At 59.9% G+C, this 57392-nt stretch carries 52 protein-coding genes (2 of these 52 running past the window's edge); 23 read left to right on the forward strand and 29 right to left on the reverse strand.

Annotation, left to right across the window (positions count from 1 at the left end; genetic code table 11):
* The 4 genes from HDE75_RS15280 to HDE75_RS15295 form a co-directional block, all read left to right on the forward strand.
* On the forward strand, positions 1-513 hold the 3' portion of the coding sequence (locus HDE75_RS15280) for an ABC transporter ATP-binding protein (RefSeq protein ID WP_183676879.1). 279 nt of this gene lie to the left of the window's left edge; only the last 513 of its 792 coding nucleotides appear in the window; its start codon lies beyond the left edge, outside the window; it ends in the stop codon at positions 511-513.
* A gap of 74 nt (positions 514-587) precedes the next feature.
* Positions 588-2450 (forward strand): sensor histidine kinase, encoded by a 1863-nt coding sequence (locus HDE75_RS15285; RefSeq protein WP_183676878.1) that lies wholly within the window; start codon positions 588-590, stop codon positions 2448-2450.
* Between the two features lie 42 nt (positions 2451-2492).
* Positions 2493-3839 (forward strand): sigma-54-dependent transcriptional regulator, encoded by a 1347-nt coding sequence (locus HDE75_RS15290; protein ID WP_183676877.1) that lies wholly within the window; start codon positions 2493-2495, stop codon positions 3837-3839.
* 100 nt (positions 3840-3939) lie between these two features.
* Positions 3940-4269 carry a hypothetical protein gene (locus HDE75_RS15295; RefSeq protein ID WP_183676876.1) on the forward strand — a complete coding sequence of 110 codons (330 nt, stop codon included), beginning with the start codon at positions 3940-3942 and terminating at the stop codon, positions 4267-4269.
* Between the two features lie 121 nt (positions 4270-4390).
* On the opposite strand, the gene pbpC is transcribed toward HDE75_RS15295, so the two are convergent.
* Together pbpC and HDE75_RS15305 are read right to left on the reverse strand one after the other, a co-directional pair.
* A complete protein-coding gene (gene pbpC, locus HDE75_RS15300; protein ID WP_183677983.1) occupies positions 4391-6478 on the reverse strand; it encodes a penicillin-binding protein 1C in 2088 nt (695 codons plus the stop codon).
* A 17-nt stretch (positions 6479-6495) separates the two neighbouring features.
* Positions 6496-12225 carry an alpha-2-macroglobulin family protein gene (locus HDE75_RS15305; protein WP_311735119.1) on the reverse strand — a complete coding sequence of 1910 codons (5730 nt, stop codon included), beginning with the start codon at positions 12223-12225 and terminating at the stop codon, positions 6496-6498.
* A gap of 484 nt (positions 12226-12709) precedes the next feature.
* Between HDE75_RS15305 and HDE75_RS15310 the strand changes: the two genes are divergently transcribed.
* Both HDE75_RS15310 and HDE75_RS15315 read left to right on the forward strand, forming a co-directional pair.
* The gene (locus HDE75_RS15310) at positions 12710-13738 is read left to right on the forward strand and encodes an OmpA family protein (protein WP_183676875.1); all 1029 of its coding nucleotides are present in this window, start codon (positions 12710-12712) and stop codon (positions 13736-13738) included.
* Positions 13739-13807: 69 nt separating this feature from the next.
* A complete protein-coding gene (locus tag HDE75_RS15315) occupies positions 13808-14755 on the forward strand; it encodes a YihY/virulence factor BrkB family protein (protein WP_183676874.1) in 948 nt (315 codons plus the stop codon).
* Positions 14756-14843: 88 nt separating this feature from the next.
* On the opposite strand, the gene HDE75_RS15320 is transcribed toward HDE75_RS15315, so the two are convergent.
* The 3 genes from HDE75_RS15320 to HDE75_RS15330 form a co-directional block, all read right to left on the reverse strand.
* Positions 14844-16034: an AI-2E family transporter gene (locus HDE75_RS15320; protein WP_183676873.1), complete on the reverse strand. Its 1191-nt coding sequence runs from the start codon at positions 16032-16034 to the stop codon at positions 14844-14846.
* A gap of 90 nt (positions 16035-16124) precedes the next feature.
* Positions 16125-16436 carry a BON domain-containing protein gene (locus HDE75_RS15325; protein ID WP_183676872.1) on the reverse strand — a complete coding sequence of 104 codons (312 nt, stop codon included), beginning with the start codon at positions 16434-16436 and terminating at the stop codon, positions 16125-16127.
* A 121-nt stretch (positions 16437-16557) separates the two neighbouring features.
* Positions 16558-17115 (reverse strand): hypothetical protein, encoded by a 558-nt coding sequence (locus HDE75_RS15330; RefSeq protein ID WP_183676871.1) that lies wholly within the window; start codon positions 17113-17115, stop codon positions 16558-16560.
* A 284-nt stretch (positions 17116-17399) separates the two neighbouring features.
* On the opposite strand from HDE75_RS15330, the gene HDE75_RS15335 reads away from it, so the two are divergent.
* Together HDE75_RS15335 and HDE75_RS15340 are read left to right on the forward strand one after the other, a co-directional pair.
* The gene (locus HDE75_RS15335) at positions 17400-17837 is read left to right on the forward strand and encodes an outer membrane lipoprotein (protein WP_183676870.1); all 438 of its coding nucleotides are present in this window, start codon (positions 17400-17402) and stop codon (positions 17835-17837) included.
* A 41-nt stretch (positions 17838-17878) separates the two neighbouring features.
* Positions 17879-18031, forward strand: coding sequence for a DUF3309 family protein (locus HDE75_RS15340; protein WP_152244651.1), 153 nt, complete (start codon positions 17879-17881; stop codon positions 18029-18031).
* 42 nt (positions 18032-18073) lie between these two features.
* Here the strand turns inward: HDE75_RS15340 and HDE75_RS15345 are convergent, their stop codons facing one another.
* From HDE75_RS15345 to HDE75_RS15375, 7 genes are all read right to left on the reverse strand, one after another.
* Entirely contained in the window at positions 18074-19234 is a 1161-nt protein-coding gene (locus HDE75_RS15345) for a patatin-like phospholipase family protein (RefSeq protein WP_183676869.1), read from the reverse strand.
* A gap of 129 nt (positions 19235-19363) precedes the next feature.
* Positions 19364-19705 (reverse strand): hypothetical protein, encoded by a 342-nt coding sequence (locus HDE75_RS15350; RefSeq protein ID WP_183676868.1) that lies wholly within the window; start codon positions 19703-19705, stop codon positions 19364-19366.
* A 69-nt stretch (positions 19706-19774) separates the two neighbouring features.
* The gene (locus HDE75_RS15355; RefSeq protein ID WP_183676867.1) at positions 19775-20161 is read right to left on the reverse strand and encodes a phage holin family protein; all 387 of its coding nucleotides are present in this window, start codon (positions 20159-20161) and stop codon (positions 19775-19777) included.
* A 17-nt stretch (positions 20162-20178) separates the two neighbouring features.
* Positions 20179-20481, reverse strand: coding sequence for an ElaB/YgaM/YqjD family protein (locus HDE75_RS15360; protein ID WP_183676866.1), 303 nt, complete (start codon positions 20479-20481; stop codon positions 20179-20181).
* A gap of 88 nt (positions 20482-20569) precedes the next feature.
* Positions 20570-21106 carry a ferritin-like domain-containing protein gene (locus HDE75_RS15365; RefSeq protein WP_183676865.1) on the reverse strand — a complete coding sequence of 179 codons (537 nt, stop codon included), beginning with the start codon at positions 21104-21106 and terminating at the stop codon, positions 20570-20572.
* 116 nt (positions 21107-21222) lie between these two features.
* A complete protein-coding gene (locus tag HDE75_RS15370; protein ID WP_183676864.1) occupies positions 21223-22101 on the reverse strand; it encodes an OmpA family protein in 879 nt (292 codons plus the stop codon).
* A 17-nt stretch (positions 22102-22118) separates the two neighbouring features.
* Entirely contained in the window at positions 22119-22457 is a 339-nt protein-coding gene (locus HDE75_RS15375; protein WP_409254918.1) for a DUF4398 domain-containing protein, read from the reverse strand.
* Between the two features lie 338 nt (positions 22458-22795).
* Here HDE75_RS15375 and HDE75_RS15380 point away from each other — a divergent pair, with 338 nt between their 5' ends.
* Together HDE75_RS15380 and HDE75_RS15385 are read left to right on the forward strand one after the other, a co-directional pair.
* Positions 22796-24835: an AsmA family protein gene (locus HDE75_RS15380; RefSeq protein WP_183676862.1), complete on the forward strand. Its 2040-nt coding sequence runs from the start codon at positions 22796-22798 to the stop codon at positions 24833-24835.
* A gap of 194 nt (positions 24836-25029) precedes the next feature.
* Entirely contained in the window at positions 25030-25248 is a 219-nt protein-coding gene (locus HDE75_RS15385; protein ID WP_152244667.1) for a glycine zipper 2TM domain-containing protein, read from the forward strand.
* A 77-nt stretch (positions 25249-25325) separates the two neighbouring features.
* On the opposite strand, the gene HDE75_RS15390 is transcribed toward HDE75_RS15385, so the two are convergent.
* Positions 25326-26069, reverse strand: coding sequence for a Crp/Fnr family transcriptional regulator (locus HDE75_RS15390; protein WP_260174158.1), 744 nt, complete (start codon positions 26067-26069; stop codon positions 25326-25328).
* A 202-nt stretch (positions 26070-26271) separates the two neighbouring features.
* Between HDE75_RS15390 and HDE75_RS15395 the strand changes: the two genes are divergently transcribed.
* The 4 genes from HDE75_RS15395 (at position 26272) to HDE75_RS15410 (ending at position 28353) form a co-directional block, all read left to right on the forward strand.
* On the forward strand, positions 26272-26916 hold the full coding sequence (locus HDE75_RS15395; RefSeq protein ID WP_183676860.1) for an outer membrane lipoprotein: 645 nt from the start codon (positions 26272-26274) through the stop codon (positions 26914-26916).
* Between the two features lie 113 nt (positions 26917-27029).
* Positions 27030-27335: a hypothetical protein gene (locus tag HDE75_RS15400; RefSeq protein WP_183676859.1), complete on the forward strand. Its 306-nt coding sequence runs from the start codon at positions 27030-27032 to the stop codon at positions 27333-27335.
* Between the two features lie 25 nt (positions 27336-27360).
* Positions 27361-27507 (forward strand): lmo0937 family membrane protein, encoded by a 147-nt coding sequence (locus HDE75_RS15405; protein WP_183676858.1) that lies wholly within the window; start codon positions 27361-27363, stop codon positions 27505-27507.
* Between the two features lie 207 nt (positions 27508-27714).
* Entirely contained in the window at positions 27715-28353 is a 639-nt protein-coding gene (locus tag HDE75_RS15410; RefSeq protein ID WP_465052550.1) for a YiaD family glycine zipper/OmpA-like lipoprotein, read from the forward strand.
* A gap of 72 nt (positions 28354-28425) precedes the next feature.
* Here HDE75_RS15410 and HDE75_RS15415 read toward each other — a convergent pair whose 3' ends face one another.
* Entirely contained in the window at positions 28426-31272 is a 2847-nt protein-coding gene (locus HDE75_RS15415) for a M16 family metallopeptidase (RefSeq protein WP_183676856.1), read from the reverse strand.
* A gap of 217 nt (positions 31273-31489) precedes the next feature.
* On the opposite strand from HDE75_RS15415, the gene HDE75_RS15420 reads away from it, so the two are divergent.
* The 3 genes from HDE75_RS15420 to HDE75_RS15430 all read left to right on the forward strand — a co-directional run bounded on the left by HDE75_RS15420 (position 31490) and on the right by HDE75_RS15430 (position 34074).
* Complete coding sequence (locus HDE75_RS15420; protein ID WP_183676855.1) at positions 31490-31801, forward strand: hypothetical protein; 312 nt, start codon at positions 31490-31492, stop codon at positions 31799-31801.
* Between the two features lie 95 nt (positions 31802-31896).
* Complete coding sequence (locus HDE75_RS15425; RefSeq protein WP_183676854.1) at positions 31897-33444, forward strand: TerC family protein; 1548 nt, start codon at positions 31897-31899, stop codon at positions 33442-33444.
* A gap of 81 nt (positions 33445-33525) precedes the next feature.
* Positions 33526-34074 carry a DUF3617 domain-containing protein gene (locus HDE75_RS15430; protein ID WP_183676853.1) on the forward strand — a complete coding sequence of 183 codons (549 nt, stop codon included), beginning with the start codon at positions 33526-33528 and terminating at the stop codon, positions 34072-34074.
* Positions 34075-34201: 127 nt separating this feature from the next.
* On the opposite strand, the gene HDE75_RS15435 is transcribed toward HDE75_RS15430, so the two are convergent.
* On the reverse strand, positions 34202-35290 hold the full coding sequence (locus tag HDE75_RS15435; RefSeq protein ID WP_183676852.1) for a porin: 1089 nt from the start codon (positions 35288-35290) through the stop codon (positions 34202-34204).
* Between the two features lie 324 nt (positions 35291-35614).
* On the opposite strand from HDE75_RS15435, the gene HDE75_RS15440 reads away from it, so the two are divergent.
* Both HDE75_RS15440 and cls read left to right on the forward strand, forming a co-directional pair.
* Entirely contained in the window at positions 35615-37723 is a 2109-nt protein-coding gene (locus HDE75_RS15440) for a site-specific recombinase (protein ID WP_183676851.1), read from the forward strand.
* A complete protein-coding gene (gene cls / locus HDE75_RS15445; protein WP_183676850.1) occupies positions 37720-39111 on the forward strand; it encodes a cardiolipin synthase in 1392 nt (463 codons plus the stop codon). The genes HDE75_RS15440 and cls overlap by 4 nt, the downstream gene beginning before the upstream one ends.
* A gap of 14 nt (positions 39112-39125) precedes the next feature.
* On the opposite strand, the gene HDE75_RS15450 is transcribed toward cls, so the two are convergent.
* From HDE75_RS15450 to HDE75_RS15485, 8 genes are all read right to left on the reverse strand, one after another.
* Entirely contained in the window at positions 39126-41261 is a 2136-nt protein-coding gene (locus HDE75_RS15450) for a peptidase domain-containing ABC transporter (protein WP_183676849.1), read from the reverse strand.
* Positions 41262-41300: 39 nt separating this feature from the next.
* On the reverse strand, positions 41301-42608 hold the full coding sequence (locus HDE75_RS15455) for an HlyD family secretion protein (RefSeq protein ID WP_183676848.1): 1308 nt from the start codon (positions 42606-42608) through the stop codon (positions 41301-41303).
* Between the two features lie 201 nt (positions 42609-42809).
* On the reverse strand, positions 42810-43157 hold the full coding sequence (locus HDE75_RS15460; RefSeq protein ID WP_183753016.1) for a hypothetical protein: 348 nt from the start codon (positions 43155-43157) through the stop codon (positions 42810-42812).
* A 69-nt stretch (positions 43158-43226) separates the two neighbouring features.
* A complete protein-coding gene (locus tag HDE75_RS15465; RefSeq protein ID WP_183676847.1) occupies positions 43227-43367 on the reverse strand; it encodes a class IIb bacteriocin, lactobin A/cerein 7B family in 141 nt (46 codons plus the stop codon).
* Between the two features lie 63 nt (positions 43368-43430).
* Positions 43431-43583 (reverse strand): hypothetical protein, encoded by a 153-nt coding sequence (locus HDE75_RS15470; RefSeq protein WP_183676846.1) that lies wholly within the window; start codon positions 43581-43583, stop codon positions 43431-43433.
* 533 nt (positions 43584-44116) lie between these two features.
* Positions 44117-44935: a metallophosphoesterase family protein gene (locus tag HDE75_RS15475; protein ID WP_183676845.1), complete on the reverse strand. Its 819-nt coding sequence runs from the start codon at positions 44933-44935 to the stop codon at positions 44117-44119.
* Position 44936: 1 nt separating this feature from the next.
* Positions 44937-45857 (reverse strand): diacylglycerol/lipid kinase family protein, encoded by a 921-nt coding sequence (locus HDE75_RS15480; protein WP_409254919.1) that lies wholly within the window; start codon positions 45855-45857, stop codon positions 44937-44939.
* 8 nt (positions 45858-45865) lie between these two features.
* A complete protein-coding gene (locus HDE75_RS15485) occupies positions 45866-46606 on the reverse strand; it encodes a phosphatase PAP2 family protein (RefSeq protein WP_260174093.1) in 741 nt (246 codons plus the stop codon).
* 170 nt (positions 46607-46776) lie between these two features.
* Between HDE75_RS15485 and HDE75_RS15490 the strand changes: the two genes are divergently transcribed.
* The gene (locus tag HDE75_RS15490) at positions 46777-47001 is read left to right on the forward strand and encodes a hypothetical protein (protein ID WP_183676844.1); all 225 of its coding nucleotides are present in this window, start codon (positions 46777-46779) and stop codon (positions 46999-47001) included.
* A gap of 93 nt (positions 47002-47094) precedes the next feature.
* On the opposite strand, the gene HDE75_RS15495 is transcribed toward HDE75_RS15490, so the two are convergent.
* The 4 genes from HDE75_RS15495 to HDE75_RS15510 form a co-directional block, all read right to left on the reverse strand.
* Entirely contained in the window at positions 47095-48213 is a 1119-nt protein-coding gene (locus tag HDE75_RS15495; RefSeq protein ID WP_183676843.1) for an AI-2E family transporter, read from the reverse strand.
* Between the two features lie 100 nt (positions 48214-48313).
* Positions 48314-49504 (reverse strand): DUF1501 domain-containing protein, encoded by a 1191-nt coding sequence (locus HDE75_RS15500; protein ID WP_183676842.1) that lies wholly within the window; start codon positions 49502-49504, stop codon positions 48314-48316.
* Positions 49505-49518: 14 nt separating this feature from the next.
* Positions 49519-51060, reverse strand: coding sequence for a DUF1800 domain-containing protein (locus HDE75_RS15505; protein ID WP_183676841.1), 1542 nt, complete (start codon positions 51058-51060; stop codon positions 49519-49521).
* A 110-nt stretch (positions 51061-51170) separates the two neighbouring features.
* A complete protein-coding gene (locus tag HDE75_RS15510; protein ID WP_183676840.1) occupies positions 51171-52085 on the reverse strand; it encodes a LysR family transcriptional regulator in 915 nt (304 codons plus the stop codon).
* Positions 52086-52190: 105 nt separating this feature from the next.
* Between HDE75_RS15510 and HDE75_RS15515 the strand changes: the two genes are divergently transcribed.
* Positions 52191-53204 carry a zinc-binding alcohol dehydrogenase family protein gene (locus HDE75_RS15515; RefSeq protein ID WP_183676839.1) on the forward strand — a complete coding sequence of 338 codons (1014 nt, stop codon included), beginning with the start codon at positions 52191-52193 and terminating at the stop codon, positions 53202-53204.
* Between the two features lie 17 nt (positions 53205-53221).
* On the opposite strand, the gene HDE75_RS15520 is transcribed toward HDE75_RS15515, so the two are convergent.
* Together HDE75_RS15520 and HDE75_RS15525 are read right to left on the reverse strand one after the other, a co-directional pair.
* Positions 53222-54484 carry a glycerate kinase type-2 family protein gene (locus tag HDE75_RS15520; protein WP_221291865.1) on the reverse strand — a complete coding sequence of 421 codons (1263 nt, stop codon included), beginning with the start codon at positions 54482-54484 and terminating at the stop codon, positions 53222-53224.
* Positions 54485-54503: 19 nt separating this feature from the next.
* Positions 54504-55820 carry an MFS transporter gene (locus HDE75_RS15525; protein WP_183676837.1) on the reverse strand — a complete coding sequence of 439 codons (1317 nt, stop codon included), beginning with the start codon at positions 55818-55820 and terminating at the stop codon, positions 54504-54506.
* Between the two features lie 144 nt (positions 55821-55964).
* Between HDE75_RS15525 and HDE75_RS15530 the strand changes: the two genes are divergently transcribed.
* Positions 55965-57122 (forward strand): sugar diacid recognition domain-containing protein, encoded by a 1158-nt coding sequence (locus HDE75_RS15530; protein WP_183676836.1) that lies wholly within the window; start codon positions 55965-55967, stop codon positions 57120-57122.
* A 43-nt stretch (positions 57123-57165) separates the two neighbouring features.
* Positions 57166-57392, forward strand: the 5' portion of a protein-coding gene (locus tag HDE75_RS15535; RefSeq protein WP_183676835.1) for a YnfA family protein. The gene runs 127 nt beyond the window's last position; the window shows 227 of its 354 coding nt (coding positions 1-227); the start codon lies at positions 57166-57168; the stop codon falls past the right edge of the window.

Here is a 57392-nt window from a genome sequence, read left to right on the forward strand (position 1 = left end):
GAGCGCAATATCGCCTTCGGCCTGGAAATCGCCGGCAAGTCCGCCGCCGACATCAAGGAGCGGGTCGACATGCTGCTCAATATGCTGGGCCTGACGGAATTCCGCGCGCGCTATCCGAAAGACTTGTCTGGCGGCATGCGCCAGCGCGTGGCGATTGCCCGCGTGCTGGCCCTCGATTCGCCCATCATGCTGATGGATGAACCATTCGGCGCACTCGACGCCCTGACCCGGCGCAACCTGCAAGACGAGTTGCTGAAGATCTGGAAAGTCTTCGGCACCACCATCGTGTTCGTCACCCATTCGATCGAGGAATCGATCTACCTGGCCGACCGCACCATCGTCATGACCTACCGCCCCGGCACCATCAAGCGCGACGTGGCGATCGACCTGCCCCGCCCGCGCGACCCGAGCGACCCCGAGTTCAACCGCCTCAAGCGCATGCTGGGGGAAATGGTGATGGAGGAGCAGCAGCGCCACCATAATGCGGAAACCATGGCCAGTACAGCTGATTAAGTACTGGGGTCAGACCCGGCGGGTCTGACCCCAAATTGCTGCCCGTGCACATATAAACAAACCAACGGAACCCCATGGCACTAGCCAAATGGCCACTGAGACAGGTGCTCGGCCCCTTGCTGGCCATCGGCGCGCTGCTCGCGCTGACCTGGGGCACGCACGCCTGGGTCAGGCAGGGCCAGCTCGATGAATTGCACCGCACGCTCGATTCGCGCGCGGAACTGTATGCGGCGTCGATAGGCGGTGCGCTCAATAAATATGAATTCCTGCCGCTGGCGGTAGCCCAGAGTGATGCCGTGGCGCGGCTGCTGGAAAAACCGGATGCAAGGCAAGTCGAGCAGATCAATGCCTACCTGGTCGACATGAACCGCCGCGCGGGCGCGTTTGCCGTGTATGTGCTCGATGTCAACGGCACTACTGTGGCGTCGAGCAACTGGCAAGACAGCAGCTCGTATGTCGGCGTCAACTACGGCTTCCGGCCCTATTTCAAGAATGCGATTGCAGGCGGCATCGGCCGTTTCTATGGCATCGGCGCGTCGACCTTTGAAGCGGGCTACTTTATTTCTCAGCCCGTGCTGCGCAACGGCCGCATCATCGGCATCGTCTCGGCCAAGGTCAACCTGGACTGGATAGAACAGTCGTGGCGCGGGCCGGGCACAGGCGAACAGATCTGGGTCAAGGATGCGAATGGCGTGATCATCCTGGCCAGCACGCCCGCCTTCAAGTTCAAGACCCTGGCGCCCCTGTCGCCGGCGGCCAAGAAAGATATCAGCGAACAACGCCAATTCTTGCAGGAAAACCTGCCCATCTTGCCGCACAAGGTGCGGCGCCAGTTCGCCGATGGCGCCAGCGTGCTGACGCTGGAACGCCCGCAGGCGGACGATGCCTCCACCTTGTCGGGCAGCGCAGATTACCTCGCAGTCAACCGCGCGCTGGGCCCGCTGCGCTGGCAAATCACCGTGCTGGCCGAACTCGGGCAAGTGGAAGAAGCGGCCCGCAATGCGGCCATCGCGGCAGCCCTCGGTTGGGCCCTGGCCTTGCTGGCGCTGATGTATGCGCGCCAGCGCCGGCGCCGCATCGCCGAACGCCTGAACGCCCAGCAAACCCTGGCGCATGCTTATGAACAGCTGGAAATCAAGGTAGAACAGCGCACCGCTGACCTGGTGCATGCGAATGGCCGCCTGCAAGCCGAGGTGGCCGAGCGCGAACGGGCCGAGCAGACCTTGCGCTACGCACAGGCGGAACTGGTGCAAAGCGGCAAGCTGGCCGCCATCGGCCAGATGGCGGCCGGCGTCACGCATGAGCTGAACCAGCCGCTGGCCGCCCTGCAAACTTTTTCCGACAATACCAAGGTCTTGCTGGCGCGGGGCCGCATAGCCGATGCGCTCGATAACCTGTCGACCATTTCCGACTTGGTCAAGCGCCTCGGTTATGTGACCTCACAACTAAAAGGCTTTGCGCGGCGCAGCGACGATGCGCGCAAACCCGTCAATGTGCGCCAGGCGTTTGCGCAAACCATGTTGCAGATCCGCACGCGCCATGGCTCGCAGCGGCTGCTGCTGCATGAAAACTGGCCGCAGGACGACATCATCGTGCTGTGCAATGCCATCGGCCTGGAACAGGTATTTACCAATCTGATCACCAACGCCATGGACGCCGTGCCGCCAGAGCAGGACGTCCATGTGTGGCTCAGCGTGCGGCGCGAAGGCCCGCTGGCCATCATCCTCGTCACCGACAACGGCCCCGGCATTCCCGTGACCTCGATCGACCGCATTTTCGATCCCTTCTACACGACCAAGGAAGAAGGACTGGGGCTGGGCCTGTCGATCAGCGCCGGCATCGTGCGCGCGGCGGGCGGCACCTTGACGGCCCGCAACCGCTCTCTCACCGAAGGGGGCGGCGCACAGTTTACAATCGCACTGAGCACTGAGCACTGAGCACTGAAGTGTGAAAAAATAAATAAAGAGAGACAGGGTCACATGCACGAACACAATTTCGCAGGCTTGCAGGTATTGCTGGTCGAAGACGACGCCGTCGTGCGCAAGGGCGCAAAACAGTCGCTGGAACTGGCCGGCCTGCAAGTGACGGCCTGCGCTACGGCCGAGGAAGCGCTACCTTATCTGGTGCCGGAATTTGCCGGCATCTTGCTGAGCGACATCAAACTACCCGGCATGGATGGCTTGCAACTGCTGGACCTGGCCGTGGCGCAAGACGCCAGCCTGCCCGTGATCCTGGTGACGGGCCATGGCGATGTATCGATGGCGGTGGGCGCCATGCGCCGCGGCGCCTACGATTTCATTGAAAAACCGTTTTCGGCCGACCTGCTGGTGGAAGTATGCCGGCGCGCGCTCGACAAGCGCCACCTGGTGCTGGAAAACATGAATCTGCGGCGCCAGCTGGAACAGCGGGCCGGCATCGAAGCGCGCATCGTGGGGCGCAGCGCAGCCATGGCCAAGGTACGCCAGCTGGTGCTGAACCTGGCGCCGAAATCGGCCGACATCATCATCCTCGGTGAAACGGGCACGGGCAAGGAATTGATCGCCCGCTGCCTGCACGATTTCAGCGAGCGGCGCGACCACCCATTCGTGGCGATCAATTGCGGCGCCCTGCCCGAATCGATGTTTGAATCGGAACTGTTCGGCCATGAAGAAGGCGCGTTTACCGGCGCGCAGCGCCAGCGCATCGGCAAGATCGAATATGCGAATGGCGGCACCCTGTTCCTGGACGAAATCGAAAGCATGCCGCTGGCCTTGCAAGTGAAACTGCTGCGCGTATTGCAGGAGCGCAAGGTGGAGCGGCTGGGATCAAATAAACTGATCTCCGTCAATTTCCGCGTGATCGCCGCCGCCAAGGAAGATTTGAATCTGCTGGCCGAACAGGGCAAGTTCCGCGCCGACCTGTATTACCGTTTGAACGTGGCCAGCCTGACCCTGCCCGCCCTGCGCAACCGGCGCGAAGACATCCCGCTGCTGTTCGAATTTTTCGTTCTGCAGGCGGCAGTGCGCTATGGCCAGCCGGCAACACTGGTCAGCAGCGAGTTGCTGGCGTCCCTGATGGCCCAGCGCTGGGCCGGCAATGTGCGCGAGCTGCACAATGTGGCCGACCGCTTCGTGCTGGGCCTGCTCGACGACAGCCTGAGCCCGGCCGGTGTGCGCGAAGCATCGCTGGCCGAACAGGTGGACGCCTTTGAAATTTCCATCATCGAAGAAGCCTTGCGCCGCCACAACGGCAACGTGATCGAGGCAGCTGCCGCGCTGAATATCCCGAAGAAAACCCTGTACGACAAGCTCAAGCGCTTCGATATTTCGACCGAGCAATTTCGTTAATCTGGGGAATTTTTCTCACAAGCGGACGAGGCAAGCTCCTACTTGGGCGGATGAAATGGCATGTGAAAATGCAATCTCGACCACTCACAGGACAAGCATCATGAAAACTCCCGCCCTCTTGCTGGCCGCCACCCTGATGACCGTGGGCGGCGCCTGGGTACAAGCCCAGTCCACCAGCAACGTCAACCAGACCGGCAATCACACGAATAACCCAAACGACCCAGGTCAGAAATCGGACCAGTCCGACAAGCTCGATAACAAGGGCCAACCCATCCACGACGGCAAACCGGCCAAGCAGCGTACCGACAAGCGCAGCAAGCATAACAAGCCAGCGCCACCACCAGTCAACGGCCGCGCCAGCACGCCGCCTGACCGCCCTGCTGCGCCCAGCATTCCGGTAGCACCGGTGCCGCCTGTGCCAACACAGTAATGCGTTAGTACGGCGAGTTGCCTTTCAGCATCTTTGCCCTACAATCGCTGGCATCTGGCGTTGCGAAGGAAGCCAAGCCTTCGCTTGAACGCAAGTGGTGGCACTGATCACTCGGCACTGGTCACTTCAGCTGCGCCAGAGCATTGCCGCGCACCTGGAAACCCGCTTGCGCCAGCGTCTTGCCTTCGCCATCAACCAGCGTAAGTACATGCTTGCCTGGCGCAGGGCGCCAGCTGACGCTGTCATCGGCTGGCCCTAAATCCACGCCATCGAGTACCCAGCGCAAGCCCTGGCTACCCTGGGCCTGGAAAAAAACGCGCTGCAAGCCTGGCGGAATATCGGGGTCGATGGCCAGGATGCTGTCGTCGGCCGGATACACGATGGCCGGGGCGCGGTGCGCGTCGCCCACCACGGCAAAGACAGCGCTTTCGGTGCCGGCGATGAACCATTCGCGGCGCGGCGCTTCCAAGGCGGGCTGGTAAGTCACCATCTGCTGCATCACGCCTTTGGGCGGCGGCGGTGCATGGCTGGCGACATGCTTGTGCAGGTAATCCATCACGTCGCGCCACACGGGCGCGGCGCCCGTCACGCCCGACACGTCCCACATGGGCTGGCCGTCGAAGTTGCCGACCCAGACACCTACCGTGTAGCGCTGTGAGTAGCCCACGCACCAGTTGTCGCGCATATCCTTGCTGGTGCCCGTCTTGACGGCGCTCCAGAAATTCGTGCCCAGCTCATTGCGCAGGCCGAAGGTCACGCTGCGCGCAGCGCGGTCGGCCAGGATATCGCTGACGATAAAGGCGGCGCCCGCATCCATCACGCGGCGCATGCCACCACCACCGCCCTGCCCCGGCTGCAGGCTGGCGGCACTGAATTGTCCGCCATTGGCCAGCACGCGGTAGGCATTGGCCAGTTCCAGCAAGCTGACTTCCGACGCGCCCAGCGCCAATGAAGGACCATAGTATTCGGCCGGTTCCGTCAGGCTGGACAAGCCCACGTCTTTCAGGCGGTTGTAAAAACTGTCCTGCCCTGTCAGCAGCACCGTGCGCACGGCGGGGATATTGAGCGAACTGGCCAGGCTGGTGCGGGCGCTGACATAACCCTTGAAATTGCGGTCGTAGTTTTGCGGCGCATACACGCCGGAACCAGTGGCGATATCGAGCGGCGTGTCGTCCATGATGGACGCCGCCGTCATCAAGCGGCGCTCGATGGCCAGTTCGTATAAAAACGGTTTCAGGGTGGAGCCAGCCTGGCGCAGCGCCGTCACGCCATCGACTTCCTTGCCGCCCGCATTGCCGACATAGGCGAGGATTTCGCCGCTGCGGTTGTCCAGCACGACAATGGCGCCATCGTTGACATTGCGTTCGCGCAGGGACGCCAGTTGCTGGCGCAGATTGGCTTGCGCATAGCGCTGCAAGGGGCCATCGAGCGTGCTGCGCACGGCCAGGCCAGGCTGCTTGAGCAATTGCCGCGCCACTTGCGGCGCGGGCGCCAGGTCGACGTAAAAGGCATTGCGCTGCAATGCCGTCAACACGCGCTGGCCAATCAGCTGGCAACTGCTGTCCATGCGGCTCTCTTTCGCCAGCGCGCAGGCGCGCCGTGTAACGGCTGCCGGCGCTGCATTCGGCGCGCGCACCAGGCTGGCCAGGATGATGCTGTCAGTCTGGTTCAAGCCCGAGGGCGCCTTGCCAAACAAGCCGTAGGATGCGGCGGCCACGCCCTGCAACTCGCCGCGGAACGAGACCAGGTTCAGGTAGGCCTCGAAAATCTGCGCCTTGCTCCAGGTTTGTTCAATCGCCTGCGCAGCGCGTATCTGGTCCCATTTCTGGCGCAGGCTGCGCCCGCCCGCCTGCGCCTTTAAATCCGCATCGAGCTGGCCAGCCAGTTGCATGGTGATGGTCGAGGCGCCACGCGGCTTTGCCGCAAACAGATTATCCCAGGCGGCCGTGGCCAGCGCAGAGATATCCACGCCGCCATGGCGCATGAAACGCTGGTCTTCCGCCAGCAGCACGGCTTGCTGCAAGGCCGGTGAAATATCGGCCAGCGCCACCCACGGCAGTCGGCGCGCCTGCATGTCTACCCGCAGCGATTGCAGCGGCTGGCCATCGCGGTCCAGCAGCTGCGCTTCCGAACTGCGGTAGGCCGCTTGCACCTGGCCCGGCGTCAGGGTCACTTGCGCCAGGGCCGCACCGGACAAGCTGCAGACCATGATGAAAATCAAAGACTTCACTGCCCCACCTTCACGTTGGCGTTCGGCGCCGCGCCAAACAGTTCGGGAGAATACATGGCTTCCACCCGGCTGGCCGGCAATTGGAAGTCGCCCGCATTATTCAGGCGCACCGTGTATTCCACGCTCCACGCGCCCTTCGGCACGAAGGCATAGTAGGCGCGGAAGGCGTCGACGGCGCGCTCTTCGAACGTGGGCCAGACCCAGCCCGTGGATTTTTCACCGCTTGTGGACAGCTGCGAATCGCGGCCCAGGCCATTGCCCAGCACCGTGGCGCTGGCGGGGATCGGATCGTCGACCACCACCCAGCTCATATCCGTTTGCGCCGTCAAATCCAGGCGCACGCGGTAGACATCGCCGCGCGACCATACCCCCGCCGTTTTCTGTTCCACCGGCGTGATGGTTTTTTTCAGGGTATAGCCGCTGGAAACGGGAGAAGTAAGCGGTATCGCCGCCAGACTTTGCACCGTGGCCCAAGGCTTGCCCGTGCCAGCGTGCGCGAGGCTCAAGGTATCGCTTCCTTTTGGCCAGGCCTGCAGCACCGGGCCGGCCTTGGTGGCATCTTTCCAGGCCAGCGTCTGCGTATCGCTACCCAGCCTGACCGTGCTGCTGCCCGTCACTGGCGTCGCTTCAAATTTGGCCGAAAATTTGGCCATGGCCAAGGTGCCCCAGGCATTGGCGACAGTGGTATCCCAGCGTCCCTGCTTCTGGCGGCCCATGGCGCCACGCGCCAGGCGGCCGATATCATCTTTCCACGCGGGGTTGTCCAGCACGGCCAGCAGCAAGCGGTTGGCGTTGACGTCGCCCGAGACCATCAGCCACCACCAGTTATCCTTGCGCTCGGTAGAAAAGCCCATCGTCGTGCCCTGGAAGTTCAGGCGCGCGCGCAGGATCTGCTGCGCTTCGGCCAGCTGCGCATCGCGGCGTGCCAGCTTGGGCGTGCGCTGCAACAGCAAGCTCCAGTCGATCAGGGCGGACGTGGGCCACAGGTTGGGATTGATGCTGATCGACTCCAACGCATCGGGTGGCACCTTGTTCGAGCGCGACAAGGCTTCCAGCGCGGCCAGCTTGCGCACGGCCAGGTCAGTCGTGTCCAGTGCGGAGTGGCGCACGATGCGGCCCTGCACGAAGGCCGTCAAGCCTTCTTCCATGCGGTTTTTCGTTTGCTCGGGGATGGCGTAACCTGCTTCAGCGGTGGCCGACAGCACGTAGGCCGTCAGAGTATCGCTGCCCTGCTCCATCATCGGGAAGTATTTCAGCAAACCGTCGCCATCGAGATAGGCGGGCAAGCTGGCCGCCAGCTTGTTCCAGGCGGCTGTATCGCGCAAGGCGATCGCTTTCGATGTATTTTGCTCGAAGCAGGTGTAAGGATAGGCCGCCATGTATTCTCGCACGCCGGGCAGCTCGCCACCCAGGCTGGTCGCAAAGCTGGTCTGGATGCCGCCCCGGCCGGGAAGCGCGCCGGCCGGCATCTGCACCGGCATATTCCGCGCCTGGTCCAGCTGCAGCAAGGTCGCCTGATAGGTGCGCAGCGGCGTGGCCTGGCCTACCTTTTGCGTGATCTTCAGCTTGTCCGTGTTCGCTCCGGCCTTGGCGCTGATCTCCCACACGATGCTGGCTGCCCCCATCGGCACCTGGTAATTCCAGCCGATCTCGCGCGCTTCGCCTGCGGCCAGGGTCACACTCTGGCGTGGCAAGGCTTTGCTGGCCGCGCTGGCGTTCAACTCTACGTTCAGCGACGCATTCGAGGTATTACGCACCGTAAAACCGGCGCGCAACTGGTCACCCTCACGCACCAGTTGCGGCAAGCCGGATAGCAAGATCAAGTCTTGCGACGTGCGGATATCGGTGCTGCCAGTGCCAAACAGCTGCTGGCCGGCGCTGGCGACGGCCACGATGCGAAAACCCGTCAACGAGTCGTTGAGCGGCACTTGTACGGTCGCTTCGCCCTTGGCGTCGAGCTTGACAGTCGCCTTCCAGAACAGCAGGGTGTCAAACAGTTCGCGGCTGGCGCCCTTGCCGCCGCCACCGCCGGCCGGGAAGGCCTTGCGGCCGAAATGGCGCTTGCCGATCACCTGCATTTGCGCGGTCGAGGTTTCCACCTGCAGGCTGCGCTGCGCCATCATGGTGTCGAGCAGCTTCCAGCTGTCGTTGGGCATCAGTTCCAGCAAACCCGTATCGACGGCAGCCAGTGCTACTTCGGCGCCGGCCGGTAAAACCTGGCCGTCAGCGCGGCGCACGCGCACCGATACTTCGGCTTTTTCGCGCGTGCGATACACCTCCTTGTCAGACACCACCATCACCTTCAATTCATGCGCCTGCCAACCCACGTTCAAGGGGGCGATGCCCATCTTGTAGGCAGGTTTGCCCAGGTCGACCAGGGCAGTCGGCTGCACGCCATCGACCCGCCCCCGCACCACGAACACGGACACATACACATTTGGCGCATAGTTGGCTTTCACGGGAATATTCACCACCGGTTCGCGCCCCGTCAACGGCCGCACATAGGTGTCGAGTATGCCTTCGCGCTCCACCGTGATCAAAGCCGTGCCTTCACGGAAAGGCATGCGCACTTGCAGGCTGGCCTGCTCGCCCGGTTCATAGCGCTTTTTCTCGGGCAGCAGATCGATGCGGTCGCTATCGCTGGCGTTGAACCACCAGTCGCCGCTACCGGCCACCCAGGTTTCGCGGTTGGCCACCGCCGCCCTGCCCTGGCCATCTTCAGTGCGCGCGCGCAAGATCAGATTACCGCTGGCGGGCGCCTTCACGTCGCAGATCAACAAGCCCTTGTTATCGGTCTTGCCGGTGCAAGCCTGGCCCAGCTTGACGATTTCACTCTCGTTTTCATAGGCATAAAAGCCGCCGATCAAGCGCCGGCGGTGCGAATAGCTATTGCGCTGGAAGAAATCGACGGCGACTGCCGCATTGGCCACGGGTTTCCCCTCGGTGGACAGCACCGCCACCGTGAATTTGAATTGGTCGCGGCTCAAGGCCCAGGCGTCGGGCTTGATACCGATCACATAGCTCGATGGCCACAGCGGCACGCGGGTGGCGACCGACGCCGTCTCGCCATTCGCATCCTGGAAAGCCATTTCCGCCACCAGGTCGCGCGGCGCCGATGATTGCGGCAACTGATCGATCACAAAACGCGCGCCACCCGCCTTGTCCAGGTTCAGGTTTTGCGTGCGCGCCGCAGCCGACCCCACAGCCGCGCTGCCTTCGTCTTGCCAGGCATTCTCATCATCGTCATAACCGGCGCCCTGCTTGACCAGGCCTTCTTTCACATCGCCATTGCTGAAGCTGAAATCGGCATAATCGGCAAAAGAGACGCTCTTGTCTTGCAAGACCGTGCGCAGCTTGACGGGCGCATTGGTGGCCGCGCCGCCCGCCAGGTAGTTGATCTGTGCATCGAGCGCCACTTGCGACACTTGTACGGCAGGCGTTTTCGGCCCCTGCAGCACGGCTTTCATGGTCGGCACGCGGAACGCTTCCACGCGGAAGCTGCCCGATGGTTTGCCAGCCATGCTGACTTCATATTCGCCCTGCTTGGCGTCGGCCGGTATGGTCCATTCGTTTTCCGCCGTGCCGCTGGCCGACCAGCGCAGCGGCAGCTGGTAAGTCTGTTCGCTGCCCTGGTGCGTGATGACGACCGCTGTAGCGCTGCCAGGGCCGTTATTCTTGTCGACCAGGGACAGGCCCTGGTCCGTGTGGCGGCGGATGAAATGCTTCATGTGCACGGTTTCACCGGCGCGCAGCAAGCTGCGGTCGAACACCGTGGCCAGCAAGGTATTGTCGGCGCGCGTGTCATCGGTAGGTAAATTAAACCGCCACGATTCAATGCCGCCCACCCAGTCCGACATGGTAAACGTCATGTCGCCGCCGCTGCGCGCACTAATAAAATAACTGCCATTGTTCTTGCACGAAGAACGGGCCAGTTCGCCGTCGATACGGGCCACGCCATCGGCGTCCGTCAAACCTTGCCACAGCTGCTTGCCACTGCAATCGCGCACCGCCACCTGCGCCTTGGCCACGGGCGCGCCCTTGTCCAGCGAAGTGACCCACACCAGCGACGATTGCGCGCCATGCTTGAAGTGGGCCGCCAGGTTGGTCACCAGCGCAGCCGTGTGGATATAGGCGGTAGCGGGTTTGCCCAGCAAGGTCTTGCCCAGGATGGGACTAGCCAGTTCCACCACATAAAAGCCCGGTTTGACGAGCGGAATGCCGATCACCTCGAAGGTCTTCTTGCCATCGGGACGCGGCAGCTTGAAGGCGCGCGTGCCGGCCGCACCGTTCAAGACAGATTTGCTCATATTGCCCGCATATTGCTCGCCCGGCTGCCAGTTTTCATTTTCACCGCCGCCACCCGACAAGCGCCGCATCCAGTCGATGACGAATTTGTCGTCATTGTCGGGCAGACGCAAGGTCGCGCCCGATGCTGCTTCCTTGCCCGTCAAGACAGGCTCGATATTGCGCACGGTGACCGGCAGCAAGCCATCGCCTTTGGCTTCCAGGATGCCGAATGGCGCGGGGAATTTCAGCAGCGGCGGCTGTTCGCCCGTGCGCACCGTCATGGGAAAGCGCGCGCGGTTCAGCAAGCTGCGGCCCGCATCGTCCGTCAATTTATTCGGCAAACTCAGCACGAAGCTGGCCTGTTCAGGGAATGGGCCTTTGAAAGTGGCGTCGGTCAGGAATTCCGCCTTTTCTTCTTCATTGGCTATCGACGGCACATACGTCTTGCCGCCGCCTTTCAGGGTGATGGTTCGCACCAGCGAGGCTTTCACGGGCGCGGAAAACTGTACGCGCATGGGCAGGAAGGGAATGCACTGATCCTTGGGATTGCTGCGCTCGCAGCTGAACCTGGCGGTGAAATCAGGCCGCGTCTTGTAATGCAAGCTTTGCGCCTTGTCCGTGCTGATCGGATCAGCCCCGGCGGTGGCGATACCCGCGCCCCACACCAGCGTCACCTTGACGTTGGCGGGAAAGCTGCGCTTGCATTGCAACACGGTGACGGGCAGCGGCGGCGCGCCCTTGACGAACATGGGCAACCCCGCCTTCCACACCACGCCGCGCGACTTGAAATACACGTTCAGGTAGCGGTCGACGAAGTTCTTGCGCAAGGCCAGAATTTGTTCGAGCTGCTTGCCCTGCAACAGGCGCACGCCGATCTTTTCATTGATGCCCTCGGCGCTGCAATACGCGTTTGCCGTGATGCTGGCCTCGCTGGCCACGGCGTCCAGGCCCAGCACGAATATCTGGTTTTCATCGATATACGGCTGGCCATCGTAGGGCGTGGCCTCGACGATGGCTGGCCCGCCTGTATCAAAGCGGTAGCTGGAATCGCCCGTCAAGGCCTGGCCCGCCAAGTCTTTCACGTCCGCTCTCAAGGTAAATGTACACGCCACGCCAGCCGGCAGGTCGCGCTCGAAATCGTAGCTCCAGTTGCGTTCATCAGCCCAGCGCCCCTTGCCTGCCACCACAGTGGACTGGGCCACACCGCAATCGACGGTAAATGGGTCGGCCAAAGCCATGTCGCCAAACGGCACCATCGGTGTGCCGAATTGCGCCCGCACCTGGCGCACGGCCTTGACCGTGCCAGTCGGTGAAAACACCGCCACGCCGCTGTTCGCCCAAGCCGGCAAAGCCGCGCCCAGCGGCAGCATCAACAGCGCCGGCAAACCCAAACGGACAACCGTGGAGAAAATAGCCTTGCGGAAAATAACCTTGGGCACGGAGTAACTCCTGAATAAAAAGGCGCTGCAGCGCCAGATGGGGGTAAAACGGAATGTTTGCTCTAACGAACGCGGCAGGAATACAACACCGATGTAATATCGGTTTTAATACTCAACAATATTGATAATATACAGGGACAAGTTAAAAAAAGTTGTACGCCAGAACATTAACAAGCAGCTGGAGTTTCTTCTTTTGCTGCTACCGCCAGTGTATAAAAATCTGTTTCTCCGAAATCAGTTGTTTTTGTCGTCAAACTGCAACATCATTGATATACAACAATGCTTTGTGCGCTAACGCACCGACCGGTCGAACTGGGATCCGTATTCTCCAGTCCAACAGCAGTGCAAATGTCGCGTGAACCGCACCTGTCCACACCTGTCATTAAGCCGCAATGATTATTATTGATATTTAATTATTATTAATGTTTGGCAGTCTGTGTTTGTAGGCAGTAGAGAAAATCTCTTTCAACGTTGGGAGTTACTTGTGAATAATCTAAAAAAAATCGCCGTTGCCGCCGCAGTCTTGTGCTCCGCTATCGGCGCACAGGCCCAGGAAATCAACCCATCCTGGTATATTCAACCTAGCATCAACGCACTCAAACCCGATTCTGATTTTTCTACCGATAAAACCGGCTATGGCGCCGGTCTGCGCTTTGGTAAGCCAGTATCGCCGGAATGGGATATTCAATTCGGCACCACGTACGCCCGCTCGAAAGGGGACAATGGCACACGCTACCAGCAAAATACGCTGGGTGTAGACGGCCTGTACATGTTCAACCGCAATCCAGCCTTCGCCCCCTTCCTGTTGATCGGTGCAGGCATGCAGCGCGACAAGGATAACGGTGTGCTCGGTGAACGCAGCAAGAGCTCGCCATACGCCAACATCGGCCTGGGTTTCCAGGGAAAAATCAACGACCAGTGGTCGACCCAGGTGGATATCCGCAACGTGCATGGTTTCCTGCGTGGCGATACCTTCCCGAGCAGCAAGGCCAACAACTACTACATCACGGTCGGCGTGAACTATGCGTTCGACAAACCGCCTGCACCACCACCGCCGCCACGCCAGGAAGTGGCACCACCGCCGCCACCTCCACCACCACCGCCGCCACCTCCTCCACCGCCGCCACCACGGTTTGAGAAGGTGACGTTGTCGGCGACCGAACTGTTCGCTTTCGACAGCGCCAAGCTGGGTGCAACGCAATCGAGACTCGACGAGATTGCACGCGTGCTCAATGCGTCGCCGGACGTCAACAACGTGGTGATCAGTGGTTATGCCGACCGCATCGGTTCGCCCAAGTACAACCTGAAACTGTCGAAGGAACGTGCCGACGCAGTCAAGGCTTACCTGGTCAACGCTGGTGTTGCCGCCAACCGCCTGACGGCCGAAGGCAAAGGCTCGACCAATCCAGTCGTTACTTGCGATAACAAGAAACGCGCTGACTTGATCAAGTGCCTGGAACCTAACCGTCGCGTGGAAGTCGAGCAAATCACCATCGAGCGCCGCGTACAGTAAGCATTAATCATCAGTGGAATGCCACTGCACAAAAAGGGGCTACGGCCCCTTTTTTTATTGAAAGCCACTATGAGTATTTCCTCACGCTATCCCCGTCTGGCCAGGCTGGGCCCATTCTGGAAGCAAATGCGTAGCGTCGTTGTCTGCTCCGTCACAGAATGGCTGGAACACCGCGCCTCGAGCAAGGGCGCCGCCCTCGCCTATTACACCCTGTTTTCCGTCGCACCGATCCTGGTGCTGGTGATTGCCATCGCCGGCTTTTTCTATGGCCAGGCGGCGGCACGCGGCGAATTGATGGAGCAATTGCAGGGCTTGCTAGGCAAACAGGGCGCCGAAGCGATCCAGCTGGTGCTGGCCAGCGCACAAAGCCACGAACAGGGGCGCATCGCCACCCTGGTCGCATCGGGCTTGCTGCTGTTTGGCGCGACCAGCGTCTTTGCGGAATTAAAAGCCAGCCTTGATGAAATCTGGCAAGTACCATCGCTGAAAGAAGCGGGCGCCTGGGATATGCTGCGCACGCGCCTGCTATCTTTCGGCCTGGTGCTGGTGCTGGCCTTTTTACTGATGGTGTCGCTGGTGATCAGCGCCGCCATGGCGATTTTGCAGAATTTTTGGGAAGGCGTATGGAAAGATGCCGCCGTGCTATTTGCCATCCTGTCCAACCTGATCGGCTTTGCCGTCATCGCCTGCCTGTTTGCCGTCATCTACAAGATGCTGCCCCGGGTACGCTTGTCGTGGCGCGACGTGATGATAGGCGCGCTGGGCACGGCCTTCATGTTTTCATTGGGTAAATACGCGATCGGCGTGTATATCGGCAATAGCGGCGTGGCCAGCAGCTATGGCGCAGCCGGCTCGCTGGTGGCACTGCTGCTGTGGGTCTATTATTCAGCGCAAATCTTCTTCCTGGGCGCCGAATTCACGCGCCAGTTCACCTTGCAGCTGGGTAGCATGAAAGACATGGAAAAAACAGAAGATGGCGATGTGGCGGTAAAGATCCTGAAACATCACCAGTCGTAGAACACCCGACACAAGCTATTGCGCAGTAGACAATATAATTCACGACATCTGACAAAACCGACGCGCAGTAGGTTTTTGACAGATGTTTCTATTCGCCCAGTAATTCGGCAACCACTTCCATGCCTTGCACGCGCTCGGCCACGACTTTGACGATCACGATAATGGGCACGCCCAGCAGCAAGCCCCATACACCCCACAGCCAGCCCCAGAACAGCAGGCTGATGAACACCGCAGTGGGGTTCATGCGGGCGATACGGCCCGTCATCCAGGTCGTCACAAAGGTGCCGACCAGAGTCGCGATACCCATCGAGGTGGCCGTCACCAGCAAGACCATTTCCAGCGATTCAAATTGCAAAAAGGCCACCAGCCCAGTGGCCAGGGTGATCAGCAGCGGGCCGAAATACGGCATGATGTGCAGCAAGCCTGCCACGATGGCCCAGGCGCCCGCGTTTTCCAGGCCGATCAGGCGGAGGGCGATCCACATCAGCAGCGCCAGCAAGCCGTTCGTCACCAGCAGCATGAACATATAGTTCTGGATCGAGGTATTGATATCTTCCAGGATATGCACGGTCACCTTCTTGCGGCTCAGTGACGGCCCCGTCAGCTTGACCAGCTTGCGCTTGAAGGTATCGCCAGACAGCAACAGGAAGAAGACGAGAAAGATCACCATGGTGGCCTGGCTCAAGAAGCCCACCAGCCCCAGCGAACCGGCCCAGACCCAGTCCATGACCTTGAAATTGGGTGCATCGGGTTTACTGGCGGCGCGGCGGTCGGCGCGGCGCGCCTCGGCGCCAGCTGCCACTTGTTCTATTTCATTGGCCACAGCCTGCACTTTTTGCAGGGTGCTTTCCTTGCCGCCCGTGCTGGCGGCAATCAGACGCGCCAGTTTGTGGGTGGCGGCCGGCATTTCTTCGACGATGGATTCAAATTCGCCCTGCACGCGCTCCATCATGACCAGCGAGCCGAACAGTATCAGGCCGGTAACCACGCTGGCGCCGGCGATGCGGGGAATGCGGATTTTTTCCAGCCAGGCGACGAGGGGATTGAGGGTATAGGCGATAAAGATCGCAAAGACGACGGGAATCAGGAATTTCTGCGCCCACTGTAGCGCAAAGACAAAACAGACAGTGGCGATAATGCCCAGCGCCACACCGCGCACATTGACATGCAGCGGTAGTTGTAACGGCGGCTCCAGCGGCTCTGCGGCAACGCTGGCGGTTTGTTCGATCGGCTCAAGCCCGGCCGGCTCTGTGCTGCTCTCAGCTGGCGGAGTGTTCATGGAGTGTCATCTGGCGCGGCGGTTCAAACCTGTTCAAGGCGATCCGCAGCACCGGCCATGCGGCCGGTGCTGCGCAAGGCAAGTCGGCGATTACTTGATGCGGATATCGTTCTTGACCGATTTCACGCCTTTCACGCCGCGGGCGATTTCACCCGCCTTGGCAACGGACTCCGGATTGGCCACGAAGCCGCTCAGTTGCACCACGCCCTTGAAGGTTTCAACGTTGATTTCCGTCGATTTCAGGGTAGGTTCATTGAAAATGCTGGCCTTGACCTTGGTCGTCAGCACCGAGTCATCAACGTATTCGCCCGTGCCTTCCTTGGTGGGGGTCGATGCGCAGCCAGCGACGGCGAACAGGGAAGCAACGAAGAGACCAGTGGCGATGGATTTGGTGAATTTCATGATTTTTTTCCTTTTGAATGGACAATTAACAGTCAAACTACATGCTCAAACGAGCTTTTGATACAGCTTTTCATACCGCTTCTTATACCAGCCGCTTCCTGGCGCCCGAACCATCCGGGCATCATTCATCGAACTGGATTTTTGCAGCCTTGATACAGTCATCCCTGGCTGCGCCGGCTAATGCATCGCATTTTTCTGCTGCGACCTTGTACTCGGCTTTTCTTTTTGCTTCACGCGCATCACTGCGCGCTTCGATGACCTTCTTGTCTGCCTTGGCGTCGGCCAGGGCTGCAATCTTGGTGGACTTGGCCAGCTTGACGCACACATCCTTGTCATTGCCCGTCAAGGCGCCGCAACGGGCCAGGTCGACATCGTAGTTAGCGTCAGCGATCTTGATGCGGGCCTTGGTATAGGCACGCAAGGTATTCGTGTATTGCGCCTGAGCCACTGCTTCATCGTAGGCACGCACGGCCTTCGCTTCGGCAATGCACACATCTTTCGGATTACCGGTGATGCTGTCGCACTGGGCGCGGGCTGTCTTGTACTTGAGGGCCGCCTGCTCATTGGCCGACTTGTAGAGTGCCTTGGCCTGGCCGGTGGCAGCGACAGCCTGCCCCGCCCAGCCGGTGCACGCCAGGCTAACGAGGATGGCTGCGACGATTCTGCTTTTCTGCTGCATGGACAACTCCCTTACAAAATCATGATGTTCTTGCCTGCTTGCTTGGCATGACTACCGTTTTACGTGGATAGCGAACCGCCTTCTGTACGCTGCCGTACACAAGCATGCTTATTGTGAAACAGTCAGGGAATTTGTCGTTAATCGCGCACAAGCACGGTCACAAGTACTGCATACGCCTGGAAAGCCTTGCAGCGGTGACAATTAAGTACGTGCGGCAGCGTACAGACCCGGCGTGACGCCGTGTCTAAGATGGACTCACACTTACACCACGTCAGGAGAATAAAATGAAAACCAATGCCACCTTGGCTGCACTGATGCTCGCCGCCACCGCCGTACTGAGCGGTTGCGCCAATACCGGTCCATCGCAAAACTACCCCTCGTCGCAGGGCGACTATTCCACCTACGGCACCATCGATTCCATCCAGGTCATTCAGGGCGGCGGCGGTAGCAGCGGCGCTGGCGCCATCGTCGGCGGCATTGCGGGCGCCCTGCTGGGCAACACCATCGGATCAGGCGGGGGCCGCACGGCAGCTACCGTCGCGGGCGCTGTCGCCGGTGGCGTGGTTGGTAACCAGGTTGAAAACCGCCAGCAGTCAGGCTTGAACTATCAAATCAGCGTACGCCTGGACAATGGCGAATACCGCACCATCGTGCAGGACAACGCAAATAACTTGCAGCCGGGTAACCGCGTACGCATCGTCGATGGCCGCGTCTACCGTTAATCATCTCGATAAACAATAATCAACAATAACAAGGAGATACCATGGGCACCATCATTCTGATTATCTTGATCCTGGCCCTGGTTGGCGTACTGCCCACCTGGCCGCATAGCCGCAACTGGGGCTACGGCCCCAGCGGCGTGGCAGGGCTGATTGTCGTCATCCTGATATTGCTGCTCCTCACGGGCAGGCTGTAAAAAAGGCGCTACGGCGCCTTTTTTTTCGTCTTGATCTGTGTTTTAGGCCGCGTCACGCTCGTAGGGTGGCAATTCATGCACGACCAAGGGCGTGTCTTGCGTGACAAACGCCAGCCAGCCGGCAGCCTTGATGGCGCGCAAGGCATCCTGATAGCCCTGCTCCCAGCGCCACTCGATGGAACCCTTGGAAAAATTGATGTCCTTGGCCGCCATATGCCAGTCGCGGCCCGCATAAGGCAGTCGCACGATGTGCATCGTGCTGTCGCAGCCCAGCGCCACCAGCTCCTCCGTTTGACGGCGGTTATGCGCCGTATCGGGCAATTTGGCATACAGTTCGCGTAATTTGTGCTGCAGGGTGTGCGTGTTGACGTAGTCTTCGATGTGGCGCTTGGAACGCGATGCAAACGTCACATCCTTTTGCCGCGTCTGCACTTCGTCCAGCGTGGTCGGTTCCGGCCCTTCCGAACTCCACAAGTCGACCATGAAGACTAGGGTATCGACGTGAGGCGTGTCGTCCAGCACGGTCTCTAACGGTGTATTCGAATACAGGCCGCCATCCCAGTACAGGTCGCCATCGACGCGCACGCCGGCAAAACCGGGCGGCAAGGCGCCGCTGGCACGGATATGGTCTGCCGTCAGGCGTTGCTGCTGGCTGTCAAAACTGGTCAGGCTGCCGCATTTGACGCGCAGCGCATTGACGGTCAGGCGCATGCCGCCGGGCTGGTTCAGGTAATCGAAGTCGACCAGTTCATTGAGGGTACTGGCCAGCTCACTGGTATCGTAAAAGCTCGCTTGCTCGGGTTCGACGCTGGCCCCGACTGGAAACAGGCTGAAATTGCGCGGCTTGAAAAAGCCGGGCACGCCGCGCAAGACGGTGTCCAGGGTGGCCAGCCAGATATTCGAACGGCGCTGCTGATCGGTCACCAGGTTCATGTCGATGCTGTCGCGGTGCGAAATGCGCTCCCAGAACTGCTTCAGGCGCACCAGCCGGTCTGCTTCCTTGTTGCCGGCCAAAATAGCGGCATTGATGGCACCAATCGAGGTGCCCACCACCCAGTCGGGCGCCAATCCATGTTCGTGCAGCGCGTGATATACGCCTGCCTGATACGCGCCCAGGGCGCCGCCACCCTGCAGCACCAGCACGATGCGCAGGCGCGAAGGATTTAAAGGATTAATCGTTGTCGTCAAGATAGCCCCATCCATAGTCTGCGTGCGTGTATGCACCGTGAGCCATTGTAAGGGATAGTGCCATCGCGTGCCCGCGCGTGCGTCCGGAGCGCATCGGACAAAAAAAACGCCGTCAATGACGGCGTTGTAGTACGGCAGACTTACTCAGCGCTGGCGCTTGCGGCGCAGCCAGCTGGTGGCCACGGCAGCGACTGCCACCAGGGCCAGCGCCGGTTTGACCAGCTTCCTGCGGCCGATGAAGGACAGCGCCGTCAGCACATAGGGCATCGCGCCCTGCAGGCGCATGCCGCCCGGCGCCAAGAGCGAGTCGACACGGTGGCCGGCAAAACCGACCGCCGTTTCAACCACGCCTTGCAGCAGCGCCTCGGGACGCAGGGCATAGCCCGCATTGGCGCGCGCATGCACGATACCCACGCGATACAGCTCGCCCTGGGCAATCAATTGCTGCTTGCGGGCGGCTTGCGCCGCCTGTTTGTCTTCCGACATGAATTCTCCTTTAGCGCGGCCAACCAGCGCGGCAAAGACGGGCAAGCCCGCAGCGGCCGCGCCTGGCAACTACATCAGCATGTCACGATCAGCCTTCAATTCCGCCATGGTGGCCGGCATGGAAAGCTTACCCTGACTCAGCATGGCGCGTGCATAGATGACCAGGCCGATGGCCAGCAGCACGAATACTGCCGTCATGATCAGGAGTATCTTCCAGCCCAGGCTATCCCAGGCCAGGAAGACGATCAGCACGCTGCCGTAAGCGATGGCAAACAGGCCCGCCACCGTCGCCAGCGCGAAAATCACAATCAGCTGCAGCACATGATTGCGCACTTCCGACAGCTCGATAGTCGCCAGTTCCAGCCGCGACAACATCAGTCCGACGGCGTTCCTGGCCAGACCGGCGAATGAGGCGATCAATCCAGCCCCCTGGTGAGACGAAGCAGACTTGTCCATATCGCTCCTGTGATGGATTACTTGCGGCCCAGGATGAAACCGACCAATACACCGACGCCAGCGGCAACGGCCACCGTGCGCCATGGGTTTTCTTTCACATAGCCATCCGCCTGGGCAGCGATCTGCTTGGTGGCGACGATGGCCGAAGCCTGGGCTTCCTGCGCCTTGACCAGCGCGGCGTCCAGGGTCTTCATGCCCTTGACGCGCACTTCGTCGGCTTTTTCGCCGGTCAGTGCGGCGGCAGCGCTAAACAATGCTTGCGCATCCTTGACCAGAGTCTTGACATCGTTATTGACGGTGGTGATATTGTTTTCCAACATGGTTTAACTCCTCAGCGGTGGATGAATGATTTTAATTTCTCGATTTTAAGTTCTGACACTTAATTTGACTACGCTTGACTACGGCATGCTATTCCATCAGATCGCGCATGTCATCGGCGTGCTCTTCTTCAACGGCCATGATCTTGATCAACAAATGCCGCGTCGTCGGGTCACTATCGCCCAGTTTCACGATCATCTGGCGGTAAGACTCGATCGCTACACGCTCGGCGATCAGGTTGGCACGCACCATGCTTTGCACGTCGTCAGAGTCATCATACTCGGCATGACTGCGCGCAAGCAATGTTGCAGGATTAAAATCTGGTTTTCCATTCAATTGCACGATGCGTTCAGCCAGCCAGTCCGCGTGTTCCTGCTCTTCCTGGGCATGTTCAAGGAACTCGGCCTTGATGCTGCCATTGTCGCGCCCGCTGACGGTGTAATAGTGGCGTTTATAGCGTGCGATGCACACCAGTTCGGTCGCCAGCGCGCCATTGAGCATGTTGATGACTTCCTGGCGGTCGCCCTGGTAGCCAGCCGTGACGGCGCCGTCATCGAGATTCTTGGCGGCGGCGCGGATGGCGGCCGTATCGATACCGGCGGGAATGGCAATAGATGTAGCGTTCATGATGATTCCTTTCTGAACTGATTGGGTATCCACCGGCCACGAACAGGAACGCGGCCGGCGCTGCCTTCGGACCGGTCCGCTGCCGGACCACGCCCTCTTACTGCATTAAGACTGCTTTAACGGCGGGCGGGGATAGCCGTGTTGTCTTCCGACAGCACGATTTCCACGCGGCGGTTCAACTGGCGGTTGGACGCCGTATCGTTGCCAGCGGCAGGGTAAGCGGCACCATAACCGCGCGTGGCGATGCGGTCACGGGCGATGCCTTGATCGAGCAGCGCATTACGCACCGATTCGGCGCGGCGTTGCGACAGTTCCAGGTTATGCGCGGAGCCGCCGGTGCTATCGGTAAAACCTTCGATCAGCACGGTGCGCTGCGGATTGTTTTTCAGGATGTCAGCCAGCTTGCGCGCCGTATTCGCGCCATCGCCCGTCAGGTTCGCCTGGTCGGTGCCGAACAGCACGTCGCCCAGGGTGATCACCATGCCACGGTCGGTTTTCTTCGCTGCCAGGTCATTCAATTGCAGTTGCAGCGCAGCGGCGCGGGCTTGCGAATCGCGCAAGGATGCTTCGGCGTTTTGCGCCTGGGCCTGGGCCGCTTCGGCGCGGGCCGTTGCCTGGTTGGCTTCCTGGGTGCGCGCATCGAGGCGCAACTGGTCGCGCTGCTTGCCAGCATTGGCGATATCGGCTTCGGCTGCTTTCTGTTTCGCAATCTCTTGCGCGGTGGCGATTTTTTGCTTGGCCAGATAGGCCAGTTTGTCGACTTTCTCGCTGTCATCGCGGCGGTCGGCTGCTGCATTCGCTGCGTCCAGCGCAGCGCTCGCTTCGCGGAATTCACGTGGCGCATAGGTCGACACCAGCGGGTTCGACTGGGCGGCCATATAGTCGCCTCGGGTCTGGTCCAGCAAGCTGGTGGTGGTTGGAGCGGAGCTGCAGGCGGCGACCAGGGCGGCCATGGCCAGCAGGCCGGGGATGGTGGTGTAAGTGGATTTTTTCATGATGGGTTCCTGTCTTTTTATTGTTGGGGAGCTGCTTGCTGATTGGCGCGGTTCAGTTCTTCGCGCATGACGCGGATGTTCTCGTTGATTTCATCGGCGGCCGTGGTGGCCTTGGTCGAATTGGCCTTGCTTTGCGCCAGCTTGGCATCGGCTTGCGCCTGGTCGGCCAGTTCGCTGGCCCGTTTGTAATCGCGGTCTTTCAGGGCCTGGTTGGCGAGCGCCATTTTTTCGCGGGCCGAACGCATTTCATCGGGCGCCAGATCGGCAGCACCGGCGCTGGCGGCGTTAGCGACAGCGGCGCGCGACACGGCAACATCGGCCGTGGCCGGCGTTTTCAAGCTGGAGCAGCCAGCCATCAGGACAACGGCAGCGGCGCAAGCGGCCAGGGTGGTCAGTGGGGATGTCAAAAGATCTCGGCTTGTCATTTTTTTTCTCCTGGAGAACATGGGGGGTCTATCAAAACTGCATAAGGAAACAGAACTACGAACAGAACTGCGTTTGCTGTATGACGTTATAGGCCGCCCCTTCGCCGCTATCCGTTCGGTGCCGCACATAGAGTAGGAAATCAACAATATTGACTCTGACAAGGTGCGCTAGCGCACCATAGAGCGCTTTCGAGCGCAGCAACAAGCGCTTTGCTGTAGCATCGGCAAGTTCCTGCTACCCCTGTTTCTATTCCTTCACCAAGCGCACCATGCCTGTTTCCCGCCGCCAGAAAATCAGCCTTGCCAGCGCCGCCGTGATATTGGCCATCCCCGTGGCCGCCATCGCCGTGCTGAGCCACGCCGACTGGAACCGCGCCAAGCCGTGGCTCAATGCCAGGGTCAGCGAAGCACTGGGCCGGCCGTTCGCCATCGAGGGCGACTTGTCGCTGACCTGGGTCCAGCCAGGCGGGAGCGCACAGCCAGGCTGGCGCGGCTACCTGCCCTGGCCCCATTTGCAGGCGACCAAGGTGAGACTGGGCAATCCCGCCAACCTGACGCCAGATGGCGATACCGATACCGACGCCGCCACCGTCAGCCAGCTGGCGTTCTCGCTCAATCCGCTAGCCCTGTTTGAAAAAAAGATCGTGATTCCCCAATTGCGCCTTGACGCACCGCAACTGCATTTACTGCGCAACAAGGATGGCCAGAACAACTGGACTTTCGACCAGAATAGTCCATCCTCGCCATGGCGGCTGGAGCTGCAAAGCGTGGTTTTCAGCAAGGGCACGGTCAGCCTGGTGGACGCCGTTACGCAAGCCCGGCTGCAGGCCGACGTGGACACCATCAGCGGCGATGCGCGCTATGGCATCGCCTGGAAGCTGTCGGGTACTTACCATGGCGACAAAGTGCAAGGGGACGGCAAGGCGGGCAGCGTGCTGTCGCTGCAGCAAGACAGCACGCCGTTTCCCTTGCAGGCCAGCGTACAGACAGGCAAGACATCGCTCGCTATCGAGGGAACCCTGACGCGCCCCGCCCGCCTGGCCGCGCTCGATGTGCGCCTGAAAATATCAGGCCCCAGTATGGCCCGCCTGTATCCGCTGACGGGCGTGCTGCTGCCGGAAACGCCGCATTTCAGTACCGAAGGCCATTTGACGGGCACCCTGGCGCCCGGTGGCGGCGACTGGGTCTATGACAACTTCACAGGCAAGGTCGGCTCCAGCGATGTGCAAGGCAAACTGGTCTTTTCGGGACGCAAGCCGCGCAATCTGCTGCGCGGCGAGGTGCACTCGCGCCTGCTGCAGTTTCGCGATCTGGGACCACTGGTGGGCGCCGACTCCAGCGCCAGCAAGTCGGAACGGGGCGTGCCGCAACAGCAGCCGGCGGGCCGTGTATTGCCGGTGGAAACCTTCAAGACGGAACGCTGGACCAGCCTTGACGCGGACGTGCGCTACACGGCCGACAAGATCACGCGCGACGCCGACCTGCCCATCAGCGAGCTTGACACGCATGTGCTGCTGAGCGATGGCGTGCTGTCGCTGGCGCCGCTGAACTTCAATATCGCTGGCGGCACCCTGCGTTCGCAAATCAAGCTCGATGGCAGCGGCAAGGTGATACCCAACGGCATCGCCGCCGAATTGACGGCCAGCGCGCGCCATCTGCATATCAAGCAATTGTTTCCCCGTCTCGATGCCTTGCAAGCCAGTGTCGGCGAAATCAATGGCGACGCCTCGCTGACGGCCACCGGCAATTCCGTCGCCAGCCTGCTGGGCAGCTCGAACGGCGAAGTACGGGCATTGATCAACCGGGGCAGCATCAGCAAGCTGCTGCTGGAGGAAATGGGCCTCAATATCGGCAGCGTGGTCATCGCCAAGCTGGCAGGCGACAAACAAGTCAAACTCAATTGCATGGCCGCCGATTTCGTCGTCACCAAGGGTCTGATGCAAACACGCCAATTCATCGTCGATACGGACGACGCCGTGCTGCACATCGATGGCACGGTCAACCTGGGCAATGAGAAACTGGAGCTGACCTTGCAACCGGACAGCAAGGGCTTGCGCATCTTTTCGCTGCGCTCTCCTTTATATGTGCATGGCACTTTCAGCAAACCCGACGTCAGCGTCGACAAGGGCGTACTGGCCTTGCGCACGGGCAGCGCGCTAGCCCTGGCGGCCGTCGCGCCCTTTGCGGCCCTGCTGCCGCTGGTCAATACCGGCCCCGGCGAGGCCAACGAATGCGCGGCCCTGCTGGCGCAAGCCAGGGTCAAACCGGTAGCGCCTGCGCCGGGCAAGCAGCCAGCAAAAAAACGCTGAGTGGTGGCTGATGTAGCGCATTTACAATTGTTACACACCTATGTGCGTTGTCGAACAGACCCTTCCTTGCCGTAATCCTATCCTGACACCGTGCCTGAAAAAAACCAGGAACGTGACGCGAGGCCATCTCACCGGCCGGCCCCATACCCGCCCAATATCTGCGTCACGGGATTCGAATCTAAAGGAGAACCATCATGCAAACCATTAAAAAACTCGCTGCCACCACCTCGCTGGCCGCACTGGTACTGAGCCTGACCGCCTGTGCCAATATGTCGGGCCAGGATAAAAACACCGCCATCGGCGCTGGCGTCGGCGCCGTCGCCGGCTCCGTGCTGACAGGCGGCAGCGCTGTCGGTGCAGTCGGTGGCGCGGCCGTCGGTGGCGTGATCGGCAATCAGGTCAAACCGAAGTAAGTAAGGCAAAAAAAGCGGGACGGGCGCCATATGGCCCGTCCCGCTTTTTTTGCGCCTGCAGCGCCCATCAAACCATCTTAGATAAACACATTGGCCATGCCGGCAGTCCCCGCATCCTTGACCAGCTCATAGCAGCGGCAGGAAACCGCTTCCAGTCCGGCCGAATCGAGGATCTCGATATTACCGCGGCTGTAGGTGATCAGTTTTTGCTGCTGCAGCGCGCTGGCAGCCTTGGTGACGCCGACCCGGCGCACGCCGAGTGTGTGGGCAAGGAATTCGTGAGTCAGATGAAATTTTTCCGATTGCAGGCGGTCGCGCGTGATCAGCAGGGAACGGGCCAAGCGTGCTTCGAGCACGTGGAAACGGCTGCAGACGGCGATCTGGATCGCCTGCGCCAGCAGGGTATCGGTGTAGCGGTACAGCAAGCGTTGCAAGGAATCGAGCTGGGCGAATTCGGCGCAAAAATCGTCGCGTGAAATACGGCTGGCGCTACCGGAACGTTGTACGACAGCACGCACTTGCGCCAGTTCGTGGCCGAGCGCGACGGAGGCGCCCATCACGCCTTCGCGGCCGACGGAACCGACTTCCAGGGTCATGCGTCCTTCGGCCACGGCCAGCAGCGAGATCAGGCAGTCGTCGGGGAAATAGATATGGGCGATGGGCTGGCCAGGTTCGTACAGCACCTCGCCCACCTCCACCGTGACGGTATCGAACAGGGCGGCCAGGTGCTGCAGGTCGGACTCGGGCAGGCTGGCCAGCAAACGGTTGCCCGCAGCGGACGGGCCCACGCCAGAGCGGCCTGCTTCACGGGGCAAGTTCATGGTGGCGGTCATAGCGGGCATTGCCTTTTCCTTGGTGTCGTTACATCTCGACATGATTTTTACTTAGCCTAAGGTGCCGCCACCGTCCTGTATGTACGGTGACGCACGGAAGCAGATGACACGGAGCAGCACACTGATTCAAACAAGCAGAACAAGCACAACGACACAACAGATAGACCTTTATTGCAACCAGGAGCATGTCATGACCACCACCAAATCCGCCCATCCACTCGTCCTCGCCGCTGCCGTGGCCGTGCTACTGTTTTGCGGCGTCGGCACGGCCGCGCTGATGGGCTGGCTGCCGTCTTCGCACGGAGACGCCCGCCCGCTCGATAGCAGCACTTCCAGCACGCAAATGGCCGCGTTGCAAGCGAGCCAGCCGCCAGCGAGCGGCATGCAGCCGCTGGCCGCCCTGCCGCAACAGCAACAAGTAACACAAGCTCAACCACAGCAGCCACCTCAGCCACAACCTGAACCACAAATGGCGGCTGCGCCACCCGCGCCGCCACCCGTCTGCAGCAACTGCGGCGTGGTCGAATCGATCCATGAAATCAATACGCGCGCCGAGGGTAGCGGCGTGGGTGCGGCAGGCGGTGCCGTGGTCGGCGGCTTGCTGGGCCACCAGGTCGGCGGCGGACACGGCCAGCAAATCGCCACCGTGCTGGGCGCCATCGGCGGCGCCGTGGCCGGCAACCAGATCGAAGGCAATGTGCGCGCCACGCATAGCTATAACATCGTCGTTCGGCTGGACAATGGCAAGACGCGCACCATCCACCAGAGCGCCGTGCCAGGCTGGCGCCAGGGTGACCGCGTACGCGTCGTCAATGGCGGCTTGCGCGCAGCTTGAGCGCACGGGAAGTTTTCCATTTGACAATGTACGTTCGCGTACAGATGAGCACGCAAGGACGATGGATGATGCAGCCAGGTGAATCTCACTTGACAGCCAACCAGGGAGGCAGCATGGAAAACGATACGACAGGCAGCAATAAAATCTGGCTAAGCTTTATTGGCGGCGGCGTGCTGGCGACCAGCCTGGGCTTTGGCGCGCTGGACCTGTCGCCCTCGCCTGCCACCGCACCCGCGTTTGGCATCATGCTGCTGCTCACGGGCGGTTTGCTCAGCTGCATGGCTGGCGCCATCGGCCTGTCCGGCCTGCTGGCCTGGATACCCGGCATGGCCGAAGCAGAAAACGGGCCGGCACAAAGTAAGCTTTATGTACGGCAGCGTACAGTACGGAAGGCGTTCAAGGCAGACAATCCATCATGACAACTTAACTCCTGGAGACTCCATCATGCTTTACACAATTGCAGTAGTACTCATCATCCTTTGGCTGCTGGGCCTGGTAACTTCCTACACAATAGGCGGCTTCATCCATATTTTGCTGGTGATCGCGGTCATCATGATCTTGCTGCGCCTGATCAGCGGACGAGGCTTATAGACTGGTTTTGCCGTATGCTTCCGGCAAGACGGCGAACGGCGCGCGTGCAAACGGGCGCCGCTTTTGTATATGTTTACAAGCAATTGCCAAACAAGACATTTCTGCAGTAACGTGTGCGGGTAAGCCTTGGGCACGTCCCATAACAACACAAGGAGAAAATCCATGAAAGCATTCAAAACCGGCCCTGGCGCCAAAACCGTGATCGGCATGCTGGCCCTCACCCTGGCCATCTCTGGCTGCGCCGATATGTCCTCCACGCAACGCGGCACCGCCACGGGCGCCGGCGTCGGCGCAGGCCTGGGCGCGCTGATCGGCGGTACCACCGGCAATGGCAGTGCCGGCCGCACGGCAGGCGGCGCCCTGCTCGGTGCGGCTGCCGGCGCAGTAGTGGGCAATATCTGGTCGAACCGCATGGAAAACCAGAAACGCACGATGGAACAAGCCACCCAAGGCACGGGCGTGCAAGTGACGCAAACGGCCGATAACCGCCTGAAAATGGAAATCCCCAGCGATATCTCTTTCGATACCAACCGCGCCGACATCAAGGGCAATTTCCGCCCCATCCTCGACCGCTTCGCTGCCACCCTGAACGACAATCCAAACACCACCGTCAGCATCATCGGCCATACGGATAACACGGGCAGCGACGCCATCAACCAGCCATTGTCAGTAGAACGCGCCGCCCATACGCGCGACTACCTGGCCATGCGCGGCGTCTCGCCGACCCGCATCGTCACCGAAGGGCGCGGTTCGCGCGAACCGATCGCCTCGAACGCCGATGCGAATAGCCGCGCCCGCAATCGCCGCGTGGAGATTTACGTCGCAGAACTCGCCCCACGTCAATAATCTTCATCGAAGTCCCCATAAAAAAAACCGCTGGCAAGTGCGCTTGCCAGCGGTTTTTTTACGTGCAAAGGATTACTTCGACGTCGCTGCCTTGGCCCCGCTCTCGCGTTCCTTGGCGACCTTGGCAAAGTCGCCGGCCGTTACCACTGACACGGCTTCCGGCTTCAGGTAGTCGCGCAAGCCCTGGTTCACTTGCGCCAAGGTCAGGGCGGCTACTTTCGCTTCGAGGTCCTTGTCGTAAGCCATGGTGCGGTCTTCCGCCAGATAGCCTGCCAGTTCGCGCGCCAGGCCAGTGTCTTGAGTACGGCCCACTTCTTCCGATTGCAGCCAGCCTTTCTTCGCTTCAACCAACTCCGCTTCCGTAAAGCCATCGGCCAGCACCTTGGCGATTTCCTCGCGCAGGGCCGCTTCGACCTTGAGCGTATTTTGCGGTGCGCTGATGGCATAAGCCATCCAGTAAGCAGCCGGTTCACGCGATGGCACGTTCAGTTGCGAAGAAACACCATACGACAAGCCTTCTTTCTGGCGAATGCGGTCCGCCAGACGGCTGCGTAGTGCGCCGCCACCAAGCATGTGGTTGGCCATCAGCAAGGCTGGGTAGACGGCAGCATCATCCTTGAGGGGAAGCGGCTGTATCGCGAACAGTACACTATTGGCTTTGTCCGGTGTTTCCAGGGTGATTTTCTCGCCGCTGACCGGTTTCACGGCAGCTGGAATGCGTACATAGGGCTGGGCCGCTTTCCAGTTACCGTACAGGCTGGCCACTTGCGCTTTCAGCGCCGCCGGATCGAAGTCGCCGACGGCGGCAAAAGTGGCATTCGAGGTACCATAGTAGGCAGCATGGAAGGCTTTGACATCGGCTACCGTAACAGCTTTCAAGTTGGCCAGTTCGGCCGGCAGCGTAGCCACGTGGCGGACATGGCCTTCCGGCGTGGCGTCGATCAGGCGACGGAAGGCATTGATTGCCTGCGGTTGCGGTTCAGGCAAATCCTGTTCCGCCTTGGCCACGCGCTCACGCTGCAGTTCAGCGAATTCCTTCTCGCTCAGCGCAGGCTTTTGCAGCACTTGCGCCAGCAACTCCATGGCCGCCGGCAAGTTGTCGCGCTTGCCCACCAGCGTGGCTGTTACGCCTTCCGGGCCACCCTGTATCATCACTTGCATACCCAGCTGATCAAACTTGTCCTTGACTTCCTGGCGCGACAATTGATCGGTGCCACGCACCAGCAGGTTGGCCGTGTAGGCACCCACCGCAGCCTTGCCGCGCAAGCTCTCTTCCGTACCCAATTGCAGCTTCAATACCACGCTGACCGTATTGCCCTTGGTTTTCTTCGGCAGCAAAGCGCCTTTCAAGCCATTGGGCAAGGTGAAACGCGTGGTGCGCGCTTCGATATTGGCTGGGCTCGGGTCAAACGCTTCGCCTTGCGCCACCACCGCACGCCCCGTGTAACCAGCCAGCTGCGGCGCCACGTCGGCGTAGGCAGGCACGACGGTGCGGTCCGGCGTATCGGTCGGAATGAAACGGCCCAGGGTGCGGTTCGAGGTTTTCAGGTATTTCTCGGCCGCTGCCTGCACTTGCGCCGCCGTCACTTTTTCAAGCTGGTCGCGCTGCAGGAAGAACAGGCGCCAGTCGCCAGCCGCCAGCGATTCCGTCAGGGCGATCGTCAGCCGCGCAGTATTCGAGGTCGCCAGCTCGATCTGCTTGCGCATGTTTTGCTTCACGCGCGCCACTTCGGCTTCCGTGACCGGATGCGATTTCATGTCTTCCAGCACGGCCAGCATGGCGGCCTGGGCCGCGTCGAGGTCGCCACCGACCGGCACCAGGGCGCCGAATATGTTATAGCTTGGCTCCAGGTTGCTGGCCGCATTGGATTCAACCTTGCTGGCCAGTTTGGTTTCCACCAGCGCCTTGTGCAAGCGGCCCGATGGCGCATCGGTCAGCACTTCACCGAGCACTTCAATGGCCACCGCTTCCGGGTTGCCCGATGGCGCCACATGGTAGCCAGCGCCCACGAACTGGGCGCCGCCGCTGCGGCGCACCGTCACGGAACGCTCGCCATCCTGCACCGGTTCGGCCGTGTAGGTCGGCTCGATCACGCGCGTGGGTTTTGCTATCTTGCCAAACAACTCATTGATCTGCTTCAACACCTGGGCTTCGTCGAAGCGGCCGGCCACCATCAGCACGGCATTATCCGGCTGGTAATACTTGTGATAAAACGCGCGCAAACGGGGAATATTGACTTGTTCGATATCGGAACGGGCGCCGATGGTCGACTTGCCATAATTATGCCAATCGTAGGCAATCGCCTGCATGCGCTGGGTGGTCACGCGGATCGGATTGCTCTCGCCCATCTCGAACTCGTTGCGCACCACCGTCATTTCGCCCTTCTGGGTAGCCGGATTCCACAAGTCGTTCTGGTCGATCGTGGCGTTGACCATGCGGTCCGCTTCCAGCGCCAGGATCTGGCGCAGATTGTCGTCGTTGGCCGGGAAGGTGGCGTAGTAATTGGTACGGTCGTACCAGGTGGTGCCGTTGAACTGCGCGCCCGTGGAATTCAACACTTCGACCGGAGTTTTGCTGCCCTTCTTGACGCCGAAATTGGCGCTGGGCTTGAACAGCAAATGCTCGAGCAAGTGGGCCATGCCCGTTTCGCCATAGTTTTCATGGCGCGAGCCGACCAGGTACACGATGTTGGTGGTCAGGGTAGGCTTGCTGGCGTCGGGGAACAGCAGCACGCGCAAGCCATTGGCCAGGCGGTATTCGGTAATGCCTTCGACCGAGGTGACCTTGATGGCAGCGGCGGGCGCCAGGGTTTTCTGGGTCTTGACGGCTTCAACAGGGGTAGCGGCAAAGGCCAGGGATGGCAGGAATGCCGGAGACAACATGCCGGCGGCAAGCAAAAGAACGGTAATCGGTTTCAAGTCAGCTTCCTGGTAACACTACGTTAATATAAAAAAACGAAACAGCGCACGGTACGGACATAAGAATATTCATGGCATCAGCGCTGCGTCTTCGCTGTCCAGGGAAATTATTACTCTTCAACAATTTACGATATGCTTGCCATTTGCGCAAGCCCTGGTCACGGGGCTGTCATGTGAGCGTGTTATACTCGACCGTTCCAGAACTATCTGCCTGTATATGAGACGAGCTCTCGTCCTGCTCTGCCTTCTTGTTTTCACCGTACTTCCCCAGGCATACGCCAGCACGGCGATCGCCAGCCCTGCCCTGTTGCAGCCCGTTGCTGCAGCCGGCGATACCGTTACGCCCATAGATTTCCAGCAGACTGGCGACCATTGCGGCGCCGAAGAACACGATCACGATCCCATCACGCCATCGCACGCGCTGCGCCAGGCACTGCCCTTTTACGCCATCATCTGGCAAGCGGGACCCGGCGCACTTTCCGAAGCGGACGTGCGGCCGGCCATGCGCCCGCCGCGCGTCCGCCACTGATCACACCGGCATGCTTCAGACATGATTCGCGCCTGATGGACTGCACCGCCAGGCAAGCTCGACACTTTTGATTTTATATTTACAAGGTTACACACATGGAATGGTTACTTGACCCGACAATCTGGGTCGGCCTGCTGACGCTGGTCGTACTGGAAATCGTACTGGGCATCGACAACCTCATTTTCATCGCCATCCTGGCCGAGAAACTGCCGCCGCACCAGCGCGACAAGGCCAGGGTGCTGGGTCTGACCCTGGCGCTGGTCATGCGCCTGGGCTTGCTGACCCTGATTTCCTGGCTGGTCACCCTGACCACGCCCCTCTTTTCCATATGGCAATTCTCATTTTCAGGACGCGACCTGATCTTGCTGGCCGGCGGCCTGTTCCTGCTGTTCAAGGCTACGACAGAGTTGCATGAGCGCCTGGAAGGCGTCACGCACGCCGAAACCGGGCCCAAGGTGTATGCGGGCTTCGGCCTGGTGGTAGCGCAAATCGTCGTGCTCGACGCCGTGTTTTCGCTCGACGCCGTGATCACGGCCGTGGGCATGGTGGAAAACCTGTACGTGATGATGGCTGCCGTGATCATTTCCATTGGCGTCATGATGATGGCATCCAAGGTGCTGACGCGTTTTGTGAACGCCCATCCGACCGTGGTCGTGCTATGCCTGAGCTTTTTGCTGATGATCGGCCTGTCGCTGATCGCCGAAGGCCTGGGCTTCCACATTCCGAAAGGCTATCTGTATGCGGCCATCGGTTTCTCGGTGGTGATCGAATTTTTCAACCAGCTGGCGCGCCGCAACTTCCTCAAATTACAATCGTCGACGCCGCTGCGCGACCGCACGGCGCAAGCAGTGCTGAGCCTGCTGGGCGGCCGCAAGGGCCGCGAAGTGGTCGAAGAACATGAAGTGCAGGCGCAGCTCGATACCTCGGCCTTCGGCGTGGAAGAACGCAATATGGTCAGCGGCGTGCTGACCCTGGCGGAACGCTCGATCCGCTCGGTGATGACGCCGCGCGGCGATGTGTCCTGGGTGAACCTGAACGACAGCAGCGAAAAGATGCTGCAACTGCTGCGCGAAACGCCGCACAGCATGATTCCTGTCTGCAATGATGACCTGGACAACGTGGTCGGCATCGCCCGCAGCAAGGATTTGATCGAGGACCTGGTATCGCACGGCGAGATCGATCCGCTCAGCATGCGCGAAGCCATCGTCATGCCGGAAGCGGCCGGCGTCTTGAAAGCCATGGAAACCCTAAAACGTTCGCGCGGCCAGCTGGTGCTGGTGGTCGATGAATTCGGCACCGTGCAAGGCGTGCTCACGCCGATCGATATCCTCGAAGCGATCGCCGGCGAATTCCCCGACGAAGACGAGCAGCCGGACGTGGAAATGCTGGGCACCAATCACTGGCGCATCGACGGGGCGACGGACTTGCATTATCTGGAACAAGTGTTCGAAAAAGACACCCTGGTCAGCGAAGATGGCGAATACAACTCGCTGGCCGGCTACCTGCTGGCGCATTTTGAAAACATGCCGGCGGTGGGCGAAGTGCTGGAACTCGATGGTTTCCGCTACGAAATTCTGGAAGCGGACGAGCGCCGCATCGCCAGCGTGGACGTGCGCCGCATTCCGGTCGAAAACACGCTCTAGATCACAACTTGTAACAAAACGGCAAGCGTGCCGCGCTTGCCATACCGTATGCTGGGGGCTGCCATTCTTTGGAGATTCCAGATGCAACCATCCCCGCTACGTTTGACCTTGCTGGCCTGTGCCGTATTGGCCGGCCAGGCCCACGCCCAGACACCAGCGCCCGTCATCAAGCCGGGCCTGTGGCAAATCGATAACAAGATGAGCTCGCCCGATGCGGCCACCGACAATGCCATGGGCATGGTGCTGCAGCAACTGGGTAATTTGCCGCCCGATCAGCGCAAGCAGTTGGAAGCCATGGCTGCCAGCAACGGCGTGGCCATGCCAACGGTCGGCGCCGACGGGGCCGTGCGCGTGACAGCCTGCGTCACGCCAGCCATGGCGGCGCGCCAGCAGATTCCCACCGGCCAACCCGGAAATTGCCAGTCGAATAATGTCCCGGTAGCCGGTGGCATGAACGTGGCGTTCAGCTGCAGCAATCCAAAATCGAGCGGTACCGGCAAGGTAGTGTTCAATGGCGACCAGGCCTTCAGCATGCAATTGAACGTGACGACCAGCGCACGCGGCGCGCCGGAACAGGTGAACGTGGCCAGTACGGGCAAGTGGCTGGGCGCCAGCTGTCAGAAGCCTTAATTTACGACGCCTGACAAAACCGTCGCGAGCGGAAGGGAGAGGTGGCCGAGAAGCGCAACCGTACGATAGGTACGGTGAGCATCGCAGGCCGCCTATACCGACGCGTAGCAGGTTTGGTCAGGTGTCATCAGAAGCCGTGGCGGAAGCCCATATTGAATGCAGAGTCTCCACGCCCCGCATCGCTGGCATTGCCCACAGTGTAGTGGGCGCCGTTCTTGTTGTGGATCTTGGCGTAGGACGCATAGAAATCGCTGCGTTTCGATAAGGAATACGTGAGGCCGACGGCGAACTGGGTAGCGTCGCGGTTGGCCAGGTCGCGGTCATCCTTGTGCACATAGGAAGCGAGCAGATTGACGCGACCGACAGGCACCGCGACACCCAGTAAAGTATCGCGGCTGTCGGTTGACGACATCGACAGGGCCAGCGAACTGTAGGCATTGCTGGGGTCCCATGGCGAACTGCCGTACCCCTTGTTGACGCCGACTGCAGCGAAAGCCGTTGCCACTCCCAGGTCGACATTGGCCGCCACCAAGGTGTTGCGCGCCGACATGTCGATCGCGGGAGCACTGCTGCTGGCCAAAATCAGGCTATTCTTGCGCTGGTGCGACACGCTGATATTCACGGCGCCGGCCGAGTAGCCGATGGTGGCGCCATAGGCGCGGTTATTCGCGCTGCTGTAGGGCGATTCTCCAAAACTGTAGATGGCTGACGCGCTGATGCCGCGCAGGGCTGGCGTGACATATTTGACAGTATTGTCGTAGCGTTTCACGCTGTAACCGGCCAGATTGCTGGCGCTGCCCGCCATGCCACCCTTGAATGGGTCGGCCACATCGGTCAGGGCCAGGTATTGCGGATTGTACTGGCGGCCCAGGGTCAAGGCGCCCAAACGGCCATCGAGGCCCACATACGCCTGGCGGCCGAACAGGCGGCCATCCTGGTCCGACTGGCCCGTATCGTTGAGCACGCCCGCTTCCAGCGTGTAGACGGCGGCCACGTCATTACCCAAGGCTTCGCGGCCCTGCACGCCCAGGCGCGAGCCGGAAGCGACACCGCCCGAGACCTTGGTGCTGGCGCAATCGCCCGTGCAACCGCGTTCGGCCACGATGCCAGCATCGAGCACCCCATAGACGGTGGTATTGGAGCCCGTCTGGGCCTGCGCCGATAGCGCACATGGCCCGAATCCCATCACAGCAAGCGCGAAATACGAAGGCTTCATGATAAATATCTCGGTAACGTGAAAAGAAAACTTCCCGGTATTGATCAAGATCAAGCACGCTGTGCATTACGACCTTAGTGTCACGTTATCCTCTCTTTTTGGCAAGCAATCTGTGCGGTGTACAACAGAAATCCCAGCCTAGCCCCGGAACAGGCGTCGCATGCTGACAACAGACAAATAGTGACCATGATTGCGTCTTTTGCTGCAAAATAAGGAAAAAAGCAGAGCCTGTCTTCCATCATGGTTCGTTGCCGAACGTTGCGTGATTTGACACAGGCGGTACACTACTGGTTTTACCGACAGCGGCTCGCCCGTTTTTCCTGCATGCTAGCTATCCTCGAACGCATTGATCCCTACACCAGCAACATCGACTTGCTGGTGGAATTATTTAACTCTCTGCGTCCCAAGCGCCCGCACGACAGCGCCACCGCCATCGCCAATGTGCGCACCCTGCGCCAACTACTGAAAGGCAACCCCGACCAAGCCCGCGCCCTGCATGAATACGTGCTGCGCGTGCTGGCCGCGCGCCGCCACGCCAGCCTCTACACCGATATCGGCGTGCTCTCGAACAGCGGCTTTTTTACCGAATTGAAACGCCGCATCGCCTACCGTATGCTGCCGCCCGCGCTGGGCGATGAATACCTGAACGACGCGCTCGACCAGGTGCTGTACCTGAAGACCGATTACATCTGGATCAGCAATGTACCGGCCGCAGACTGGCTGGAACTGTTCGACGTGCTGACGGCGGACGAGATCGAACTGGCCGTGGGCGATGGCAATATCATGCTGCCTGGCATGCTCGATGCCATCCGCACCCTGTCTTACCGCGTCTGCGCGATGGGGCTGGAACCGGAATTGACGCGTTTCCATAATGAAATTGAAGTCTTCCAGTCGCCGTTCATGGTGCAAAATACGGAAGTGAACGCCTACCTTGATGCGTACACCAAGCTGCTGCACGGCGACCCGGAGCCGATCGAAGATGCGCGCCACTTGCTGGTGATGCTGGACCAGTGCGACGCCGTGATCGCCAAGATCCGCAAGAAAGCCTTGTACCAGGGTACCAGCATCCCCCTCACCTATCTGCTGGTGGCCCTGGCGCAAAGCATAGACCGCCTGCGCAAGCTGCTGTTCCTGGTCGATACCAGCGGCGAGCTGCCCGGCTCGCCCAATGTCGATATCGCCGCCGTCACCATTGACGCTACGCAAGACTTGCTCGATGCGCGCCCCATCAGCCGCCGCCGCGCGGGAGCCGTCTCGCTGGCGCTGGAACTGATCAGCGCGCACAACAACAAGTACAAAGTCAGCGACCTGTTTTCCGACAATATCAACTTGCTGGCCCGTAACGTGACGGAAAACGCCAGCCGCACGGGTGAACACTACATCGCGGAAAACCGCCGCGAGATGGGCGGCATGTTCCTCTCGTCGGCCGGCGCCGGCGTGATCATCGGCTTCATGGCCCTGTTCAAGATATTGATGTCGTATTTGCGCTCGGCGCCACTGGTCGAAGCGTTCATGTTCAGCATGAATTATTCGGTCGGCTTCATGTTCATCCACTTGCTGCACTTTACGGTGGCCACCAAGCAGCCGGCCATGACGGCCTCGCGCATCGCCGCCGGCCTGCACAGCAAGGATGGCAGGAATATCGACCTCGACAGCATGGCTGAGCTGATCACCAAGGTGTTCCGCACGCAAAACATGGCCGTGCTGGGCAACCTGGCCACGGCGATTCCCACGGCGTGGCTGATCGCGCTCGGTTACAAGGCGATCACCGGCCATCACCTGGTGTCGCCCGACAAGGCCATGCACTTGCTGCACGATATAGACCCTATCGGCACGCCAGCCGTGCTGTACGCCATGATCGCCGGCGTGTGCCTGTTCGTGGCCGGCTTGATTTCAGGCTATTATGACAACCAGGCCCTGTACACGCGCTGGGCCCAGCGCATCGCGCAATTGCGTGGCCTGGGCCGCGTGATCGGCCAGGAAAGGCTGCAGCGCCTGGGCCTGTATCTGGAAAACAACCTCGGTGGCTTGATGGGTAACTTCTACTTCGGTATCTTGCTGGGCACCATAGGCACGCTGGGTTTCCTGGTCGGCCTGCCCATCGATATCCGCCACATCACCTTTTCGGCAGCCAACTTCGCCACCGCCCTGGTAGGACTCGACCACCACATGAGCTGGCAACTGGCAGTCAAGTCGCTGTCGGGCATCTTTGCCATCGGCACGGCCAACCTGTTGGTCAGCTTCGGCCTGGCACTGTGGGTGGCACTGCGTTCGCGCCAGGTGCGCTTCAAGCATGGCGTGCAATTGCTGAAGATCCTCGGCAAACGCTTCCTGAGGTCGCCCATCACCTTCTTCTTCGGCAGTAAAAATCCGCCGCCACCGGCGCTGGCTGATGAATCGGCCGGTGCATCACCACCCAGAGGCCACAAATGACAAAGAGGCGCATGCGATCTTGTTTTCCCTTGATCCTGCTGTGCTGGATCATGAGCGCATGCGCCTCCTTGCCCAATGTTAAAAACCTCAATACCGAGCTGGAGCCGGCCGCCACGCCCAAGGTGATCACGGGCAAGGGCGCCGTGCTCAGCGTCAACAGCCGGGCCGCCCTGCTCAACAAGCGCTGGGCCAAGTCTGGCATGGATTTGAAAACCCAGGCCGCGCTGGAAGAAGCGGCCACCGGTGTGCCCTTGATCAAGGGCAACAAAGTCACCCTGCTGTTTGACGGCCCGCAAACCATGGCGGAAATGTTCAAGGCTATCAGCGAAGCCAGGAGCAGCATCAACCTGGAAACCTATATCTTCGACCAGGACCCGCTGGGCCTGAAGTTTGCCGACATGCTGATCGAAAAGCAGCAGGCGGGCGTGACCGTCAACGTGATCTACGATAGCGTGGGCACCATTGGCGTGCCGCAAGCGTTCTTTGACCGCATGCGCGCGGCCGGCGTGCACCTGGTGGCCTTCAACCCCGTCAACCCGGCCAAGCTGCGCGGCGACGAATGGAAAATCAATAACCGCGACCACCGCAAGGTGCTGATCGTCGACGGCAAGATGGCCTTTACGGGCGGCATCAATATCAGCGACACCTACGCCAAGAGCTCGCTGTTCCGCTCCAAATCCAAGGACAAGGACAAGAGCGACGTGGGCTGGCGCGATACCCATGTCAAAGTCGAAGGCCCGGCCGTGGCCGCCTTCCAGTGGCTGTTCATCCGCACCTGGGCCCAGCAGGATGCGGCCGACCTGCCAGACGGCAATTATTTCCCCGTGCTCTCGGAAGTGGGCGACAAGCTGGTGCGCGTGGTGGCCAGCGAACCGGGCGGCGGCTTTGAAATCTACAAGGCCTACATCCTGGCGATCCAGGAAGCGAAAAAATCGATCCACATCACCTCCGCCTATTTCGTGCCCGATGAGCAAACGGTCGCAGCCCTGATCGCCGCCGCCCAGCGGGGCGTGGATGTGAAAGTGGTGTTGCCCGGCGTATCAGACAGCGGCCTGGTGTTTCACGCCGGCCATGCCCTGTACGACCAGCTGCTGGCCGGCGGCATCCGCATCTTTCACTTGAAACTGGCCGTGCTGCACGCCAAGACGGCCGTCATCGACGGCGCCTGGTCGACGGTCGGCTCGACCAATATCGACATGCGCAGCTTCCTGCACAACAGCGAGCTGAACGTTGTGGTACTCGGTGACAGTTTCGGGCGCGAAATGGAAAACGCCTTTCAGGAAGACTTGCGCGACTCGGAAGAGATTACCAAGGCGAAATGGGAAGCACGGCCGCTGTCGGACCGCATCAAGGAATGGTCGGCCCGTTTCATGAATTACTGGCTATAGGCTGGCGCGATCAGCTACGCTGCCTCCTTCGTTTCCTGTAATACATCCTGCACCACCTTGCCCTGTTGCAGCACCACTACACGCTGCGCCATGCCAATGGTTTCCGGGCGGTGCGCCACGATCACACGCGTCAATGGGATTTGTTGAATCGCCGCATTGACGGCTTTTTCATTCCACACATCCAGGTGGCTGGTCGCCTCGTCGAGCACCAGCAATTTCGGGTTTTTATACAGCGCGCGCGCCAGCAAGATACGCTGCTTCTGGCCACCGGACAGGCCGCTGCCGATATCGCCCACCAGGGTATTGAAGCCCATCGGCATGGCGGCGATTTCGGCCTGCACGGCGGCCAGCTGGGCGCAAGCCTGGACTTGCTGCGGGTTCGGTGAGGGGGCAAAGAAACTGATATTGTCAGCAATCGAACCGGCGAACAGGGTGTCTTCCTGCATCACCGTGCCCAGCAACTGGCGGTAGTTCGCCATGCCCAGGCTGCCTAACGGGACGCCGCCGATCAGGATCTCGCCTTCGGTAGGCTCCAGCAAACCCAGCAGCAATTTCATCAAGGTCGTTTTGCCACAGCCAGACGGGCCGGTGACGGCGATGCACTGGCCGGCAGGAATGCTCAGGTTCAGTCCGCTCAAGATCATCGGTTCGCTATCGGCGTAGCGGAAGCCCAGGTTGCGGATCTCGATCGATGGCGTAATGTGCTCGATGTCGATTTCCACATCGTTGCCGTCCACCTCCGCCTGCGTCAGCACGATATCGGCTACCCGTTCGCCATGCAGGCGCAGCATGCGCAACTCAAACAATTTGTCGACCAGGCTGGCCATGCGCTGGCTGAACTGGTCTTTATAGCTGATGAAAGCAAACAGCATGCCGACTGAAAAACGGTTATCCAGCACGGCCAGGGCCGCCATCCAGATCACGATCACCCGTTCGGCACTGAACAAGAGCGTATTGGCGGTCTGGTAAGACACGGATAGTTTGGCGATGCGCAGGTCGGCATTGAACTGGTCGGCCAGCGCATTCATCCAGCTGGCGCGGCGTTCTTCGCTGCGGCCGAACAGACGGATGCTCTGGATGCCACGCACCGATTCCAGGAAATGCGTCTGTTGTTTGGCAGCATGGATAATTTGCTCGGCATTGGCTTCGCGCAAGGCCTTGAAGATGGCCCAGCGCAACAAGATGTACAGAAGAACCGCGATGCACGCCACGCCGGCCAGCAGCGGGCTGTAGAACAGCATCATGCCCAGGGTAGCCAGCACCAGCACGCCATCGATCGCACCTTCGACAAATTGCGTGGTCAGGCTGCGCTGCATGGTTTGGATGGAACTGAAGCGCGAGACGATATCGCCCGTGTGGCGCTTCTCGAAGTATGGCAGCGGCAGTTTCAGCAAGTGGGCAAAGGCATTGCCCAACCATTGCAAGTTCAGATTGGTGGCCAGCACGGTGGTAATCCAGGAACGTACGGCGCCGATCGCCGTTTGTACCAGTACCAGCAGCAAAAAGCCGCAGCCGAGTACAGTGATCAAATCGCGGTCGGCCGCCAGCAACGCCTCATCGACCAGCCACTGCATATAAAACGGCGCCACCAGCGCGCACACCTGCAAGGCCAGACCCAGCACCAGCAATTGCAGCAAACCTCGCCTGAAGCCGACCACGCGGCCCATCAGCGACAGTAGCGAAAAATGCTGTTTTTCTTCCGCCTTTTTAAAATCGGCGGTGGGCGTCAGTTCCAGCGCCACGCCCGTAAAATGCTTGGCGACCTCGCTCAAGGGCAAGCGCCGTTCACCGACACCGGGATCGTGGATCACTGCATGGCTGCCGGAAACGGATTTCAGCACCACGAAGTGATTCAAGTTCCAATGCAAGATCGCCGGTAGTTTCAGCTCGGGCAGATGCTGCATGTCCAGCTTCAAAGGCCGTGTGTGCAGTGCCAGGCCTTGCGCCATGGCCATCAGCCCCTTCAGGGTCACGCCTTTCAGTGACACGGAGAAACGCCGGCGCATGCTGGAAATATCGATCTGGTGGCCCCAGTAACTGGCTACCATCGACAGGCAAGCCAGGCCGCACTCGGCAGCCTCCGTTTGCAGCAGGACCGGCAGACGCTTGCTGCGCCAGAACGACAGGTGGGCGAGATCAGGAAAATGCATGGAATGCAGACGTCAGTGAGGTAAAAGTTAAGGAGACGCTTATAAACGCCCGGAAATACTGAACAGCGGTTCCAGCACCCATTCATACAGGCGGCGCTGTTCCAGCAGCACGCTGGCGTCGACTTGCATGCCCGATTTGAGGGGCAAGGTTTCGCCATACGCCTGCACGCTCTGGCGCTGCAATTTCAAACGGATGCGATACAAAGGTTCGCCATTGGTGCCGCTGACGGCGCCGGGCACGGCCAGCTCTTCCGGCCGCAAGGACGTGCTGGCCACTTCGCGCACCTGGGCCGGATACTGGCCGAATTTCTGGTAAGGATAAGCCTGGTAGCGCAGCAGCACCTGCATGCCCGGCTTGATGAAGCCGACCGAGCGCGACGGCGCATAGATTTCTGCTTCCAGCTCGGCGCCGGCCGGCAGCACAGACGCCAGGATGCTGTTGGTCCCAACTGTCTGGCCCAGCTCGGTGGTAATCGCCGTCACCATGCCATCCTGCAAGGCGCGCACCTGGATTTCGCGGCGCGCCTCGTTTTCCGTCAAATCCTGTTCGACGGCGGATACATTACGCTGCAAACCTTCCGTATCGCGCTGCGCCTGCACCTGCAAATCGCGCACGTCCGCTTCGGCGCTGGCCAGGTCGCGGCCGCTGGCCGATTGAATGCGCTGCAACTCGGCCAGCCGCTGGTGCTGGTCCAGCAATTCTGCCTGCTTGTCTTGCAGCTGCGCCGCAGAAATGTAATTGGTGGCGTTCAACTCGCTATAACGTTTGTAGGATTGCTCGGCCAGTGCGATACGCCGCTGTTGCAGCACAATTTGCCCATCCATGCGGTTTATCTCCGCCGCCAGGTCGCTGGCCCGCCGTTGCGCCGCCGCAATGCGCTGGCGCGCCTGCAAGCCCGACTGCTTCAATTCCTGGTCGTAACTATCGCGCCGACTCTTCAGCAAGTTCGACACCACTTGCTGCGGCGCCCCGGCATTGCTACTGCTGCGTTCGCCCGACAGCACGAACAGCACCTCGCCCGCCTTCACCGTCTGCCCCTCCTTCACGCGCACCCCCGTGATCACGCCAGCCTGGCCCGGCATCACGCGGATCACACCACTGGTCGGCACCAGCACACCTTGCGACTGCGCCTTGCGGGTGGTGCTGAAGAAAATAAAGAAAGCGATGATGGCGAGCGCTATCGCCAGGAACAGCAAAGTCAGAAACAGATGGCTGACCGGCCGCGCCAGGATCACCGTGCCATATTGCTTGCTGCTCAGGTGCTCGATGGCTTGCTGGCGGAAGAGCGGCCGTACCGGAAGCGCTGGGCTTGCTGTTGATGTGGAAATTCCAGATTGATCACGCAAACTGAATTACTTTCAGAAATATGTTGCCCCTAACTGGTGAGCAAAAATGCAACCATAGAACGTAGAAAGACAATCGATATTACGATCGATGTCATGACGGGTATTCTCAAGAACAAGTACAAATCAACCCTGATCTATACTATCTAAAGCATAAAGTAAGCACTTGACAGTGTTCCTAAACCCTTTGAAATACGCACAAATTTATTCATTATTAATTTTACGAAAAATTCCATAACAAAATAAAAACATAAGAATCATGCTAATAATATTTTGTGTGGCGACACCGATTTGAAACACGCCCAAAAATGAAAAAATAATAAAAATCAATGCCCACGCAGCATAGATGGAAGGCAGTTTTCTGCAATTAACTATCTTCCGAACAAAAAAATACAAAAACAGAAATAAAAATAAAACACCAATAATTTCAAAAAATGACAAAAAATTAATATTTTCAAAACTTCCGAATAGACCATGAAAAACTTCTGCCGATAAGGATAGGAAAAAAAATACAATAACTAAATTTACCGCAACATGAAAATATTTCATCATCGTCCAATCTAAAAACCTCCCTAAAAACTAGGGAGGCTTGAAATTTACCACTATTTGTAATAATTGATCTTACTTGTTCCAACCATTATAGAGGCCACGACCAAAATCTTCCAATTGCTCAGCACCTACGATGATAGCAATCGCCAAGGCTACGTAAGGAAGAAAACCACCGGACACTTGTTCAACTTCGTCGAATTTCAGTTCTTGCATAATAGCCTCACTTACGATAAATAAATTTCTAAATGAATTAATACCTGGCGCTAAGAATTTCTCTTATGCGTAAATTTCAGAATTCGGATGCATTCTTGGCATATTATCCCAAACCCAACGAGCAGCACTACCGATTGCCTCGCCAAGACGTTCTGAAGCTGAGCCTTCTCCTGCACCACTAACACAATCCACTTCTACCAAACTTAATTCAACCATTTCTTTTCCTATACGATCAGAACTTCAAAAAGTAGATATTAAAAAATGCTTCCCAAGACTATATTATAGGAACAAGTATATCCATAAGAGGAGAAAATAATTTTCCTTATGGCAACTTCATTAGACAACAAAATCAATAATTAAGTCAATAGATCCCTGAAATATTTTTTACAAAAAATAAATACATCTCACATCTCTCCGATAAGATCACAGAGACACTTCCAATGCTAAGAGACTACTTGAAAAGTCAAAATTCCCGAAATATTCACATCTCAGATTGACACCTTTACACTCATGAGCACCTCGAAAAACCTACTTTTTCAGCCTTGCCCGGCCCGTAAGCTGTTGATTCGTAACGAGGCGATTTTAAGAAACGAGGGTTATTCGAGGTGCACTCATGGCCAGTTGTGGAATGTGACGATGGTAAAGCTTTACTCAATAGGACGATGGCGGTGAAAAGCAGACGATCAATTCATCAACCACGGCTTTGACTCGGAACTGAATATGATCAGACAAAACTAAACAATTACGCTCTACAACGGTCTTTGACTGGTCCATACTCCCCCCGTGCGCTCGAACGCTTCCGTACTGACCTTTTCAAAATCGCGGCTTTCCTCGTTCCAGCCATAGCGCTCGACACGGATGTTGCCCGCTTCCACGCGCAGCACATTAAAGGAATTCGATTCTCCCCTGCCCCGCGTTGAGGTGGCCGTGCCCGCTTGCACCATCAGGGCTGCGTAGCCGTCTATCTTGTAGCGCTCGGCCGTGTTGCCAGCCACGCTGGCGTGCAGATGACCGGCCAGCAACAAATCGACGCCGCATTCGGCGAACATGGCCAGCGCCAGCGGCGCGCGGTCGACCAGGTCCTTGGCATTGAAATTGGCGGGCAAGTCAAACGGATGGTGGGTGACGATGATGCGCGTCAAGCCTTGCGGCAATTGGCCCAGGCGCGTACGTAGCGCATCGATTTGTTCGTGGCTGATGCGGCCATCCTTGAAGGTCAGCGAGCGGGCCGTGTTGATGCCCAGCACGGCAATTTCTTCATCCACGTATTCGGGCGACAGGTCGGCCGTCACATGCTGGCGGTATTTGCGCAGCGGCGTCAAAAAGCGGCTGAACACGTTGTACAGCGGCACGTCGTGGTTGCCCGGCACGACGATCTGCGGACCAGGCAAGCTGTCGAGAAAATGCCGCGCGGCGATAAATTCAGCGCTGCGGGCGCGCTGGCTCAGGTCGCCCGAGACCACCACCACGTCTGGCTCCAGGCGCTCGACCAGCGCGCGCAGCGGTGCCAGCAGCGCAGCATCGACGCGGCCGAAGTGCAGGTCCGACAGATGCACGATGGTGCGCATGTCAGACCTGCACTTTCAAGGACGAGACTGGCACGATCACCTGCAGCGCGGCAGGTCGGAGGCGATAGCGCAGCGGCGTATTCATCACCGTCACTTCGCCATCGGTGGCCACGCGCAAGCGCCGGTGATGGGTGGCAATCTCCATCTCGGTGGCCGTCAGCACATCGAAATCCTTAGCTTGCGACAACTTGCCGAACAAGGCGTGCAGCGCCAGCCTCACCAGCCCCAGGCGGCCTGGGCGCTGCGCCACGTACAGGCTCAGCCGGCCACCATCGAGCCGTTCGCGTTCGCCGATGGTCAAGCCCTCCATCAAATATTCGTTATTGCCGATAAACACGAACGGCGTGCGCCGCGCATGCACTTCGCCATTCAGGCTCAGTTGCACGTTGAGGAAGGGATAGCGGCGCAGCGCGGCGACCAGGGCCCAGCTGAAGGCCAGCCACTTGCCCCGCCCCAGCCGGCGCTGCTGCTTTTCGCGGTCGCGCACAATGTCGGGATACAGGCCCAGGCTGGAATTATTCAAAAAGATGCGGTCGTTGACTTCGCCCACATCGACGGGCACGGCCATACCGCTGGCGATGTTGGCGATGGCGGCATCGAGGTCGAGGGGGATATTCAAGTCCTTGGCGAAATGGTTCAAGGTGCCCAGCGGCAAGACACCAAAGCGCGTGCCCTGGCCCTTCTCTACCACCACGGAGGCGACGGCGTTGATGGTGCCATCGCCGCCACCCGCCACCACGATATCGACGCCGTCTGCCAGCGCCTGATCGGCCGTAGCCATCATTTCTGCGCCACTGGTGGCCAGGGTGATGGCCGCGTCGAGTCCCACGGCCACGAATTGCTCTTCCAGCTGCTGGACCCAATCGGATGCATAACCGCAACCGGCGGCAGCGTTGATGATGACGGCGACTGTGGACAGGATGGATCTCCTTATTTGGTTGGACGAATAGCCCGGCGGCGGCGCAGAGTCGACACGCCGGCAATACAGATGGCCAGCCAGCCGGCGCTCTCGGCCATCGCCGCCAGCACATCGCTCAAATAATGCGCACCCAGGTAAATGCGGCTGAAGCCGACCAGCGCCGCCATCAAAAAGGCGAGCAGCGCGATGGCGGTGCGCTTACCCCAGGCGCCTGGCGCGGTGCGGCAAATCAGGTAGGCGCCCAGCACGCCATACAGCGCCGTCGAGGTGGCCGTATGGCCACTGGGAAAGCTGTAGGACTCAAGCACCCTTTGCAGCAGTGGCTGCTCAAAGCTGGGCCGCAGGCGTCCGAAAACCGACTTTAACAGGACGTTGAGTATCATGACGCCCGGCACGCAGATCAATAAAGTAAACAACCAGTAGCTGGCGCGCTGGCGGTAAAAATACCAAGCCAGCAAGGCCGTCAGCACCAGGGCGCCCAGCACGCCATGCAGATCGGTGTACACCAGCAGGAAAGATGTCAGCCAGGGCAGCGCATGCCGGTTGAACCAGTGCGCCACCTGCAGATCGATGACCGTGATCTGCCCGGCGCCCATCACGGCTTCGGCAATCTCGTGGAATACCACCATGGCGAGCAGCATCAGGGCCACACCTACCGTCAGGTGCAAGCCCAGTTGACCTTCGGGCGACAGGCGCGCCGCCACGAAACGGCGCAGTCGCGAGCTCCAGCGCGTGCTCATGCTTGTACTCATCTCCTTGTCATTCCCGTGTCATGGTGGTGGTGCAAACTGCTCATTGCCTGCTGATCGAAAAACCACAGAAATGTAAAAACTACTGTTTATTCATACAGTCACTGTGTTTTCATACAGTAGTTATGCTATTCTGATGACTCGTTCAACACATCTCCCTCAAAGGAATTGTCATGGCAACATTGAATAGCGGTTTTGGCCCACGTTTCGGCCTGGAATATGCCCCAAGCTCTTTCCTGGTCCGCATGGGCAAGCGCGAAATCCTCGTCTGCCGCGACTTTCGCAAGCGCTACTACACGGTCAATCCCCTGATCGAGTGCGGCACGGGCATCGAGCCGGGGTATGTTGAAGTGCTGCTGATGCGCCGCTGGCTCCTCATCCTGTCCAAGGCGCATTAAGCGGGCTTTCATCGAGAAAGCCCCACCGCCATCCGGCCGCTTTCGCCACGCTCCAGTACCGGTCAACAGCAACAGCGCTTGGCCGACCCCTCATTACTGCGTGCGTTCCGGTGCGGCCGGGCTGGCAGGTGTTTTCTGCACAGGAGCCGGTGCCAGGTCAAACACATTGGCTTCGTACCACAGGGTAACAAACAGCACCATCACTACCGGGCCGATAAACAGGCCCACCAGGCCCAGGGTTTCCACGCCACCCAGGATACCGAACAGGACTGCCAGGAAGGGCAAGCGGGTAGCGTTGCCGATCATGCCTGGGCGCACGAAATGGTCAGCCACGAACAGCACCACCGTGCCCCAGACGGCTACGCCGATGGCGCCGCCCACGCTGCCTTGCACGAGCAGCAAGGCGGCTGCGCACAAATAGGCCAGCGGTGCGCCAAACGGAATGATGGCCAGGATGCCGGTGGCAAACGCCCATAGTACGGGCGATGGCAAGTCTGTGATCACATAGGCTACGCCGATCAGCGCGCCCTCGGCCAGACCCACCAGCACCAGGCCATTGACGGTGGCGCGGATGGCGGTCGGGACTTTTTGCGCATAGCGGCCCCAGCGCTCAGGGCGCAGGAAATGACTGCCCAAGGCAGTGATCTGGCGCGTCAGCGCTTCGCCATCCTTGTAAAAGAAGAACAGGCACAAAAAAGCCAGGCCGAAATCGACCAGGCGGTGAAACACGTCGGTGCCGAAGACGCGCAAGATATCGCGCGCCGAATGAAAACCGCCCACGGCGCCGCCCGCCAGCAGGTGGCCCAAGCCATGGGGCTGGCTCAGGGTGGCTTGCCACCAATCACTGATGGCGCTGCCGGCCAGCGGAATATTCGCCGTCCAGCCAGGCACGGGCAAACCATTCATATTGGCATTGACGATGAAATTGGCCAGCACGGGCATTTCGCGCGCCGCTTGCGCCAGGCCCAGCAGCACGGGGATGATAAAGATGCAGGCCGACGCCAGGGTCAGCAAGGCGGCCGCGATGATGGGCCGCTGCCCCAGCGCAGCGCGCATCCGCAAGTAAAGTGGCCAGGTCGCCACGCATAAAATACCAGCCCATACCAGCGGCAGGAAAAAGCGCTGCATCACAAACGCCGTCAAGGCGATCAGGGCCAGGGAAAAGCCTGCGCTGACGATATCTCGCTGAATATCGCGCTGGGTATCGCTCATATACATCCATTCATGCCCGGCACCAAAAAGTGGCCGGCTAAAGTTAAGCTATGCTACGCGACGATCGCGCAGGCGTAGCGTAACACGGGCATGATGAAAGCTACACCACGCCCAGCTGCACCGGTTTGGCGCCCGCAAACACGTGGTCGAGCTGCGCCGTGCTCAGGCTGAAGGTGCGCTGCAGCAAGCCGCCCAGCACAGAGCGATACTCATTAAGCACCGGCATGTCGCGGTTCTGGAACAGGTTAGGCTGACTGATCGCTACCTGCTCGCCCGCCACCTGCTTGCCGCGTATGCCGCCGCCCAGTACCCAGAACACGCTGCCATGGCCGTGGTCCGTACCCCGGTTGCCGTTTTCGCGGAAGGTGCGGCCAAATTCGCTGACGACGACCACCACGGTATTGCGCCATTCGCTCCCCATTTCCTGCGAAAACGCCGCCAGGCCACGCCCCAGCTCATCGAAGCGTCCCGCCAGATAACCGGTGCCCGCGCCCTGCCCCACGTGCGTATCCCAGCCGCCCACGTCGACAAAGCCGATGTTGTACTTGTCTTTCATCAGTTTGGCGATACGCTGCGCTTCCAGTGCAAAACCCTTGGTACTGATGGCGTTGCGGTTAGCCGCCTGCATCTCGCCGCTCAACTCCTTCATCACATCGTCGCGCACCACAAAGCCTTCGCTGACGGGCTTTTGCAAGGACGTGTTCTGGTACATGGCAGAAATAATCTTGCTTTGCCGCTCATCGATACCAGACTTGCCCAGCGAGCGCAGCGCCATGTTCGGCACTTGCGCGCCGCCCTGGAAAATCAGCGGCAACTGGTCGGTAAAGGAAATGGCGCGGCTGGTCTTGTCGGCATTCAGGCTTTGCGCCAGCCGGTTCATGAAGCCCGAGCGGAAATCGCGGCGCCCATCGAGGCTTTGCCCCAGTTCTATCGTATCCTGCGTTTCAAAGTGGCTGCGCGTCAAATCGGTCGTGCCCGCAAACGGCACAAAGGCTGCTTCGCCACTATTGAACAGCGGATAAATCGTGTCGCGCAAGGCCGGATGCAGCGCCCAGTCGGCATTCAGGGCCAGCGCGCCATTTTCTGCGCCAGGCCTGGGGATGGCGATATTGGGCCGCGCCGCATAATAAAAATCGCTGCCGATGGGCACCAGCAGGTTGTTGGCGTCATAGCCTCCCCGCAAGAAGACAAACAGCAGCTTGGCATTCGTGGCGGGCGCGGCCAGCAAATTGCCCGCATGGCTGAACAGGGGCGCGGCGGCCAGCGCTTTTAAGAGATCACGGCGTTTCATGACATTCCTTTCGATTAGCGATGCATCATCTCTGGGGATGACAGCAAGAAAGTGTTCCACTCCTGCGGCGAGGCCGCCTGGTCCAGCGCCTGCCGGGTGGCCGGACTCAGGGTAGCTTGCAGCGACTGGAAGTACAGGGCGTTCGATAATTGCGGGAAGGCCATTTTCTCTTGCGGCTGCGGGCCATCCGTCTTGAACAGGCCGGCACTGCCCGAACCGATGGTGCGGGCAATTTCAAAACGCGTATTCATTTGCCCCGGGCTGGCCCAGGCGCTTTCAATCAGCGGATAACCGTCCGGCGTCTGGCGCCCGTACAGCGGTTCGCCCATGCGCGACAGCCAGTTCAGCATCGGCCCCGCGTTCAAAATCGGCTTGTCGTCATAACTGAGGCGCACGGCCGAGACCACATACTGCATCGGGTCCTTGAACTTGTGGCCCAGCGATTGCTGGAATTCTTTACTGGAAAACATGGTTTGCAGCACGGCTGAAATCAGGCCATCCGTGCGCTGAAAGGTTTGCGCCATCTGCTCCACCAGGATTTCGGGCGGCGTGTCGCCTACAAAATACTGGGCCAGCTTGGCGCTGATGAAATGGGCCGTGGCAGGGCTGCGGCTGAGGCGGTCCAGCGCTTCGTCCAGCTCGGCCAGGCCGCGCCCTTTCACCGTTTGCCCCAGGAATTGCTTGTCGCCATAGTCGTGGCGGTTCGGATTGAATTCAAACAAGCCCCGGCGCACATATTGCGCTTGCAGCGCCGGTTTGACCTTGGGCGTATCGGGGCCCAGATTGACGCCCACGCCCGTCAGGATGCGGGCCAGTTCCTGAACATCCTTCTGGCTGTAGCCGCCGTTCACGCCCAGGGTATGCAGTTCCATCAGTTCACGCGCATAATTTTCATTGATGCGGTTGGCGGCATTGGCCTCATTGTCCAGATAGCGCAGCATCGCCGGATGATGGACGGTGGCCGACAGCAAATCGCGGAACTTGCCCAGCGCATGCGGCGTAATGGCATTGGCCTCGTAATCACCTACCATGGCGCGCAGATTATGCTTGCCTTGGTGCACACTAAAATGATTGAGCCAGAACCAGCTCATCTGCTGCTGCAGCTGATTCGGTGCATACACATCGAGCAACAGCGAGCGCGTAGCCGCTTCGCGGGCCAGGCGGTTCATTTCCTGCTGATATTCCTGCTGCGCCTGCTGCTTGGCGGCATCGTCAGCCACCGCGCTGGCATCCTTGCGGCGCTGCTCGACTTGCATCACCAACTGATCGAGCGGCACCTGGCTGATGGTCATGGCATCGATCTGCGCCTGTATGCTGGCCGGCAAGACCACCTTGCCTGGATGCAATTGCTCCTGCAGGTAACGATCCCAGCCTTCACGCTGCATCTGGCGCACGCTGCTGCCATTCACGCCCCAGCTGATACGTTCCAGCATGGCAATATTGTGCGCAGGATTATCTGGATGAACAGCCATGGCTGCCGGCGGCGGCGTGGTAGCGCAGCCGGCCAGAAAGGCCGATGAAATCAGGGTGGCGGAAAACAGGCGGGTGTTGAACATGGCGATCCTTCAAGCGGTTTCAACCAGAATGCCTGAGCGTACTCTCCGGTTGACCTGCGCATGATTGCCATTTGCAACGAGATGTAATCAATAATGCTTTTAAAGCAATATTACAGCCACGGCGCAGACGCTGCAGCACACTGTTCGCGCAAGAAATCGCGCAACTGCAACACCAACGGCGTCACTTGCGCCCGGTGCGTGCAGACCAGGTGCAAGGGCGTCGGCTCACCCGCCACCTCGGGCAGCAGCAGTTGCAAGCGGCCGGCGGCCAGGTCGGCCGACAAGTCCAGCCGCGATTTATAGGCAATGCCCAGTCCCGCCACGGCCCAGCGGCGCACCAGGTCGGCATCGTCGGCGCTGCGGTTGCCGCTCACTTGCACGGTGACTTGTTCGCGCTGCGGCAAGCGGTAAAAAGTCCAGCGGTCATGCAAGCCGTCTTCCAGTGCGAAACGCAAACAGTTGTGATGCTGCAAGTCATCCACCGACAGCAGCGGACCATGTACACGCAGATAAGCCGGGGACGCCACCAGCACCCGGTCATTGGCGGGCGCAATCGGCATGGCGACCATGCTCGAATCATCTTGCTGGCCGTAGCGCAAGGCAATATCGACTTGCTGGCGCACCATGTCGGCTACCCGGTCGCTGACGCTGAGCTGGTACTGCAGCTTGGGATGGCGCAACTGAAATGCATCGAGCCAGCCCAGCATGGTGTTGCGGCCCAGATCGGAAGGCATGGCGATTTTCAAGGTTCCGCCGAAACTGTCCTTATCGGCCAGCAAGGCGTCACGGCCCGCGCGCAGCACCCGCAGCGCTTCCCTGGCATGCTCGATATATTGCGTGCCTTCCGGCGTCAGGCTCAGCGAACGCGTGGTGCGGGCCAGCAGGCGCAGCCCCAATTCCCCTTCCAGGCGCTTGACGGCGGCACTGGCCAGGGCAGGCGAAATACCCACCTCGCGCGCGGCCGCCGACAGGCTGCCCCGGTCGGCCGTGCACACAAATACCTGCAAGTCATCGAGTCTCAGCAATTTTCAGGATTCCTTTGAAAGTGTTTCGGTACGTGCCATCTTTTTCTTTGAAAGAAAACAAACCATCATACGTCATCCACTCTTCTTTCTTATTCAAGGATCCGCATGAAAGCCATTGCCTACCATCACAGCCTGCCCATTACCGATGCCGACTCCCTGCTCGATATCGAATTGCCCACGCCCGCCGCCACGGGCCGCGACCTGCTGGTCGCCGTACACGCTATTTCCGTCAACCCGGTCGACACCAAGGTGCGCAAGAACCGCCAGCCGAAAGATGGCCAGCCGGAAGTGCTGGGCTGGGATGCGGCCGGCGTGGTGACCGCCATCGGCCCGGACGCAAGCCTGTTCAAGGTGGGCGACAAGGTCTGGTACGCGGGCGCGATCAACCGCCCCGGCAGCAATAGCGAGTTCCAGTTGGTCGATGAGCGCATCGTCGGCCATATGCCAGCCAGTCTCGATTTCTCAGCGGCCGCCGCGCTGCCGCTGACTGCGATTACCGCCTGGGAATTGCTGTTCGAGCGCCTGCAGATCAGCCGCGACAAAAATCTTACCGGCAAGTCCCTGCTGGTAATCGGTGCCGCTGGCGGCGTCGGCTCGGTGCTGGTGCAACTGGCGCGCCAATTGACAGGCGTCACCATCATCGGCACGGCGTCGCGCAGCGATACCTCGGCCTGGGTGAAAGAATTGGGCGCGCACCACGTGATCGACCACAGCAAACCGCTGGCCGCTGAAATCACGCGCCTGGGTTTGCCGCCCGTCGATTATGTGATTAGCCTGAACCAGACCGACAGCCATTTCGACCAGATCGTCGAGCTGATCGCTCCGCAAGGCAAGTTTGCCCTGATCGACGACCCCGAGCACATCGACGTGCGCAAGTTCAAGGGCAAGAGCGTCTCGCTACACTGGGAACTGATGTTTACTCGTTCCCTGTTCCAGACGCCAGACATGATCAAGCAGCATGAATTGCTCAATGAACTGGCGCAACTGGTCGACGCGGGCACCATCAAGACCACCGTGGCCGAACGCTTCGGCGCCATCAACGCAGCGAACCTCAAGCGCGCGCACGCTTTGCTGGAAAGCAATACGGCCAAGGGCAAGATTGTGCTGGAAGGTTTTTAAGGCAGGGTTCTAAAGCATCATCTGATCAGGATGGCCCGGAAATCGTTGACATTCGTCAATGTCGGGCCTGTGATCACGGCGTCGCCCAGCGCCTGGAAGAAGCCGTGGCCATCGTTGTCGTCCAGGCTGTCGCGCGGTTTGATACCCAGCGACCAGGCGCGCTGCAGGGTGTCTGGCGCCAGCACCGCACCAGCGATATCTTCCTGTCCATCGACGCCGTCCGTATCACCTGCCAGCGCAAATACGTTCGGCTCGCCATCGAGCGCGATGCCCAGGGCCAGCAGGAATTCCACGTTGCGCCCGCCGCGGCCATGGCCGCGCACGGTGACGGTGGTTTCGCCGCCCGACAACAAGACGCAGGGCGTAGCAAACGGCTGGCCGCGCCGCGCCACTTGCTGCGCCATACCCGCCATCACCTTGCCCACCTCGCGCGCTTCACCTTCCAGGCTATCGCCCAGGATATACGGCGTCACGCCAGCCGCGCGCGCCACAGCAGCGGCTGCTTCCAGCGCCATTTGCGGCGTGGCGATCAGGGTGGTGTGCGTGTTTGCCAGGCGTGGATCTTCGGGCTTGACCGATTCGCCGCGGCCGCTTTCCAGCACGGCGCGTATGCTGTCCGGCAAGCTGATGCCATAGCGGCGCACGATGGCCAGCGCATCGTCGCAGGTGGTGGCGTCGCCCACCGTGGGGCCAGAAGCGATATCGCCCAGCTTGTCGCCTGGCACGTCCGATATCGCCAGGGTCACCACTTTCGCCGGAAAACAGGCGGCCGCCAGGCGGCCACCCTTGATCGCCGACAAATGGCGGCGCACGCAATTCATTTCACCGATGCTGGCGCCCGACACCAGCAAGGCCCGGTTCAGGGCTTGCTTGTCTTCCAAGGTGACGCCATCGAGCGGCAGCGCCAGCAAGGACGAGCCGCCGCCCGAAATCAGGCACAGCACAGTATCGTCGGCACTCAAATTACTGACCAGCGCCAGGATGCGGCGCGCCGCCTCCATGCCGGCCGCGTCGGGCACCGGGTGCGCCGCTTCGGCGATTTCGATGCGCTGGCAAGGCACGGCGTAACCGTAGCGCGTGACGACCAGGCCCGATAGCGGCCCCGGCCAGTGCCGTTCCACGGCTTGCGCCATGGCGGCCGAGGCCTTGCCGGCGCCGATCACGATCAAGCGGCCCTTGGGCACGGCTGGCAAATGGGGCGGCACGCAGTGCGACGGTTGCGCCGCCTCGATGGCGGCGCTGAACATGGCTTTCAGCAAGGCTTGTGGAGTGCTCATCATGAAATCCTTGCAATACTGATTAACGGTTGACGGTCTTGGCCGGCACGCGCAGCACCAGCATGGCCCCCAGCAATAATACGGCCGACAGGATATACAGGGCCACATCGGTGCTGCCCGTCGCATCCTTGATCCAGCCGACCAAAAACGGGCTGACGAAACCGGCGATCTGGCCCAGTGAATTGATCAAGGCCAGGCCGCCGGCCGCCGCTGCGCTGCCCAAAAAGGCGGTCGGCAAGGGCCAGAACATGGGCAAGCCCGACAAGACGCCCATGGTCGCCAGGGAGAGGCCGATGATGGCGATCACCACGTTGCCATGCGCTTGCGTCGCCAGCATCAAGCCGCACAGCGCCATCAGCAACGGGCCGCTCAAGTGCCAGCGGCGTTCCTTGTGGCGGTCGGCCGAACGGCCCACCCAGATCATGAAGATGCTGGCGCACAGGTAGGGAATCGCGCTGATCCAGCCCACCGTGACGGGGCTGGCGTAACCGAGCGACTTGACGATGGTGGGCAGCCAGAAGTTGATCGCATACACGCCCATCTGGATGCAGAAATACACCAGGCCCAGCATCCACACCTGGCCATTTTTCAAGACGCTGGCAAAGCTGTCGACCGTACCCACGCCAGCGCGGCGCTGGCGTTCATCGTCGTCCAGGTCAGCCAGCAGCAAGCGCTTTTCTTCCGTGCTCAGCCACTTGGCTTGAGGAATGCCGTCATTGAGCAGCACATACACCAGCAAGCCCAGCACGACGGTCGGTATGCCTTGCAGCAAGAACATCCATTGCCAGCCGGCCAAGCCGTGATGGTCGGCAAAGAACTCCATCATCCAGCCCGACAAGGGGCTGCCCAGCAAGCCGGAAATAGGAATCGCCGACATGAACAGGCCCATGATGCGGCCACGGCGCGAGGCCGGATACCAGTTCGTAAAATACAGCACGATGCCGGGAAAGAAACCCGCCTCGAACATACCGGTAATAAAGCGCAAGATATAAAAGGCGGACGGCGTGGTGACGAACATCAAACACGCCGAAGCAATGCCCCAGGCAATCATCAGGGTGCCGATGACCTTGCGCGCGCCCAGCTTGTGCAACAGCAAGTTGCTGGGCACACCGCTGGCGACGTAGCCGATAAAGAAGATACCCGCGCCCAGGCCATACACGCTTTCGCTCCATTGCAAGGCATCGAGCATTTGCAGCTTGGCAAAGCCCACGTTGACACGGTCCAGGTAATTGAACAGGTAGCAAATGAAGATGAACGGTATCAGGTGCAAGGTGACCTTACGGTATGCGCCCTCGCGCACCTGGTCTGTGGCTGTGGCTGCGCCTTGAATGGGGGCCATGAGTGTCTCCGGTGTATTTTTTATGGAATCTGCTCAGGCCATCGTACAATCGCCGTCACTTATCGTCATCGTGCAGATGCATGAAAAAGAATATTTATAAAGATTAATTATTGTGCGGATGCATAAAAATACCAAGAAAACACCATGCTGACCATCGATACTTCTCTGGCACAGGACATCGTCCAGCGCACCATGCACATCATGCCCTTCAAGGTGAATGTGATCGATGTCCGTGGCGTGATCCTGGCCAGCGGCAGCCCCGAACGCATAGGCGACTTGCATCCCGGTGCGCAACTGGCGCTGGCCCGGCGGGACAGCGTGGAAATCGATGCCATTGCAGCCAGCAAGCTGCCCGGTGCCAAGCCGGGTATCAACCTGCCCCTGATGCTGCGCGGCGAGATTTGCGGCGTGGTCGGCTTGACGGGTGAACCGGAGGCCGTGCGCCAGTTCGGCGCGCTGGTACGCGTGATGGCGGAAATGATGCTGGAGCAAGCCCAGCTGGTCAGGGAGCTGCAGCATGAAAAACGTTATCGCGAGGAATTCCTGTTCCAGCTGGTCTACCGCACCGGCATCCCCGATGCCAGCATGCAAGCTTGGGCAGCGCGCCTGGCGCTGGACCTGCGTCTGGCGCGCGCCATGTTCGTGCTGGAAGTACAGGACTTCGGCGAGCGCCTGGAACAAGTGCTGGGAGAGCTGCAGCAAGTGCAGGCCGCGCTGGCGCAGCGCTGGCCCGAGCTGCTGACGGCCGTCGTCTCGCCCGGCGAACTGGTGATACTGGAAGCCTTTCCCGTTGCCGGTCCACAGCAGCCGCGCGCGGCGCTGGCACAAAAGCGGCTAGTGGAATTACAGCAGGTGGCGCAATCATCGCTGCAATCGCCATGCACCCTGGCCATGGGCGTGGCCCTGCCGGGCCTGGACGGCGCCACCGCCTCGTATCAATCGGCAAAGCAGACGGCGCGCGTAGGCCGCTCGCGCAACACTACCGGCGAACAGCAGGTGTTTTCCTACCTGGACCTGAGCTTGCCGGTGCTGCTGTCCGGCCTGCAAGACGGTTGGCAAGCCGAACAGTTGCGCCAGACGCTGTCGCGTTTATTACAGCACGACCGCAAGTCCGGCGCCCTGATGCGCACCCTGGCAGCCTGGTTCCGCAATCACAGCCACGCTACGGCCACCGCCAAGGCTTTGCACATCCACAGGAACACACTTGATTACCGTTTGCAAAAGATCGCCGAACTGACGGGGCTGGATCTGGACGATACGGATGACCGCCTGCTTTTATATGTCGCTTTGCAACTCAATTAATTACAATCACGCTCAGTCTTTTATTTTTAACAATAGGAACACGATGTCAGCAACCCTGGAATGGACTTCCCTGGCCCGCACTTTCGGCCTCTTCACCGTCACGGCCGTGGCCGAACTGCTGGGCTGCTATCTGCCCATGCTGTGGCTCAACAACAAGGGCAGTGCCTGGCTGCTGTTGCCAGCCGCCCTCAGCCTGCTGGTCTTCGTCTGGCTGCTGACCCTGCATCCAGCCGCCAGCGGCCGGGTCTACGCCACCTATGGCGCCATCTA

Origin of the sequence: Janthinobacterium silvisoli, assembly GCF_014200725.1 — a bacterium.
In the GTDB taxonomy this organism is placed as follows: Bacteria; Pseudomonadota; Gammaproteobacteria; order Burkholderiales; family Burkholderiaceae_D; genus Janthinobacterium.

What these genes read in the sequence shown, in the direction of transcription:
- HDE75_RS15285 (WP_183676878.1), top strand. Translation starts at nt 588, where the DNA reads ATGGCACTAGCCAAATGGCCACTGAGACAGGTGCTCGGCCCCTTGCTG.
- HDE75_RS15290 (WP_183676877.1), top strand. Translation starts at nt 2,493, where the DNA reads ATGCACGAACACAATTTCGCAGGCTTGCAGGTATTGCTGGTCGAAGAC.
- HDE75_RS15295 (WP_183676876.1), top strand. Translation starts at nt 3,940, where the DNA reads ATGAAAACTCCCGCCCTCTTGCTGGCCGCCACCCTGATGACCGTGGGC.
- pbpC (WP_183677983.1), bottom strand. Translation starts at nt 6,478, where the DNA reads ATGGTCTGCAGCTTGTCCGGTGCGGCCCTGGCGCAAGTGACCCTGACG.
- HDE75_RS15315 (WP_183676874.1), top strand. Translation starts at nt 13,808, where the DNA reads ATGAGTATTTCCTCACGCTATCCCCGTCTGGCCAGGCTGGGCCCATTC.
- HDE75_RS15320 (WP_183676873.1), bottom strand. Translation starts at nt 16,034, where the DNA reads ATGAACACTCCGCCAGCTGAGAGCAGCACAGAGCCGGCCGGGCTTGAG.
- HDE75_RS15325 (WP_183676872.1), bottom strand. Translation starts at nt 16,436, where the DNA reads ATGAAATTCACCAAATCCATCGCCACTGGTCTCTTCGTTGCTTCCCTG.
- HDE75_RS15330 (WP_183676871.1), bottom strand. Translation starts at nt 17,115, where the DNA reads ATGCAGCAGAAAAGCAGAATCGTCGCAGCCATCCTCGTTAGCCTGGCG.
- HDE75_RS15335 (WP_183676870.1), top strand. Translation starts at nt 17,400, where the DNA reads ATGAAAACCAATGCCACCTTGGCTGCACTGATGCTCGCCGCCACCGCC.
- HDE75_RS15340 (WP_152244651.1), top strand. Translation starts at nt 17,879, where the DNA reads ATGGGCACCATCATTCTGATTATCTTGATCCTGGCCCTGGTTGGCGTA.
- HDE75_RS15345 (WP_183676869.1), bottom strand. Translation starts at nt 19,234, where the DNA reads ATGGATGGGGCTATCTTGACGACAACGATTAATCCTTTAAATCCTTCG.
- HDE75_RS15350 (WP_183676868.1), bottom strand. Translation starts at nt 19,705, where the DNA reads ATGTCGGAAGACAAACAGGCGGCGCAAGCCGCCCGCAAGCAGCAATTG.
- HDE75_RS15355 (WP_183676867.1), bottom strand. Translation starts at nt 20,161, where the DNA reads ATGGACAAGTCTGCTTCGTCTCACCAGGGGGCTGGATTGATCGCCTCA.
- HDE75_RS15360 (WP_183676866.1), bottom strand. Translation starts at nt 20,481, where the DNA reads ATGTTGGAAAACAATATCACCACCGTCAATAACGATGTCAAGACTCTG.
- HDE75_RS15365 (WP_183676865.1), bottom strand. Translation starts at nt 21,106, where the DNA reads ATGAACGCTACATCTATTGCCATTCCCGCCGGTATCGATACGGCCGCC.
- HDE75_RS15370 (WP_183676864.1), bottom strand. Translation starts at nt 22,101, where the DNA reads ATGAAAAAATCCACTTACACCACCATCCCCGGCCTGCTGGCCATGGCC.
- HDE75_RS15375 (WP_409254918.1), bottom strand. Translation starts at nt 22,457, where the DNA reads ATGGCTGGCTGCTCCAGCTTGAAAACGCCGGCCACGGCCGATGTTGCC.
- HDE75_RS15380 (WP_183676862.1), top strand. Translation starts at nt 22,796, where the DNA reads ATGCCTGTTTCCCGCCGCCAGAAAATCAGCCTTGCCAGCGCCGCCGTG.
- HDE75_RS15385 (WP_152244667.1), top strand. Translation starts at nt 25,030, where the DNA reads ATGCAAACCATTAAAAAACTCGCTGCCACCACCTCGCTGGCCGCACTG.
- HDE75_RS15390 (WP_260174158.1), bottom strand. Translation starts at nt 26,069, where the DNA reads ATGAACTTGCCCCGTGAAGCAGGCCGCTCTGGCGTGGGCCCGTCCGCT.
- HDE75_RS15395 (WP_183676860.1), top strand. Translation starts at nt 26,272, where the DNA reads ATGACCACCACCAAATCCGCCCATCCACTCGTCCTCGCCGCTGCCGTG.
- HDE75_RS15400 (WP_183676859.1), top strand. Translation starts at nt 27,030, where the DNA reads ATGGAAAACGATACGACAGGCAGCAATAAAATCTGGCTAAGCTTTATT.
- HDE75_RS15405 (WP_183676858.1), top strand. Translation starts at nt 27,361, where the DNA reads ATGCTTTACACAATTGCAGTAGTACTCATCATCCTTTGGCTGCTGGGC.
- HDE75_RS15410 (WP_465052550.1), top strand. Translation starts at nt 27,715, where the DNA reads ATGCTGGCCCTCACCCTGGCCATCTCTGGCTGCGCCGATATGTCCTCC.
- HDE75_RS15420 (WP_183676855.1), top strand. Translation starts at nt 31,490, where the DNA reads ATGAGACGAGCTCTCGTCCTGCTCTGCCTTCTTGTTTTCACCGTACTT.
- HDE75_RS15425 (WP_183676854.1), top strand. Translation starts at nt 31,897, where the DNA reads ATGGAATGGTTACTTGACCCGACAATCTGGGTCGGCCTGCTGACGCTG.
- HDE75_RS15430 (WP_183676853.1), top strand. Translation starts at nt 33,526, where the DNA reads ATGCAACCATCCCCGCTACGTTTGACCTTGCTGGCCTGTGCCGTATTG.
- HDE75_RS15435 (WP_183676852.1), bottom strand. Translation starts at nt 35,290, where the DNA reads ATGAAGCCTTCGTATTTCGCGCTTGCTGTGATGGGATTCGGGCCATGT.
- HDE75_RS15440 (WP_183676851.1), top strand. Translation starts at nt 35,615, where the DNA reads ATGCTAGCTATCCTCGAACGCATTGATCCCTACACCAGCAACATCGAC.
- cls (WP_183676850.1), top strand. Translation starts at nt 37,720, where the DNA reads ATGACAAAGAGGCGCATGCGATCTTGTTTTCCCTTGATCCTGCTGTGC.
- HDE75_RS15450 (WP_183676849.1), bottom strand. Translation starts at nt 41,261, where the DNA reads ATGCATTTTCCTGATCTCGCCCACCTGTCGTTCTGGCGCAGCAAGCGT.
- HDE75_RS15460 (WP_183753016.1), bottom strand. Translation starts at nt 43,157, where the DNA reads ATGATGAAATATTTTCATGTTGCGGTAAATTTAGTTATTGTATTTTTT.
- HDE75_RS15465 (WP_183676847.1), bottom strand. Translation starts at nt 43,367, where the DNA reads ATGCAAGAACTGAAATTCGACGAAGTTGAACAAGTGTCCGGTGGTTTT.
- HDE75_RS15470 (WP_183676846.1), bottom strand. Translation starts at nt 43,583, where the DNA reads ATGGTTGAATTAAGTTTGGTAGAAGTGGATTGTGTTAGTGGTGCAGGA.
- HDE75_RS15475 (WP_183676845.1), bottom strand. Translation starts at nt 44,935, where the DNA reads ATGCGCACCATCGTGCATCTGTCGGACCTGCACTTCGGCCGCGTCGAT.
- HDE75_RS15485 (WP_260174093.1), bottom strand. Translation starts at nt 46,606, where the DNA reads ATGAGTACAAGCATGAGCACGCGCTGGAGCTCGCGACTGCGCCGTTTC.
- HDE75_RS15490 (WP_183676844.1), top strand. Translation starts at nt 46,777, where the DNA reads ATGGCAACATTGAATAGCGGTTTTGGCCCACGTTTCGGCCTGGAATAT.
- HDE75_RS15495 (WP_183676843.1), bottom strand. Translation starts at nt 48,213, where the DNA reads ATGAGCGATACCCAGCGCGATATTCAGCGAGATATCGTCAGCGCAGGC.
- HDE75_RS15500 (WP_183676842.1), bottom strand. Translation starts at nt 49,504, where the DNA reads ATGAAACGCCGTGATCTCTTAAAAGCGCTGGCCGCCGCGCCCCTGTTC.
- HDE75_RS15505 (WP_183676841.1), bottom strand. Translation starts at nt 51,060, where the DNA reads ATGTTCAACACCCGCCTGTTTTCCGCCACCCTGATTTCATCGGCCTTT.
- HDE75_RS15515 (WP_183676839.1), top strand. Translation starts at nt 52,191, where the DNA reads ATGAAAGCCATTGCCTACCATCACAGCCTGCCCATTACCGATGCCGAC.
- HDE75_RS15520 (WP_221291865.1), bottom strand. Translation starts at nt 54,484, where the DNA reads ATGATGAGCACTCCACAAGCCTTGCTGAAAGCCATGTTCAGCGCCGCC.
- HDE75_RS15525 (WP_183676837.1), bottom strand. Translation starts at nt 55,820, where the DNA reads ATGGCCCCCATTCAAGGCGCAGCCACAGCCACAGACCAGGTGCGCGAG.
- HDE75_RS15530 (WP_183676836.1), top strand. Translation starts at nt 55,965, where the DNA reads ATGCTGACCATCGATACTTCTCTGGCACAGGACATCGTCCAGCGCACC.